The sequence below is a fragment of the Nitrosopumilus sp. b2 genome, assembly GCF_014078535.1.
GTDB lineage: Archaea > Thermoproteota > Nitrososphaeria > Nitrososphaerales > Nitrosopumilaceae > Nitrosopumilus > Nitrosopumilus piranensis.
Window position 1 is genome coordinate 135,762 of sequence record NZ_MU078703.1, and the last position, 45,991, is coordinate 181,752.

Annotated in this window: 58 protein-coding genes and 2 tRNA genes; 22 read left to right on the plus strand and 38 right to left on the minus strand. The window is 33.5% G+C overall.

Features of this window, described 5'->3' with window-relative positions:
• Positions 1–123 precede the first annotated feature (123 nt).
• Positions 124–729 (plus strand): hypothetical protein, encoded by a 606-nt coding sequence (locus C6989_RS06365; protein ID WP_148703730.1) that lies wholly within the window; start codon positions 124–126, stop codon positions 727–729.
• Here the strand turns inward: C6989_RS06365 and C6989_RS06370 are convergent.
• Positions 723–1,037 carry a single stranded DNA-binding domain-containing protein gene (locus C6989_RS06370; protein ID WP_048069404.1) on the minus strand — a complete coding sequence of 105 codons (315 nt, stop codon included), beginning with the start codon at positions 1,035–1,037 and terminating at the stop codon, positions 723–725. The genes C6989_RS06365 and C6989_RS06370 overlap by 7 nt on opposite strands.
• A gap of 121 nt (positions 1,038–1,158) precedes the next feature.
• Between C6989_RS06370 and C6989_RS06375 the strand changes: the two genes are divergently transcribed.
• A tRNA-Leu gene (locus C6989_RS06375) sits at positions 1,159–1,259 on the plus strand.
• 33 nt (positions 1,260–1,292) lie between these two features.
• On the opposite strand, the gene C6989_RS10120 is transcribed toward C6989_RS06375, so the two are convergent.
• On the minus strand, positions 1,293–1,415 hold the full coding sequence (locus C6989_RS10120) for a hypothetical protein (protein WP_255464659.1): 123 nt from the start codon (positions 1,413–1,415) through the stop codon (positions 1,293–1,295).
• A 184-nt stretch (positions 1,416–1,599) separates the two neighbouring features.
• On the opposite strand from C6989_RS10120, the gene C6989_RS06380 reads away from it, so the two are divergent.
• Together C6989_RS06380 and C6989_RS06385 are read left to right on the plus strand one after the other, a co-directional pair.
• A complete protein-coding gene (locus tag C6989_RS06380) occupies positions 1,600–2,220 on the plus strand; it encodes a hypothetical protein (protein WP_148703729.1) in 621 nt (206 codons plus the stop codon).
• Positions 2,221–2,841 (plus strand): HD domain-containing protein, encoded by a 621-nt coding sequence (locus tag C6989_RS06385; RefSeq protein WP_182126697.1) that lies wholly within the window; start codon positions 2,221–2,223, stop codon positions 2,839–2,841.
• 28 nt (positions 2,842–2,869) lie between these two features.
• Here the strand turns inward: C6989_RS06385 and C6989_RS06390 are convergent, their stop codons facing one another.
• Genes C6989_RS06390 through C6989_RS06410 form a run of 5 tightly spaced genes read right to left on the minus strand, consistent with a single transcriptional unit; the run spans position 2,870 to position 6,595 of the window.
• The gene (locus C6989_RS06390; RefSeq protein ID WP_148703727.1) at positions 2,870–3,307 is read right to left on the minus strand and encodes a universal stress protein; all 438 of its coding nucleotides are present in this window, start codon (positions 3,305–3,307) and stop codon (positions 2,870–2,872) included.
• Between the two features lie 52 nt (positions 3,308–3,359).
• Positions 3,360–3,671, minus strand: a complete 312-nt coding sequence (locus C6989_RS06395) for a hypothetical protein (RefSeq protein ID WP_148703726.1) — start codon at positions 3,669–3,671, stop codon at positions 3,360–3,362.
• Positions 3,668–4,648 carry a porphobilinogen synthase gene (gene hemB / locus C6989_RS06400; RefSeq protein ID WP_182126698.1) on the minus strand — a complete coding sequence of 327 codons (981 nt, stop codon included), beginning with the start codon at positions 4,646–4,648 and terminating at the stop codon, positions 3,668–3,670. The genes C6989_RS06395 and hemB overlap by 4 nt, the downstream gene beginning before the upstream one ends.
• A gap of 31 nt (positions 4,649–4,679) precedes the next feature.
• On the minus strand, positions 4,680–5,945 hold the full coding sequence (hemA, locus tag C6989_RS06405; RefSeq protein ID WP_182126699.1) for a glutamyl-tRNA reductase: 1,266 nt from the start codon (positions 5,943–5,945) through the stop codon (positions 4,680–4,682).
• Positions 5,942–6,595 (minus strand): precorrin-2 dehydrogenase/sirohydrochlorin ferrochelatase family protein, encoded by a 654-nt coding sequence (locus C6989_RS06410; protein ID WP_182126700.1) that lies wholly within the window; start codon positions 6,593–6,595, stop codon positions 5,942–5,944. The genes hemA and C6989_RS06410 overlap by 4 nt, the downstream gene beginning before the upstream one ends.
• Positions 6,596–6,698: 103 nt before the next feature.
• Here C6989_RS06410 and C6989_RS06415 point away from each other — a divergent pair, with 103 nt between their 5' ends.
• On the plus strand, positions 6,699–7,715 hold the full coding sequence (locus C6989_RS06415) for a siroheme decarboxylase subunit alpha (RefSeq protein ID WP_182126728.1): 1,017 nt from the start codon (positions 6,699–6,701) through the stop codon (positions 7,713–7,715).
• Here the strand turns inward: C6989_RS06415 and C6989_RS06420 are convergent.
• The 9 genes from C6989_RS06420 to C6989_RS06460 form a co-directional block, all read right to left on the minus strand.
• Entirely contained in the window at positions 7,712–8,050 is a 339-nt protein-coding gene (locus C6989_RS06420; protein ID WP_182126701.1) for a hypothetical protein, read from the minus strand. The two genes, C6989_RS06415 and C6989_RS06420, sit on opposite strands and share 4 nt — an antisense overlap.
• A gap of 7 nt (positions 8,051–8,057) precedes the next feature.
• Positions 8,058–9,056 carry an aldo/keto reductase gene (locus C6989_RS06425; RefSeq protein ID WP_182126702.1) on the minus strand — a complete coding sequence of 333 codons (999 nt, stop codon included), beginning with the start codon at positions 9,054–9,056 and terminating at the stop codon, positions 8,058–8,060.
• Positions 9,057–9,151: 95 nt separating this feature from the next.
• Positions 9,152–9,829 (minus strand): chlorite dismutase family protein, encoded by a 678-nt coding sequence (locus tag C6989_RS06430; RefSeq protein WP_148703720.1) that lies wholly within the window; start codon positions 9,827–9,829, stop codon positions 9,152–9,154.
• Between the two features lie 71 nt (positions 9,830–9,900).
• Complete coding sequence (sufC, locus tag C6989_RS06435; RefSeq protein ID WP_148703719.1) at positions 9,901–10,671, minus strand: Fe-S cluster assembly ATPase SufC; 771 nt, start codon at positions 10,669–10,671, stop codon at positions 9,901–9,903.
• Positions 10,672–10,765: 94 nt separating this feature from the next.
• Positions 10,766–11,722, minus strand: a complete 957-nt coding sequence (locus C6989_RS06440) for a transcription initiation factor IIB (protein WP_148703718.1) — start codon at positions 11,720–11,722, stop codon at positions 10,766–10,768.
• Complete coding sequence (locus C6989_RS06445) at positions 11,719–11,988, minus strand: H/ACA ribonucleoprotein complex subunit GAR1 (RefSeq protein ID WP_148703717.1); 270 nt, start codon at positions 11,986–11,988, stop codon at positions 11,719–11,721. Before C6989_RS06445 ends, C6989_RS06440 begins: the two co-directional genes overlap by 4 nt.
• A gap of 74 nt (positions 11,989–12,062) precedes the next feature.
• Positions 12,063–12,362 carry a signal recognition particle subunit SRP19/SEC65 family protein gene (locus C6989_RS06450; RefSeq protein ID WP_148703716.1) on the minus strand — a complete coding sequence of 100 codons (300 nt, stop codon included), beginning with the start codon at positions 12,360–12,362 and terminating at the stop codon, positions 12,063–12,065.
• Position 12,363: 1 nt separating this feature from the next.
• Complete coding sequence (locus C6989_RS06455) at positions 12,364–12,747, minus strand: 30S ribosomal protein S8e (protein ID WP_148703715.1); 384 nt, start codon at positions 12,745–12,747, stop codon at positions 12,364–12,366.
• A gap of 65 nt (positions 12,748–12,812) precedes the next feature.
• Positions 12,813–13,391 carry an SMC-Scp complex subunit ScpB gene (locus tag C6989_RS06460; protein ID WP_148703714.1) on the minus strand — a complete coding sequence of 193 codons (579 nt, stop codon included), beginning with the start codon at positions 13,389–13,391 and terminating at the stop codon, positions 12,813–12,815.
• A 270-nt stretch (positions 13,392–13,661) separates the two neighbouring features.
• Between C6989_RS06460 and C6989_RS06465 the strand changes: the two genes are divergently transcribed.
• Complete coding sequence (locus tag C6989_RS06465) at positions 13,662–13,802, plus strand: hypothetical protein (protein WP_182126703.1); 141 nt, start codon at positions 13,662–13,664, stop codon at positions 13,800–13,802.
• A 506-nt stretch (positions 13,803–14,308) separates the two neighbouring features.
• Here C6989_RS06465 and C6989_RS06470 read toward each other — a convergent pair.
• Positions 14,309–14,977: a chromosome segregation protein ScpA gene (locus C6989_RS06470; RefSeq protein ID WP_148703713.1), complete on the minus strand. Its 669-nt coding sequence runs from the start codon at positions 14,975–14,977 to the stop codon at positions 14,309–14,311.
• A 94-nt stretch (positions 14,978–15,071) separates the two neighbouring features.
• Between C6989_RS06470 and C6989_RS06475 the strand changes: the two genes are divergently transcribed.
• Complete coding sequence (locus C6989_RS06475) at positions 15,072–16,148, plus strand: alcohol dehydrogenase (protein WP_148703712.1); 1,077 nt, start codon at positions 15,072–15,074, stop codon at positions 16,146–16,148.
• A 192-nt stretch (positions 16,149–16,340) separates the two neighbouring features.
• Here C6989_RS06475 and C6989_RS06480 read toward each other — a convergent pair whose 3' ends face one another.
• On the minus strand, positions 16,341–16,904 hold the full coding sequence (locus C6989_RS06480; protein ID WP_182126704.1) for a YkgJ family cysteine cluster protein: 564 nt from the start codon (positions 16,902–16,904) through the stop codon (positions 16,341–16,343).
• A 96-nt stretch (positions 16,905–17,000) separates the two neighbouring features.
• Here C6989_RS06480 and C6989_RS06485 point away from each other — a divergent pair, with 96 nt between their 5' ends.
• Together C6989_RS06485 and C6989_RS06490 are read left to right on the plus strand one after the other, a co-directional pair.
• Positions 17,001–17,312, plus strand: a complete 312-nt coding sequence (locus C6989_RS06485) for a translation initiation factor eIF-1A (RefSeq protein ID WP_012214909.1) — start codon at positions 17,001–17,003, stop codon at positions 17,310–17,312.
• Between the two features lie 45 nt (positions 17,313–17,357).
• Positions 17,358–17,549 (plus strand): cold-shock protein, encoded by a 192-nt coding sequence (locus C6989_RS06490; RefSeq protein WP_014962828.1) that lies wholly within the window; start codon positions 17,358–17,360, stop codon positions 17,547–17,549.
• Between the two features lie 95 nt (positions 17,550–17,644).
• Here the strand turns inward: C6989_RS06490 and C6989_RS06495 are convergent.
• Positions 17,645–17,771: transfer RNA gene (locus tag C6989_RS06495), tRNA-Tyr, on the minus strand.
• Between the two features lie 100 nt (positions 17,772–17,871).
• Between C6989_RS06495 and C6989_RS06500 the strand changes: the two genes are divergently transcribed.
• Positions 17,872–18,480, plus strand: coding sequence for a hypothetical protein (locus tag C6989_RS06500; protein ID WP_148703710.1), 609 nt, complete (start codon positions 17,872–17,874; stop codon positions 18,478–18,480).
• Between the two features lie 730 nt (positions 18,481–19,210).
• Here the strand turns inward: C6989_RS06500 and C6989_RS06505 are convergent.
• A complete protein-coding gene (locus C6989_RS06505; RefSeq protein ID WP_182126705.1) occupies positions 19,211–19,363 on the minus strand; it encodes a hypothetical protein in 153 nt (50 codons plus the stop codon).
• A 277-nt stretch (positions 19,364–19,640) separates the two neighbouring features.
• On the opposite strand from C6989_RS06505, the gene C6989_RS06510 reads away from it, so the two are divergent.
• From C6989_RS06510 to C6989_RS06530, 5 genes are all read left to right on the plus strand, one after another.
• Positions 19,641–20,051: a translation initiation factor IF-5A gene (locus C6989_RS06510; protein WP_148703709.1), complete on the plus strand. Its 411-nt coding sequence runs from the start codon at positions 19,641–19,643 to the stop codon at positions 20,049–20,051.
• A gap of 111 nt (positions 20,052–20,162) precedes the next feature.
• Positions 20,163–20,852, plus strand: a complete 690-nt coding sequence (locus C6989_RS06515; RefSeq protein WP_182126706.1) for a diphthine--ammonia ligase — start codon at positions 20,163–20,165, stop codon at positions 20,850–20,852.
• Positions 20,845–22,170, plus strand: coding sequence for a signal recognition particle receptor subunit alpha (locus C6989_RS06520; RefSeq protein WP_148703707.1), 1,326 nt, complete (start codon positions 20,845–20,847; stop codon positions 22,168–22,170). The genes C6989_RS06515 and C6989_RS06520 overlap by 8 nt, the downstream gene beginning before the upstream one ends.
• 25 nt (positions 22,171–22,195) lie before the next feature.
• On the plus strand, positions 22,196–23,341 hold the full coding sequence (locus C6989_RS06525; RefSeq protein WP_182126707.1) for a tRNA pseudouridine(54/55) synthase Pus10: 1,146 nt from the start codon (positions 22,196–22,198) through the stop codon (positions 23,339–23,341).
• A 170-nt stretch (positions 23,342–23,511) separates the two neighbouring features.
• Positions 23,512–24,225, plus strand: a complete 714-nt coding sequence (locus tag C6989_RS06530; protein ID WP_182126708.1) for a hypothetical protein — start codon at positions 23,512–23,514, stop codon at positions 24,223–24,225.
• Positions 24,226–24,234: 9 nt separating this feature from the next.
• Here C6989_RS06530 and C6989_RS06535 read toward each other — a convergent pair whose 3' ends face one another.
• Together C6989_RS06535 and C6989_RS06540 are read right to left on the minus strand one after the other, a co-directional pair.
• On the minus strand, positions 24,235–24,408 hold the full coding sequence (locus C6989_RS06535) for a 30S ribosomal protein S27ae (RefSeq protein ID WP_148703705.1): 174 nt from the start codon (positions 24,406–24,408) through the stop codon (positions 24,235–24,237).
• A complete protein-coding gene (locus C6989_RS06540; protein WP_182126709.1) occupies positions 24,408–24,839 on the minus strand; it encodes an eS24 family ribosomal protein in 432 nt (143 codons plus the stop codon). Before C6989_RS06540 ends, C6989_RS06535 begins: the two co-directional genes overlap by 1 nt.
• Before the next feature lie 82 nt (positions 24,840–24,921).
• Here C6989_RS06540 and C6989_RS06545 point away from each other — a divergent pair, with 82 nt between their 5' ends.
• On the plus strand, positions 24,922–25,482 hold the full coding sequence (locus tag C6989_RS06545) for a DUF309 domain-containing protein (protein ID WP_182126710.1): 561 nt from the start codon (positions 24,922–24,924) through the stop codon (positions 25,480–25,482).
• Here the strand turns inward: C6989_RS06545 and C6989_RS06550 are convergent.
• Positions 25,466–26,752, minus strand: coding sequence for a BPG-independent phosphoglycerate mutase family protein (locus C6989_RS06550; RefSeq protein WP_182126711.1), 1,287 nt, complete (start codon positions 26,750–26,752; stop codon positions 25,466–25,468). The genes C6989_RS06545 and C6989_RS06550 overlap by 17 nt on opposite strands.
• 238 nt (positions 26,753–26,990) lie before the next feature.
• On the opposite strand from C6989_RS06550, the gene C6989_RS06555 reads away from it, so the two are divergent.
• The gene (locus tag C6989_RS06555) at positions 26,991–28,007 is read left to right on the plus strand and encodes a galactose-1-phosphate uridylyltransferase (protein WP_148703702.1); all 1,017 of its coding nucleotides are present in this window, start codon (positions 26,991–26,993) and stop codon (positions 28,005–28,007) included.
• Between the two features lie 43 nt (positions 28,008–28,050).
• Positions 28,051–28,497, plus strand: a complete 447-nt coding sequence (locus C6989_RS06560; protein ID WP_148703701.1) for a hypothetical protein — start codon at positions 28,051–28,053, stop codon at positions 28,495–28,497.
• Here C6989_RS06560 and C6989_RS06565 read toward each other — a convergent pair.
• Genes C6989_RS06565 through thiD form a run of 3 tightly spaced genes read right to left on the minus strand, consistent with a single transcriptional unit; the run spans position 28,494 to position 30,995 of the window.
• Positions 28,494–28,931: a GNAT family N-acetyltransferase gene (locus tag C6989_RS06565; protein WP_182126712.1), complete on the minus strand. Its 438-nt coding sequence runs from the start codon at positions 28,929–28,931 to the stop codon at positions 28,494–28,496. The genes C6989_RS06560 and C6989_RS06565 overlap by 4 nt on opposite strands.
• A gap of 2 nt (positions 28,932–28,933) precedes the next feature.
• Positions 28,934–29,638, minus strand: a complete 705-nt coding sequence (locus C6989_RS06570; protein ID WP_182126713.1) for a nucleotidyltransferase family protein — start codon at positions 29,636–29,638, stop codon at positions 28,934–28,936.
• 55 nt (positions 29,639–29,693) lie between these two features.
• Positions 29,694–30,995: a bifunctional hydroxymethylpyrimidine kinase/phosphomethylpyrimidine kinase gene (gene thiD / locus C6989_RS06575; RefSeq protein WP_182126714.1), complete on the minus strand. Its 1,302-nt coding sequence runs from the start codon at positions 30,993–30,995 to the stop codon at positions 29,694–29,696.
• 97 nt (positions 30,996–31,092) lie between these two features.
• Here thiD and C6989_RS06580 point away from each other — a divergent pair, with 97 nt between their 5' ends.
• The 3 genes from C6989_RS06580 to thiC all read left to right on the plus strand — a co-directional run bounded on the left by C6989_RS06580 (position 31,093) and on the right by thiC (position 33,068).
• Positions 31,093–31,284, plus strand: a complete 192-nt coding sequence (locus tag C6989_RS06580; RefSeq protein ID WP_148703697.1) for a hypothetical protein — start codon at positions 31,093–31,095, stop codon at positions 31,282–31,284.
• A 3-nt stretch (positions 31,285–31,287) separates the two neighbouring features.
• Positions 31,288–31,413, plus strand: coding sequence for a hypothetical protein (locus C6989_RS10240; RefSeq protein ID WP_255464661.1), 126 nt, complete (start codon positions 31,288–31,290; stop codon positions 31,411–31,413).
• 326 nt (positions 31,414–31,739) lie between these two features.
• Entirely contained in the window at positions 31,740–33,068 is a 1,329-nt protein-coding gene (gene thiC / locus C6989_RS06590) for a phosphomethylpyrimidine synthase ThiC (protein WP_182126715.1), read from the plus strand.
• On the opposite strand, the gene C6989_RS06595 is transcribed toward thiC, so the two are convergent.
• The 10 genes from C6989_RS06595 to C6989_RS06640 form a co-directional block, all read right to left on the minus strand.
• Positions 33,051–33,455, minus strand: coding sequence for an NUDIX domain-containing protein (locus C6989_RS06595; RefSeq protein WP_148703695.1), 405 nt, complete (start codon positions 33,453–33,455; stop codon positions 33,051–33,053). The genes thiC and C6989_RS06595 overlap by 18 nt on opposite strands.
• 5 nt (positions 33,456–33,460) lie before the next feature.
• Positions 33,461–34,312, minus strand: coding sequence for a prephenate dehydrogenase/arogenate dehydrogenase family protein (locus C6989_RS06600; RefSeq protein WP_148703694.1), 852 nt, complete (start codon positions 34,310–34,312; stop codon positions 33,461–33,463).
• Positions 34,309–35,679 carry an aminotransferase class I/II-fold pyridoxal phosphate-dependent enzyme gene (locus C6989_RS06605; RefSeq protein WP_182126716.1) on the minus strand — a complete coding sequence of 457 codons (1,371 nt, stop codon included), beginning with the start codon at positions 35,677–35,679 and terminating at the stop codon, positions 34,309–34,311. Before C6989_RS06605 ends, C6989_RS06600 begins: the two co-directional genes overlap by 4 nt.
• A 4-nt stretch (positions 35,680–35,683) precedes the next feature.
• A complete protein-coding gene (gene aroC, locus C6989_RS06610; RefSeq protein ID WP_182126717.1) occupies positions 35,684–36,781 on the minus strand; it encodes a chorismate synthase in 1,098 nt (365 codons plus the stop codon).
• A gap of 326 nt (positions 36,782–37,107) precedes the next feature.
• Positions 37,108–38,376 (minus strand): 3-phosphoshikimate 1-carboxyvinyltransferase, encoded by a 1,269-nt coding sequence (gene aroA, locus C6989_RS06615; RefSeq protein ID WP_182126718.1) that lies wholly within the window; start codon positions 38,374–38,376, stop codon positions 37,108–37,110.
• Entirely contained in the window at positions 38,366–39,220 is an 855-nt protein-coding gene (locus tag C6989_RS06620; protein ID WP_148703691.1) for a shikimate kinase, read from the minus strand. The genes aroA and C6989_RS06620 overlap by 11 nt, the downstream gene beginning before the upstream one ends.
• Entirely contained in the window at positions 39,220–40,041 is an 822-nt protein-coding gene (aroE, locus tag C6989_RS06625; RefSeq protein WP_182126719.1) for a shikimate dehydrogenase, read from the minus strand. The genes C6989_RS06620 and aroE overlap by 1 nt, the downstream gene beginning before the upstream one ends.
• A gap of 50 nt (positions 40,042–40,091) precedes the next feature.
• Positions 40,092–40,763: a type I 3-dehydroquinate dehydratase gene (gene aroD / locus C6989_RS06630; protein ID WP_148703689.1), complete on the minus strand. Its 672-nt coding sequence runs from the start codon at positions 40,761–40,763 to the stop codon at positions 40,092–40,094.
• 1 nt (position 40,764) lies between these two features.
• The gene (locus C6989_RS06635) at positions 40,765–41,826 is read right to left on the minus strand and encodes a 3-dehydroquinate synthase II domain-containing protein (RefSeq protein WP_148703688.1); all 1,062 of its coding nucleotides are present in this window, start codon (positions 41,824–41,826) and stop codon (positions 40,765–40,767) included.
• On the minus strand, positions 41,819–42,601 hold the full coding sequence (locus C6989_RS06640) for a 2-amino-3,7-dideoxy-D-threo-hept-6-ulosonate synthase (RefSeq protein ID WP_148703687.1): 783 nt from the start codon (positions 42,599–42,601) through the stop codon (positions 41,819–41,821). Before C6989_RS06640 ends, C6989_RS06635 begins: the two co-directional genes overlap by 8 nt.
• A gap of 135 nt (positions 42,602–42,736) precedes the next feature.
• Between C6989_RS06640 and C6989_RS06645 the strand changes: the two genes are divergently transcribed.
• Positions 42,737–43,855: a radical SAM protein gene (locus tag C6989_RS06645; protein WP_148703686.1), complete on the plus strand. Its 1,119-nt coding sequence runs from the start codon at positions 42,737–42,739 to the stop codon at positions 43,853–43,855.
• On the opposite strand, the gene C6989_RS06650 is transcribed toward C6989_RS06645, so the two are convergent.
• Both C6989_RS06650 and C6989_RS06655 read right to left on the minus strand, forming a co-directional pair.
• A complete protein-coding gene (locus C6989_RS06650) occupies positions 43,850–45,292 on the minus strand; it encodes a menaquinone biosynthesis decarboxylase (protein WP_148703685.1) in 1,443 nt (480 codons plus the stop codon). The two genes, C6989_RS06645 and C6989_RS06650, sit on opposite strands and share 6 nt — an antisense overlap.
• 74 nt (positions 45,293–45,366) lie before the next feature.
• Complete coding sequence (locus tag C6989_RS06655) at positions 45,367–45,741, minus strand: hypothetical protein (protein ID WP_014962859.1); 375 nt, start codon at positions 45,739–45,741, stop codon at positions 45,367–45,369.
• Positions 45,742–45,991: the final 250 nt, after the last annotated feature.

Genomic DNA, 45,991 nt, shown 5'->3' on the forward strand with positions numbered 1-45,991 from the left:
AACCAGCAAGAAAGACTGCATCTAAAAAGAAACCAGCAAGAAAGACTGCATCTAAAAAGAAAAGAAAACGTTAGAATAAATTTTCTATACCCTTAAAGTAGGTTTTACATCAATATTTTTACAATGAAAAAACGTGGGCCCATCATTACTATTTCTGGAATTGTATTGATTGTAGTTTCACTTTCGATTGCAGTATCTACTGTTCCATCTAATGTCACTGGACCTGATGATTTTTCTGTATCCTCATTGTTTGAAGGCATGTTTGATGAAATTTCAAATGAGATTCAAATCATGCCTGATGACTCGGCACACTTTTCTTACACGACATATTCTTCAGATGTACCTCTTTTGTGGGGAATTCAAATTCTTGATTATCAAGATGGTGATAAACTGTCAATAATTATTTCAAATATTTTTGGTGATAGTTATGGAACCTTTGTTCAAGACGAACCAATTCTTTTTGAAGTCTTACAAATATCTCAATCTGACACATTGAATCTTGAAATCCAAAACCTTGGTGAAAGAAGTGTTACTGTGGTTGCTATGTTTTCTGAAGATCCTGAAAATTCTGAATCTTTGACTAATCCAAACTCCCCTGTAATGAATATGGTTTTACCATTAATGATCTCTGGATTTTTACTTGTTTTAGGAATTATAGTATTGATAGTTGGAATTATTGTAATACTGGTGGATCTGAAAAATAATCTAGATAATAAAAGGAATTATTGAGGGTTTACTTCCATTTGACCAAACTTTCCTTTTGTTAAAGAGACTTCACCTTTGAATTCGTTGGTGTATCCATTTGTTATCACAACAACATCTCCAACATTTACTGCTTTGATATCATCTCCCCACAATGTCAATTTCATTTGGTCATCTTCAGTTTCACCATCAGCTATAACTGCATCACAGACGTCAACTGTACCCCCACTTTTTAGATTTACAGTTCTTGGGTCTCCTTTGCTTTTCACTTCTGCTTTAGCATTTATTCCACTTCGCATTTTTTTTACTTGTGAAATTGGTATGTATTCTGCCATGTATTTTTGAGTCCATTGTGCACGATTATAAGCTTTGTTAAAACTTCTTTAAAACAACAGATCATTTTTCAAATTTTTCCCAATAGTAATCGAAAAATACTGCTCTTTGTCCATTCTCATTGCAGAGATATCGAAGCCCGGTCAACCGAGAGGGACTCAAGATCTTCCAAATAGGAAATCCCTTCTTTTAGGAGTTCGTGGGTTCAAATCCCACTCTCTGCACTAAATTTTATACAAAATTACAAATTTTTGAAATTAAGCAACAAGTGTCTTAACTTTGGTTACAGAATGCTCTGAAATTACCTTGTGCATGTCTGCCAAATTTTCGTCCTTGAAGGATAGATTGCATCTAAAACACTTCCAAACCATCTCAGACATGCATGATATAGGCGCAATTTGCTTATAAAGATATTGCATGATTGATCCAATTTTTTACAATACATGATCATTGTTTTGAAAAAATTGTAATTTTTTTAATTTTTTGGATCAGAATCAAATTATTTTGTGACTAAAACCCGATCCAAGGGTTTAGAAACAAAAAAGCTGACATAATCTTTGAAAGATGGCAGATATTTTTGAAATTTTTGGCGAATTATCCTATTTTGGAATTTTTTTAGTACTGATTCTAGTAAACGCATCTCCAATTTTGATGCCACCGAGCTGGATTGTTCTAACATCATTTTATCTTCTTGATCCAAACTTGAACGTAGTCTTTCTTGCTACAGTTGGTGCTACTGGTGCCACACTTGGTAGATTTTTTCTCAAAAAAATCAGTGGATTATTTAGGAAATTTGTTGGAGAAGAACAAAAATCCAATCTTGACATAATTGGAGATTATCTAAATCATAAAAAATATGGCTACTTGCTTGCATCATTTCTTTTTGGTGCCACTCCTCTTCCAAGTAATATGCTGTTTATCACCTATGGTCTAATGCGTGCAAAAAGCATTGGAATCTATGTCGGATTTTGGTTTGGTAGAACAATCTCTTACATCATTATGATATATTTTGGAAATGCTGTTTTACAACCTTTTTTGGAAATATTCGAAGATCGTCTTACTGGAATACTACTAATTGACGGTGTTGGAATTGGGGTGATTGTTCTCTTTGCATCTATTAACTGGACTGTTTTAATTACTCAGAAAAAATTAAAATTTGTCAAACCCAAAATCTGGAGGTTCTAAATGAAAGTTCTTGAATTACTAAAAAAGGATGTAAAAAAAATTATGGATAATGATTCTGCTCATGATTTCCAACATGTTATGAGGGTATACAAAAATGCACAAAAAATCTGTAAATATGAAAAAGCAAATGAAAAACTGGTTTTGAGTGCAACATTGTTACATGACATTGTTTCTTATCCAAAATCTGACAAGCGCTCAAAAATGTCTTCTATTCAAAGTGCTAAAAAGTCACAACAAATTCTAAAGAAATATAATTTTTCTAAAGATGAAATCACAATAATTTCAGACGCCATACGTGATCATAGCTTTTCTCAAAAGAAAATTCCCAAAACAATTGAAGGCAAAATACTTCAGGATTCAGATAGATTGGATGCCTTGGGCGCAATAGGAATTGCTAGAGTCTTTGCTACGGGTGGTTCTTTGAATAGACCATTTTACCATATTGATGATCCCTTTTGTAAAAAAAGAATTCCTGATGACAAAACATGGACTGTGGACCATTTCTTTCAAAAATTACTAAAACTTGAATCATTAATGAATACGAAATCTGGAAAAATAGAAGCAAAACGAAGAACCAAAATCCTAAGAGACTACCTTAAACAACTAAAACAAGAAGTTTAGCGTTCACGTACTTGTATAGATGAAATAATTACTCTGTTCCTTTGGTAATTAAAACAGAACATTTGGTATGTGCTAGAACCCCACTTGCAACACTTCCTAATACAATCTTTTTAAGACCTGTTTTACCCTGAGATCCCATTATAATCAAATCAATATTGTTGTTTGCAGCAAAAGCCACTATTCCATCTGATGATGAAGGATTGTGAATTATTTTCATTGATAAGGAAATGTTTTTTGCACTTGCCTGATCTTCTAATTTCTTTAGTATGGCCAAAGCTTCATTTTCCTCTTCCTCCTGAATTTCTTGCAACCTCTTTAGAGAAATTCCTGCAGAATCTGATACTTTAGATTGCAACACCGTTAAAACTATAATCTGTGAACTAAATTTTTCTGCTATCTCTAACGCTTTTTCAAATGCCTTTTGAGAGAATCCTGAACCATCAAATGGAACTAAAATATTTTTCATACACTTTGATGTTTGCCTTAACATTTATTTCATTTCTTTGTCAATGGCTGTTTTAGCCATAATCTACATATCTGTCGTATCTTTTTTCAATCTCTTTGTTTAATCCCGATTTTATTTTCTCATACTCATCATTCTTTCTAAAATCAATATACTTGCGGATGGCAGCAAATTCTTCGTCTGGTGGATATGATTCAAAGATTGGCTCTGCCATCTTTAGGTATTCTAAAGTTTTTTCACGAAATTCCTCTCTTGAGGGTTTTTTGATACCTCTCATTCTAAATTCAACTGCTGCCCAGCTTGCGCCTATTACGTGTGGGAGTAAATCAAATGCCCTTTGAATCTCGTAGCGTTCGTCGTTTCTCATGATTCTTGTAGAAATCTTGAAGCAGATTTTGCAAAATAAGTTACTATCATGTCTGCTCCTGCCCTCTTAATTGAATACAGTATCTCTTCAGTCATGTCTTTCTCATTTACATATCCTAATTGTGATGCTGCTTTTACCAATGCATATTCTCCTGAAACGCTATATGCTGATACTGGAACATTGAATCTTCTTCTAGTCTCCGCAATCAAATCCAAATATGATAGTGCAGGTTTTATCATGACAATGTCTACCCCTTCGTTGATATCAGTTTCCACTTCCATCATTGCTTCTCTAGCATTTGTATATGGAACTTGGTATGTTTTTCTGTCACCAAATTTTGGTGCACATTCTGCTGCATCTCTAAATGGAGAATAAAAGTTTGAACGATGTTTAGCTGAATGTGACATTATAGATACATCTGAGAATCCCTCATCATCAAGTGCATTTCTAATTACTGCAACTTGACCATCCATCATTGCCGAAGGTGAAACTGTATCTACACCTGCCTTTGCTTGACTAACGGCAACTTTTGAAAGCGTATCTAAACTAGTATCATTATCAATCTTGTTTCCTTGAACGATTCCACAATGTCCGGTGGATGTAAATTGGCATAGACATACATCTGCCATAATCACCATCTTATCTCCAAAGTTTTCTCTAATTTGAGAAATTGCTTTTTGGACAATTCCGTTATCATCAAATGCAGAAGTACCTGCTTCGTCTTTTTGAGTAGGAATTCCAAATAACATGATTGCAGGAATGCCTAAATCACTAATTGTTCCAACCTCATCATTAACATCATCTAATGGCAGTCTTTCAATCTCTGTCATTGATTCGACTTTGGTTCTAGTCTTTAGATCTTCTTGAATAAATACTGGACAAATGAAATCCTTTGGAGAAAGTGTAGTTTGTTGGACTAACTCTCTCATTTTGTCTGATGTTCTTAATCTGCGTAGACGTCTAGTTGGAAATGACATACTAGAAATTCTCTTTGGGTAAAATATAATCCTAGTCTGCCTCTTCTTGTTTTTTGTAGTCAAAGAGTTTACTTGCCAAATCCACAACATCAGGCTTGCCTTGTTCAGATGCCTTTCTGATATTATTCATTGGAGTTGAAACAATACTTTCTACTACTGCTTTTGTTAATTCATCAATAATCTTGATCTTTTTCTCATCTTTTTCATCAAGCATTTGGAGTGCCTTTTGGAGCTCTTTTTCTCTAAGTGAATCTATGTTCTTGAAAACATCTTTTACAAGCGGTTCGGCATCTAGTCTTTTCATCGAGGCTTCTAATACCGATACTTCTTCGTTAATTATATTTTCAACGGTTTTTACCTTGTTTAATCTTGCATTCATGTTTTTTTCTACCATTTCTGCAATTTGATCCAAGTTCATCAGTTTCACTCCTCCAATAGTTGCAACTTTTTCATCTACTGTTCGTGGATTTGATAAATCCAAAATCATTATTCCTTTGTCTTTATCTTTCATTGCTTCTGTAATTCTTTCATATGTTACAAGAAAATATGGCGCAGTTGTTGCTACAAATATTACATCATAATTATCAAACCCTGAAAGAACATGTTCGAACTTAATTGGATTTCCACCCATTGTTTCACAAAATGTTTTTGATCTACTAAGAGTTCTGCTGGTTACATCAAATGAATATCCTCGCCTCTGTAATGACTTTGCAACTAATGTAGATACTTCGCCAGTTCCTATAAGCAAAGTTTTCTTTGTTTTTAATTCATCAATGTTTTCTTCTGCAAGTTTAACTGCCATTGAGCCAACTGAAATCCCGCCCTTGCCAATTCCGCTAGAATTTCTAATTCTAGTACCTATTCTAATTGCTTTGTCAAATAATGTGTTGAGATGTTGACCTGATGCTTTTGTTTCTCTAGCTGATGTAATGGAATTTTTAATTTGGCCCAGGATTTGTTCTTCTCCTAATACCATGGAATCTAGTCCTGATGTTAACTTTAATAGATGGTGTAGTGCTTTTTGATTTTCTTCAATCTCCATATTTTCATCAAAAACTTGTAATTCTAGTCCTGCAAGTGATGCCCACGTCTTTTTTATTTTATCAAATTCCTGATTTTTTGATTTTCCAAACAATTCAATTCTATTACATGTTTGAATAATGACGCACTCATCTAATCCTGAATGCTTTTTGAATTGCTCATATGCAGTTTCAATGTCTTTTATTGTAAATTGTTCTAAAATATGGATTGGTGAATTACGAAAAGTCACACGTGCATTAATGATATTTTGATTCATTTCCAATTCCTCAATATTGTAATGGCTCGCTTCTCAGCTTTTTTCATCTGGCCGTCTTTTATTAATTGATCAATCTCCTTGTCATTCATGATACTTTGAAGGCATGCTCTTCTTTGTACTGGTGTTGTAATGCTCCTTTTTGCCATCTCTCTTGCGATCTTTTGAATTTTAATTTGATCAATGTCTTCTTTTGTAATGACTTTTCTAAATACCTCTTCTGATTTTCTTTTGAGTTTTTTTGACATTGCAGGGCTTTGACCTCCTGTAAAAATTGCTATCTGGATTATTTTCTCAAAATCAACTATGGATGGATTTGAGAAGTCACTTTCTTCAGGGTTATCTGAACTGTAAGTTACTATTTTCTTCTTTTTTCCAGCATTAATGATTTTTTGATTAAGTTTTTTGTCATTGGTTGTAGTTATTATGATGTCTGGTTTGTATTCTGAAATGAATTTTGTATTTTCAATTTTTTGTTTTTTTAATTGAATTTTTTTTGATTTTACAAATTTGCTAATTTGTGAATTTACTTTATCACTGATTACTGTAATATTGCATTTTTCTTTTATCAGGGAATTGATTCTTTTTTGTGCCTCACTTCCTCCCCCAATAACAATTACTGTTTTTCCCTGAATGTTTAGATTTACTATCATCGATCAAAAAGCCTTCGATTTCTATTTATGTATTAAAAATTTCAGCGTGTTTACCTAGCTACATTTTTAATTGAATGAAGGGGTCATTGTTTTGTTGACATCTATGGATGAATTGGACAAAGAACTTCTTAATGAAATTCAGTGGACATTCCCATTAGTTACAAGACCCTTTGATGAAATTGCAAAAAAATTTGATACTACTCCTGAGATTGTTAAAGAGCGTCTAAAGCAACTAAAAGAGATTGGTGTACTAAGACAGCTTAGTGCAATTTTTGATACGCGAAAACTTGGTTATACTAGCTCACTAGTTGCAATGGAAATTGAACATGACAAATTGGAATATGTTGCAAGTCAAATAAACAGACATCCCGGTGTTAGTCATAATTATGAGCGTGATCACCAATTCAATCTTTGGTTTACTTTGGCAGTTCCTCCTGGTTCTGATCTAAAAACTGAGCTTGAGAAATTCAATGTATTAAAAGGAATTAAAAAAGTTAGAATGCTTCCTACGTTACAATTATTCAAGATTGGTGTGAAACTTGACATGGTTGATGAAAAGAAACATGATGTTGCACCAACTGAGGAGAAAAAAGAAATTAAAAATGTAAAATTTGAACCTACTGAACAAGACAAAGATTTCATTCGTGAATTACAAAAAGATATGGACATAATTGATAAGCCATTTGTAAAGGCAGCTAACAATCTCGGAATTTCAGAAAATGAATTGTTTGAAAAGATGAAGTATTATGAAGAAATTGGAGTGATGCGACGTTTTGCTGCAATTCTAAGACATAGACAAGTCGGCTTTACTGCAAATGGAATGATTGTATGGAAAGTTCCTGAAGAAAAAATATCTGACGTTGGAGCCCAACTTGGTGCATTTCCTCAAGTAAGTCATTGTTATGAAAGGCCTACTTATCCTGATTGGCCTTACAATGTTTTTTCAATGATTCATTGTAAAACCCATGATGAGGCAAATGAAATGGCAAAAACAATTCAAAAACAAATCAATGTTGATGATTATAGAATTCTTTTTAGTTCTCGTGAATTCAAAAAAACACGTGTAGAATATTTTGTAGAGAACTCGTTTTCATTAGAAGAAACAGTCACTGCATCTTAAATCTCATTTTCATCATGTCCAACGACATGTATTGTGCAGAAATATTGATCATTCATGTTGCAATAAAATGCTGAATCCTCGCCACATTTTTTGCATGGAGGTTTCTCGTCTTCTTCTGATAGTTTTGTATGGTAAACCTTACTTCTACTTGTAATTGTGGAATCTTTGTAAATTCTCGTGAGATTAGTATAGTATTCTAATTCTCCTTGGTTTAGTGGCACATCATTTTTTATTTTTTTAATAATTGATTCCCATTTCTTATACTCTCCAATTTTGGCAAGCTTCATTCGTTCAATGACTTCTAGGGTTTTTTGAGAATCTATTGAAGAATTCATCTGCAAATTAATTTGCTTGAGGTGTTGCTTTTAATTCATATTCAGGCCATGTATTATACAATTCTTCAATTTCTTTCATATCTGATGCCGAAATGTATTGACCTTTTGTCATTTCAACATAATTTACAATTTCATCTTCACTAATCACTGTGGGAAATACTGATGCAAATCCTTTCTTTGTCATAATAAATTTCATTGCTAATTCTGTAATTGTCAAATCGTTTTTTTCTGCAATTGGTCTTAACTGTTCAACTTTTTGCAATGATGCTTTAATCCATTCTCCTTTTCTGACTGATCTATGATCTTTTTCATCAATTTTAGTTTCTGCATTTACTTTTCCAGTTAAAATTCCTGATGCTTCTGGAACTCTGACTAAAATACCAACATCTTTTTCTACAGCTTTTCTCATCAATTCATTTCCTGGTGTTTGTTCTAAAATATTGTAAACTGTTTGAACTGCACTAACATTTGGTCTTTCCATTGCCTCAAGACCCTCTTGTGTCCAACCAATTGCTGGACCTAATGCAACTTGATATGTTTTGATACTTCCATCTGCAATAAAACTATCAAGTACATTAAAAATTGAATTATCTCTAATATGTTTTAATTTTGGATTATGTAATCCGTACATATCTACATGATCTGTTTGTAATCTTTCTAAACTGTTTCTTAATGCTTTTCTTGTAAAGTCTTCATCAAATTTTTGTGGTAACTCACTATGACCAATTTGTTCTACTTCTGAAAAATCATAGCCGTATTTTGTTGATATTACAATTTCCTCTCTCATATCCTTGAAAACTTCACCGATTAATTTCTCACTTTTACCCTTTCCATACATGTCACCAGTTTCAAAAAAGTTAATTCCCAAATCATATGCTTTTTTTAGCATTCTTTTTCCTTCATCTTCTTCTATTTTTTTACCCCACCAATCTAATGCAATAGACCATGCACCAAATCCTAACTCTGATACTTTGATATCTGATTTTCCTAGTTTATTGTAATTCATTTCAACTTACTCCTAAACTATTTCCAGATCTTTAATTTCATCATTTATGTTTATCCAAAATTTGCACACGTGATATTGACCTTTTTAAAAAGTTGTTAACCTAAACTGGAAATCAATGGTACAATATCCTTTTTGACACACACAATCATGGGAATGTCATTTTTTACGTATGATGACACCTGAGTCTCTCTCAAATCCATTATCAAATCTTGAAAGTCTCTGACATTGTCTACCTCAAATGCTAACATGAAATCCTCATCATGTATTCCAAACGAGTATGTTGTGTTTAGGATAATTTGTGGATACTTCTTACTCACTTCAATATGTTCATCCATTATCTCTTGTCTTTTCTCTTGAGGTAGGAGATACCATTCTCTAGTTTTTGTAAATGGATAAACTATAACATGTTTCTTTGGTTCCATTCCTGTGATGAATCCGTGCTCCTTTCCTTGTCCTTTTACATATATTGATGGTCTTGAACATGATAGGTATGTTCTTGATGGAATGATATATTTTCCAAAAACAGTTTTGTATATTTTTTCTATGGCCTTTTGAATTTCTTCTAATGAATTTGCGACAAACCATAATAGAAAATCTGCATCGTCTCTTAGTCCTAAATTCGAATATGATCTATATTTTATACCTGAATTTTTTAAAATATTTTCTACCTCTTTTGCAGATTCTTCTTTTGCCAAGTCTGCCATCCATCTCCACTTTGGATCAACTTTGAAAAATGAGAAATTGAAATAATATTGTTCATTGTTCTCTGACATGTTTTGTAGAATTTGAAAACCCTATTTAAATAAAAACTAGATTTTCTATTGTGAAATTTCTATTAGTTTGATTATGCTGTTTGCTCTAAAACCCAATCATATCCTTCTGATTCGAGTTTGTCTGCAAGTGATGCATCACCAGTTTTGAGAACTTGACCTCTTGCAAATACATGGACAAAGTCTAGTTTGTCTAAGAATTTTAAAATTCTTGCATAGTGGGTAATGACAATTACTGTTGCATCTTTACCTGAAACTTGACTGATTGCTTTTGCAACTGCTTGAACTGCATCAATATCTAAACCCGAATCTGGTTCGTCTAAAATGGAAATTTTTGGTTTTAGTACTGCCATTTGCAAAACTTCTGCTCTCTTCTTCTCTCCTCCAGAAAATCCTTCATTAAGATATCTTGAAAGAAATTCTTCTTTTAGTCCAACTTTTTCTAAATTCTCTTTGAGATATTTCTGGAATTCTCTTACTGTGATGAACACTTCTCTGTCATCACCTTCAAGTGCTTTACTTAGAGAATTGTAAGCTGTTCTAAGAAAGTGAGAAAATCCAACACCTGCAACCTCTGTTGGGTATTGAAATCCTAAGAATAATCCCTTCTTTGCTCTTTCATCTGCTGTTAATTCTAAAATGCTTTCACCATCTAACAAAATATCTCCTTGTGTAACTTCGTATTTTGGGTGTGCAAGTAATGTGTAAGCTAATGTACTCTTTCCTGAACCGTTTGGTCCCATAATGGCATGAACTTCTCCAGGACCTGTTTTCAAATTAACACCTTTGAGAATCTCTTTTCCTTCTCTTGTTACATGAAGGTTTTTGATCTCAAGAATTGCCATGTTGCGCAATGCTTTGTTTCTATATATAATACCGACGAAATTTAGCTGATCCTAACGTACGTTTTTGATAATAAAATGAAAAGAGGGGGGGATGTTAGTATTTGGCCAGAGATGGTCTCAAAGTAATTTTGAGTTTGTAATTTGTTAGAATCTCTTTACATCTATTTCTGATAGTAACTTCAGTTACTCCTGCAATACTTGAAACGTCTCTTTGGAGTACGCTTTGTCCAAGCAGGACTGATGACACATACAGATATGCTGCAGCAATTCCATTTGGGGCTTTCCCATCTGCAATACTGCTGTCTTTAGTTTTCTCTGCAATTTCCAAGGCTAATCTTTCGACTCTTACCTCAGTTTGTGTCATGTTTGCTATCTTTGAGATGTATTTGTCCATGGTCACTACTGGGGCAGTTAATTGTCCCATTTCCATTACCATGGTTCTATAGTATCTTGCTGCAAGTTTTGTTTTTGATTTTACGTCTTTTGGCGGACATATTCCTCGAATAATTTCTTCTAACGATCTTACTACATCACATTGTTTGCATGCCATGTAAATTGTAGCAGCTGTAATGCTTACTACTGACTTTCCCTTCACATCAACATGTCCATCCAAGTTTCTGTATATCATAGAAGCAGTCTCCAACACATTTTTTGATAGACCTAGACCATCACATGTTTCGCCCATTTTTGTTAAAACATTTGCAAGTCGTCTTTCTTTTGGTGAGGATACTCTTACTCTTTGTTGCCACTTTCTGAGATTATGCATTTGGTTTGCGACTTCGTGGTTGATTGTTTTTCCACTAAAGTCCTTTGTACTAATTGCTATCTCAGTTGTAATTCCCAAATCATGTTGGGAATAAGTTGTTTGTCCGGTCGCTCTTGCTAATTTCATTTTGTCTTCAAGATTCGAACTTATTGTTTCTGGACCATAATCTGCTACTTGATCTGCAACTACTACACCACAGCCAGAGCAGATTATTTCTCCGTTCTGCATGTCATTAACTACTGTTGCTTGACATTCAGGACAGTTTTGTTTTTCTAGTATGTTCATTTTTTTCTTCTCCTAAATTTTTTCTTTGAATTGTCAGGAGAATGTTCAGTTGCGAAAACACTTTTGCCAATGTATTTTTTGATGTTGTTTGTCAACGGCGTTGCCGATGCAAATGGTCTTCTTACTGGACCAATCAATTCCATTACTTTTGCAACTCTAGTTCCCTTCTCGTCGCAGAGTATCTGTCCTTCAACTAATTTGTTTGATAGTTGAATGATTACCCTGCCACTACCGGCTAGGTGCATTATTTCGCCTACCTCCTGCAATTAAAAACACTAATCATGATATTCTTATCATAGACTTCTGTCAACTTTACTTTAGCTAAGAGCTAGATTTGATTTTATTTTGATTGTTTGGACCTTTTTGCAACAAGTTTTTCGGAAATTTTGTTAAGAATTTTTGTCTTAGAGGATCCTTTTGGCAAAACAACATATCCTGATCTAACAAATGGTCTTTTTGGGAATCGTACTTTGTCATCGGATTCTGTTATTTCAAATCCTGCAGATTTTGTTGCATCCATTAATTCTTTTAATGAAGGATCAAAAACACATTTGTCTAATCCTAGTCTTCTACCTTTTGATTTTTTTAAATTCTTGTTGAAATAATCCAACCAGATTACGACATGTTCGTAATCTTTCATTTTATTCCTTTACTAAAATTGCGTTTACTATTCCGTTCTGTCCTGGTTTGGAAACTACTCTACACTTTCCTTCCTGTGTTTCTAATATTGCACCTTTTGTAATGATGCCACGTCTTTTGTAATCATTGTTTGTTGCATTATCTAATACTTTGAGAATTTTTGTTTTCTTTACTTTAGCATCTCCTGTTGCAAGATTAACAAAATCAATTGTTTTAACAGCTGTTTTTCTATTTTTTCCACGGACTGCTCTTGTTATTGTTACTTGAGCTCCTGTTTCAGCTTCATTTGGATATCTATCAGTTTCATACTTTCGTCTAATTCTAAGTGGATGTCTTCTTCCTCCAGTTGTTTTACTGGTTGCTAGATTCTCTACTGATTTTCTCACGAAAACTTGTCTGAATCACTCTAATTTATACAAAACGCAAAAAATTAGCCTTAAAGTAAAAAATCCTAGTTTACTTCTGTTACCATTTGAGGTGGGGGATTTGTATGTCTTGTACTTGCAGTCTTTCTTACTTTTGAGAATAATCTTTGTTTTAGATCTTCTACATCTCCTTGAATTCCAAAATATTTTTGAAACTTTTCTGTTGTGGTGTAAATTTTGATTCGCCCAACATTTTGATGACTAATGTAATCTAATTGTCTAAGCTCTTTTAGATGTGCATAAACACCCGAACCTCTAACTTCGACAAGTTGCTTTGATGATATTGGCTGTTGATATGCAATGTATGATAATGTCTTGAGGGTAGCATTTGGAAGAACTGGTTTTGAAGCATATCTTTTGACTGTAGCACTGTACTCTGGTTTTAACTGCATAACATAGGATCCGTCAGGTAGTATGACTACTTCTAACGCCTTAAAGGCAGACTTTGTCTTTTTCATTATGTTTTGAAGAATATCTAGTGTTTTTGTCCTTGACTCTGTGCCTGAGGCTTTGATAATGTCTTCTATTCGTAGTGGTCTGCCTGCTGAATAGAGTGCCGCCTCAACTCTTGCTGTTGCTTCGTCAATATTATCGATTTTGGCCAATTACTCGTCTATTCCTACAAAATATAGTTAAAGAAACCCTTTCTTCATTTTTGATCAGTTTGTTAATTCTTCGAACAGTTCATTGACACATCCAAAGGAAGAGAATATCTGGAATCATTAGGAGATTCATGGAAATTGCAGAATCGTGTGGATTGAATCTTTAGAATTATTTTTGAGAAATATTACAAAGAACTATTATTGTAAAATTATTTTTTTGGAGTTTCCATTTTTGGCAGGATGTGTTTAATAATTTAGCAGCAGACTCTAGACATGGCAAAAAGGGTAACAGTAATGATAGACGATGACCTTGACAAAAAAATAAGGATGCTTCAGGCAAAGAAGATACGAGACACTGAAAAGTCCGTAAGCTTTTCAGCAGTGATTAATGACTGCCTGAGAAAAGCACTTTAAACTAGATCCAATCCTGCGGTTAGATGCATGTGATTTTCATGATTCAATTGTTTTTTTGTTTCTTCTAAGGAAAACAACTGTCTGCTATCATCACGACATTTTTGAAATAATAATTGGCCATCTAAATTGCAAATAGCTGACAATCTCACATTTTTGTTCGATGTCATCAAATCTTCTAAAAAACTCTTATAATCTTCCATTATTTCATTAGTTTTTACTATTAAAAAATATGATCCTATCTTATCAACATATTCTTATTTGAGAAAACTATCTCTTACACTGACTAAAATATTCCAAATTTACTTGATTCTATATCTTCTTTTATGGTGAGTTTGAATCTGGGTGATTTACTTTCTAGATGTGATTTCATGAGTTTTGTGTATTTTTTTGTCTGAGTGTAGATTTTTCTGATCGTAAATATTGAAGATTGACCTGAGTTTAGAATTTAGTGATTTTCTAGGCACAAAAACTGATCATTTGTTAAAGTAAATGCTTGTCAAAATGAGCTATACTTCTTTTATCATCGTAATCTTGATATCGTCTTCAAACTGCTCCAAGTCTACTTTTTGGTCTCTTGCCAAAAACAATATTGCAAAAAAGCATCTGATTGAATCAACAGAGTCAAGCTCTGAAATTATATTCTGAAGTAATCCGTATCCTGCATCTGCAATTTTTTTCATTACCAAGTCTTCATATTTTCCAATTATACTTTCAAGTGAAATAAAATATTCCTGAAAGTCAGGTGCCTCAATTGGTTCTATCTCTACTTGTCTGTTTCTTCTTGATTGGGGATTTGCAATTGTACCGATTAGATTCTGAAGTAATCCTAGCAAATCATCTAATGAAACTGGATATGTGGATTCATGTCTGTATGGCATATCTATTAAATCAATATCTACATCTGTTCTTTGATGCATTGGTTTTTTCTGCATCGCTGCTCTTTGTAATGCAAAAATACTTTCAACCTTCATTCTGTAAATTAGTGATGAAGAAAGTGCGGCCATTCCTGCTACTTTGAGGTCTTTCTTACCTGATTTTTCAAGAATTTTTATCAACAAGTTTAAAATTTGAATTAAATCAATTTCCCAAACGTCTTTTTTGGCAACTGATTGAGGGCTAAATAGGATATTTACTGGTTCTTGAGATATGCTGTTAGGTGTTGGCGACTCGCTCACACGTGTATTCTCTTCATATTCAATAATATCTAAGGGCTCTATTTTTTTCTCATATCCAGTCAACTCTTATATTGTTAGTATCAAAAGTCACTTTATGAAATCTGCTAGAATTATTGGCCCTAATCAACCACTTGCAGTATCTGAATCTGAAACTCCAAAACCACAAGGACCTCAGGTTTTAGTTAAAGTCAAATCTGTAGGTGTTTGTCATAGTGATTTGCACTTGTGGGAAGGAGGTTATGATCTTGGAGATGGCCAATTCATGAAAGTCACTGATAGGGGAGTAAAATATCCTGTAACTCCTGGCCATGAAATTGTTGGAACCATTGAAGAAATTGGTGATTCTGTTTCTGGTATATCAAAAGGCGATGAAGTTCTAGTTTTTCCATGGATAGGTTGTGGTGAATGCCCTGCATGTAAAGTGGGAAATGAAAATCTCTGTGACACACCAAAATCAATGGGTGTTTTTCAAGATGGTGGTTATTCTGATTATTCTTTGATCCCAAATTTCAAATATTTAGCAAAACTTGATGGTGTTAATCCAGATTCTGCAACATCTCTTGCATGTTCTGGACTTACAGCATACAATGCAGTCAAAAAAGCTAATGCAAATTCTCCTGAATTTTTAGTCATTGTTGGTGCAGGTGGTTTGGGTCTCATGGCAATACAAATTGCAAAAGCAATCACAAATGCAAAAATTATTTGTATTGATAATGATGACAAAAAATTTGATACTGCAAAAGAAATGGGTGCTGATTATGTTGTAAACACCAATGTCTCTGCATCTGTATCTACTGGAACTGGAGGCCCAATTGAAAAAATAATTTCACTTTGTAATGGCAAGGGCGCTGATAGTGTAATTGACTTTGTCAATGCCCCACCTACAGTAAAAACTGCTTTAGCTGTTTTACGTAAAAGAGGAAATCTTGTATTGGTAGGGTTGTTTGGTGGCTCTTTGGAACTTTCTCTTGTTACAATCCCTCTCAAATCAATAACAATTCAAGGTGCTTATACTGGAAACTATAATGATATGGTTGAACTTCTTGATCTTGCAAGAAAGGGAACAATCAACCCAGTCATCTCAAAAAGATATACTCTTGATGAAGCAAATACTGCTTTAGAAGATCTTAAAGCCAGAAAAATTATTGGCCGTGCAGTAATTAATCCATGATCTAATTGTAACATTTGAAACATCATGTCCTGATTTTTCTAATTCTGCAGCAATTTCTTTTGATGGTGTTTTAGCATTGTTGTTAAGAATCTCAATAATTTTCTGGTCTACTTGACAAAGTAGACCAGACATCTTCACTCATACCGTCTAAGAATTTTTGGCTATTTTCATGTTTGTATCAAAAAGAATTGCCTATTCTTCTAAGATCCAACCTGATTCAAACATGGAACTATCTTGAATCTCACCTACCTCTGTTGCAAATCTCCAAATAAATGGAGAATCTGTACTCATCTGTTCTTTAATTTTTATCAATGATTCCATTTCAGAATTTAGATTTTCATCAGCTGTTTTGTGTTCTTTACAAAATTTACATTTCTCATCAAGTGTGATTGGGTCTGATTCAATTAGCGGATATGTTTTGCATGCTAGTGGCCTGTCTTTGTAAATTTTACATGGAAATCCATTATGTGGTGATTTGTTTCCGCTCTCTGTATCCAAGAAAGGGCAGGTGTTACCATTTTTATCAATGCCCATCATTTGATATGCTAAAATTTTTGTTGGAGGTGAACTACTGTCATTTGATATTCCTATCCTTGGTAAAATTTTAATATCTAGATTTTTTTCTTTTGCTAATTTTTCTATCCTTTCTTTTTCTTCAGGTAATATCAAAACTCCAATTTTTCCAAATTTTTTGCTGGGATAATATTCTCTTTCTATGCAGCATTGAGAACATTCTTCAACACATCTGAATTCCATATTTTTATTCTAATTTTAAAGCATAAAATTCATTACGCAGTTATGATTTTTTAAAAAAACCCTATCAGTTATATGCTCTTTATGCAAATTACTTTCATGGGTAAGCGCCAAGTAAAAAGTGAGAGTGCATTAAAAGAAATTCGTCTACCTGAAGAGGGTGAACTCTTTGGCAGAGTCCTCAAGATGCTTGGTGGAGAAAATGTCTTGATCAAATGTACTGATAATGTCACAAGACGAGGTAGAATTAGAGGAAAATTAAAGAGAAGAGTTTGGATTAGAGACAATGACATTGTAATTATTGCACCTTGGGACTTTAACGAAGCAGAAAAAGGTGATATTGTTTGGAGATTCACACTACCTCAAGTAGAATGGCTAAAGGAAAATGGGCACATTCCAAAAGATTTCTAATTTAATACCTTAGTTAATATAGTGAATAAATTCCTTGTAAACCAAATGGAACAAGGTACCGTAAAATGGTTTAACCGTACTAAGGGCTTTGGTTTTATTGAAAGAGAAGGTGGAGACGATCTATTTGTTCACAAAACAGATGTTGACGGATTCATCAACGAAGGCGATAAAGTCGAGTTTGAAATCGGTGAAGGCAAAAAAGGCCCAGCAGCACAAAAAGTCAAAAAAACAGAGTAGACAATGAATTTTTAATTTAAGATTTCATCTTATGTTTTCTTAACCTAGTCTATCTTTTTATTATTTTTACAATTATTTTTTAATCAAAAAATTTGTGGTCCCAAGCGAAGGAATTGAACCTTCGACAACCCGGTTTCTGTATGCCTGATATGCTGTTATTTGGTCAGCCATCTAAAGCCAACAACTACAGCCGGAAGCTCTACCAGGCTGAGCTAGCTTGGGACAAGAAAAACGAAGTTTACTGCTATTAAAAAACTATCGTAGCGATTTGATCTAGTAATCAATATAAGCATAAATAGCCTCCAAAATTGTTGATTGTTTAATGTCTGAACTAAAACTCTCATATTCTGGTTACGTTTGCGCACCTTATCTACACACCCATGAATCTATTGAACTTAAAGAATCCTGGATGACTTCAAAAAATATTGAAAGACTGTACTTTGTTACCTGTACTTTTTCATCAGAAAGCAAGCCTTACTTTTCAGATTCCACAAACCATTACCTTTTAGCTAAATTCAAGGATAGTGAAAAGATTACAAATGATCTGATTGCACATAATCAAGAAAAAACATCTTTTGTCTTTAATGTAAAAGACGATCTATTTGAGCATGAAGTTAATGGAGATGTTAATTTTGTATCTGTCTATTACATGGAATATGGTGAGGATGAAGATGTTTCTGAAATTGCTCAATTACTAGTCAAAAAAGACCAAATTGAGAAAGCTGGAATAGGTAATGTGGAAACTTTCTGTTCAAATCCCTCCAAATTTACATTTCCATACTCTGAAAATATTATTGTCATTGAAGTTGCAAGTGAGAAAAGTCATCAAAGTGTAAAAAAATACTGTGAGCAAACAAGACGAGATGCTAACAGAAGAGGACTGACAATGACCAATCTGATGAGTCTTTCACTTTTAGAGCAACTAAAGTAGAATATTTAACGTTTACACATATGACCAATAGAAAAGACTTGATCAAGCCATATTGATTTTAAGCCTGATTATGTGATTTGTAGAAGATAATTCATAATCAATAAATTACAAAATAATTATAGTTATTTTGATTTTGCAAACCCTAAGAGAGGTTCGCGAGCTTTTAGGTAAGGCACAGTCATCTCCAAATATGCCCAAATTGTAATCTATTGGTTATATTGTATGATATATTTTATCGATATTTACGCAGCATAGAGTCAAAAAGACTGCGAAAATATTTGATAGTCATGAATACCTGTAACATTTGCCGTAGGTTCCGAGTATATGGGGTGTCACATGGAATTTCTATTGATCAAGGTTTTGGAGACAGTAATACTGGTTGTTGTTCTTTGATTATGTAAATAATCTAATTTGTTCTATCTCATACATGATTCAACATGCTGGATTAGTATTCTTGCAATCTGTCTTGTTAGACGTTGGTCAAAAGAATGGAATACCAAATTTGTGTAAATTTTGGCATTTCATAGTATGTGAGATCATAAATTTGGGTTATTTTTTCTAATTTACATGGATTCAACATTAAAATATATGAACTTCATAAAAAGTATGAATTTATTATGTCTGAAAGAATACAATGTCCTTACTGCAAAAAATTTCTAGTTAAAGGTTTTCTTTCTAGACACATTCAAGCATTTCATAAATCAAATACAGATAATGTCTTCAGTAGTTTTTAGGATATGTTGTCCAATCCTTTTTCTAACACTTCATTCACAATTCTTGAAAAGCTAACTGATGATGAAGTTTCTTTCAGTTTTTTTGCCTGCAAATTCCTTAATTTTTTTGCAATATCACTATTTAACATGATTGTAATTCTTTCTGCCATAAATTTACTATTTCTAGATATAATTAAGATAATCCCACCAAAAATGGAAATTGATTCACTGATATTTTTGTAAGAACTGTGGAAAATTATCTCATCTTATCCGCATCTAGTTTACAATCAACTTTGTGGTGATTGTAGAAATGTTTCAATTTGATGATATTGAATAATTGATTAGATCATTTCTTGATCCATTTTTAGTAAAATTTTCATATTTTTTATTTGTTCTACTTGACTTGTGGGTGTAAACGTTAAATATTCGACCAAAAACTGTTTTTGCATGAGTAAACCATCTGATTTAGGTTCGTTAAAAATTGGTTCTTACATTCTATTACCTCACTCAGATCAACCAAGTGGTGAGCCATGTAGAATTGTTGAATATGATACATCTAAACCAGGAAAACATGGTGCAGCAAAAGCAAGAATTGTAGCTGAAGGAATTTTTGATGGTCAAAAAAGACCTCATGTGGGCCCTGTCAGTATGCAAATTCATGTGCCTATGATTAACAAAAAAGTAGGTCAGATCATCTCTATTAATGGTGACACAGTACAAGTTATGGACTCTGAAACTTTTGAAACAATTGACGTCAGTCTAATTGATGATGAAGTTAAAGGCAAATTAGAAAATGGACAAAATGTAGAGTACTGGGTTGTGATGGATAAAACTAAAATCATGCGCATTAAGACATAGTGCGGATGCTAATGATTATCGGAAAAGCCGTCTGATTTTGTGATGACGATTATGAGTATTGAAGCGTCCTTTGAATAAACTTAAACAATTATTGAATTAATTTTTTGTTAAATGAAACTTGCGTCTCTTTTTTCAGGTGGAAAAGATAGTACTTATGCCATATATCTGGCACAAAAACAAGGCCACGATGTAGAATGTCTTCTAAGTGTATTTACAAAATCTGAGGAAAGCCATTTACTTCATCATCCAAACATACAATGGACAAAATTACAATCTGAATCAATGAAAATCCCTCACATCACAATCAGTTCTGATTCTGATAAAACTGATGATGAATTATCTGCATTAGAAATTTTATTGAAGACTGCAAAGGATGAATATGGAGTAAAAGGAATAGTGCATGGTGGAATTAAAAGCAATTTCCAAAAAGAAAAATTTGAAAAGGTTTGTTCAAAATATAATTTGGTTATAGTTGCACCATTGTGGAATGCAGAACCCGAACAATACATGAATGATTTACTTGAAGCAAATTTTTCATTTATTATGATAACTGTTTCATCTGCTGGCTTGGATGATTCATGGTTGGGAAAATCAATTGGGATTAATGAAATACAAACTCTAAAAAAACTATCTAAAAAGTTTGGATTCAATTTAAATTTTGAAGGTGGCGAAGCTGAAACATTTGTAATTGGCTGTCCTTTATTTTCAAACTCGATCAAAATTAATCAATCAGAAAAAAAATGGGATGGCTATAGAGGAAGGTTTGAAATAGTGGATGCAGAATTGAATTACAATGCTTGATGGACTTAAGAGTAGTTTAGGCGATGCAATCAAAAAAATTGTCAAATCCTCAGGAATAGATGAAGAACTTATTAAGGAACTCTCAAAGGATGTTCAAAGGGCACTACTCCAATCTGATGTTAATGTGAGATTGGTTCTTGAAATAACAAAACACTTGGAGGAACGCGCTCTAAACGAAACCCCTCCACCCGGTCTTTCTAGAAAGGATCATATTGTAAAAATACTCTATGATGAACTCTCAAACCTACTTGGAAATGAATCAGAATTTGATTTCAAGCCTGGAAAACAAAATAAAATCATTCTTTTGGGAATTCAGGGAAGTGGTAAAACTACTGTTGCATCAAAACTTGCTAAATTCCTCACTAGACAAGGATACAAAGTTGGTGTTATTGGAGCAGATACCTACCGACCTGGCGCTTTGGTACAGCTCAAAACAATGTGTGAAAAATCCAATGTTGAGGTATTTGGTGAAGAAAATAACAAAGATTCCCCTAGTATTGTAAAAAATGGACTGAAACATTTTGAGGATCAACCCCTAGATGTTATCTTAATTGATACTGCAGGTCGTCATAAGGAAGAACAAGATCTGCTTGAAGAAATGGATAGAATTAACAAAGTTACTGATCCCGATTTAGCATTACTTGTAATTGATGGAACAATTGGGCAACAGTGTTTCAATCAAGCTGAAGCATTTCACAAAACAATCCCTGTGGGTGGTGTAATAATTACAAAATTAGATAGTTCTGCAAAGGGCGGTGGTGCATTAGCTGCATCTGCAGCTACTGGTGCACAGATAATGTACATTGGTACTGGTGAACGAATTGATGATTTAGAAAAGTTCTCTCCAACAAGATTTGTTGGCCGTCTGTTGGGGATGGGTGACATTCAAGCCGTTCTAGATCTGGCAAAACGTTTGGAAAATGAGGGTGATGATGTTAGAATGAAAAGAATTTCTAGTGGAAAGATGAACATGGATGATTTTTTTTATCAATTAGAGGAAGTAACTAAAGTTGGTTCACTTCAAGGGCTGCTAGAAAGTATGCCTGGTCTTTCTGGAATGGTAAAAGATGATCAAGTAAACCAAATGGAGGACAGAGTCTCAAAATGGAGATACATTATACAAAGTATGACCAAAGAAGAGAAAGCAGATCCTGACTTGTTAAACTCCTCTAGAATTAAGAGAATTGCTCGTGGTTCAGGCTGGCCAGAAGGTGAAGTTAAAGAACTGATTAAAAATTACAAAAATTCTAAGAATATGATGAAGGCCTCCAAAGGAAGGCAAATGCAAGGAACTCTTAGAAGAATGGGATTAGGTTAGCAGTACAAACAAATCTTTCTATAAAATGACTACCTATCAAAAAATTGTTCCTATCGCAAATAAAATATTAAAAAAATATGATCTATGTGAACATTGTCTTGGACGATTATTCTCAAAACAACTTCACCTTTCATCAAATAAACTTCTTGGGAAAAAACTAAAGAGAAATTCTAAATCAAATCAAAGATGCTACATTTGCAAAAATCTGTTTTATAATCTAAATTATTTCTTGAAAATGATGCATGATTCTGCATCCTTGTATTCTTTTTCGTCATTTAGCGTTGGGGCTATAATTAAACCCTCAATCGTAGATAGAGATGATATAATTCGTTCAAAATTTAAATTAAAAGGAATAGATGGGATAAAAACTGACATCACACAAGAACTAGTAAAACTGTTTTCTAAAAAAACAAAAAAGAGTTTTGATTATTTAGATCCTGAAATTGTTTTCACTGTAAATCTCAAGGAAGAGACTTGTGCTATTCGCTCAAAATCATTGACTCTTTCTGGTAGATATGTGAAATCTTTACGAGGCTTCCCACAAAAACAAAAATCTTGTTCAAATTGTTCTGGAAAGGGCTGCCGAATTTGTGATTTTCATGGAATTTCAGAATTTGATAGCGTTGAAGGTGAAATTTCTGAATTTCTTTTTAAAAAATTAGGAGGTACAACTGCTAAATTTACTTGGATTGGAGGTGAGGATAAATCTAGTTTAATTCTGGGCACAGGACGACCCTTTTTTGTCAAAATTCGAAACCCCCACAAACGTCATCTGAAGATATCTTCTGCTAATCTAAAGCATGTCAAAGTTAGTAATTTTAAGATCGTTCGAGAATCTCCAAAAACGCCCCTAAAGTTCAATTCTTTAGTTGAGGCAAAGATTTCTGCATCATCAAAAATTGATTCAAAACTATTACAAAAATTAAAAACTCTTACAGAAAACCCCGTAATTGTTTATGAAAAATCTGGAAAACGAACTGAAAAAAAAATTTTTTCAATAAAATACAAAAAACAAAACGATCATTTGTTTACGTTATTTTTCAAGTTTGAAGGAGGGCTACCAGTAAAACGTTTTGTTGCAGGAGATGATGTCTCTCCCGGAATATCTCAAATTCTTGACATTTCATGCAAATGTCTTGAATTTGATTTTTATGACGTTGAGGTAAAATGATAACAATTAACTAGCTCTGAATATTTCAAAATATCATGCCCCTAAGAAAAAAAGGTAAACACCAAAGACATGCTGATCAAAGAGCAGAGAGACGAAGAAAAAAGCACGCAAAAGCTGGAAAACCAAGTTCATAGCCAAATCAACCTTTTTACATTCAAAATTGTCGAGGGATGATATTGGATCCACTAGTTCGCTTCAAAGATGCACATTCTAAAGGAATTATTCCTGACAATGTGTATGATTTAACACTTAACCGTTTTCCAATTACTGTTGCAGGAATTAATCGAATTGAAAAAGCATCTGGAATACGTTATCCTATTGCATATGTAGAGCCCTCATTGGTACTATCTACGCCAAATCCTAATTCTTATGAATATGGAATTTTATTTGCAAGAACCATCCCTGTAGTTTTTGAGAATAAATTTCAGGTAGTGATTCAAATATCTGCACCTTTGGTTGCTTATGGTCTCAAAGGCACGATTCATGCAATTCTGGCACATGAGTTTTTGCATTTCCTAGAATTGATACGAAAAATCTCAAAGATGGAATTACTCTCCGATGAAATTTCTGGAAATTTGTTTGAAAATGTTTACAGTGATGAAACCCGATTGTTTGAACCAAGAGTTGTATTCAAAGATCGTACATTGTTAAATCATATTACAAAAAAATTCCCTGCTGGATTTCGTGATTATAAACTTGAAGATAAAATTACAAAATTTTGGATTAATAAAAATCTCCCGAAGATCAATGTTTCTTTGGATGAAAATACAATAAAATTACCTGCTGATGCACTTTCAAAAATTAAACTTGATCCTGCATTTGTTTCAAGGATTGAACAATTAGAAGAAAAGAGTTCTAAAATTCGTAAAAAGAAATTATATTAAAATTAAATTTTATTGATTAAATTCTGTTAGGCCACACTTTCCACAAGTATGTCTATCTTTGTGCTCTGACATGAAAACTCCTTTACCGCATCTTGAACAAATTTTTTTAATTCGTGAAATTTTGTCTCCATCTACTTTGTAGTATGCATAAACATTTGGGCTAGAACCCTTTTTGCCTGTCATTATTCAGATTTCTCCTCTTTTTTTGGTTCTTCAGCGGGTACATCTACTGCTTTTTCTTCTGCTGGAGAATCTTCAGATGATTTCTCTTCAGCAACTGCATCTTCAGATGGGGCTTCTTGTGTTGCAGCTTCTGCTTCAGCAAGTTTTGTTTTTGATTTTTCTAATCTTGAGAAAATTGTTGGGTTGACATGTCTCTTTGCCAATCCTTCATCTTCATAAACAAAGAAAGTTCCTGTCACTATTGGCTTTCCTACATGAGTTTGTAGTCTCATTGGAATTACCACTTTTCCATCAAGTTTGAATTCTTTAGTAACCATATCTACTGCCTCAAGTTTTTTGAGTTTTCCTGCCAATCCAGCAAAATTGCACGTAAGCTCTCTTCTGGATAGAAAGGTATTGTCTATGTCTGTAATGGTCTCAATGATGGACATGTATCCAAAATCCTTTAGATATTTCATATAAACCTTGATTGAAATAGATAAGAAATTTAAGAAAATCTTGTTGAAATCTAGTATGGAACGCTATATGCTACATTTGAAAAACACTCGTTATACCCCTGAGAATTCCCGTGAGGTTGTTTACAAAGCAAGAGATCTTGTATCTGACATGAATGCCTCAATCAGGGTCGCCAGAATTGCTAAGAAATTTGTAGAACTGGATGTATCTGTGAAACCTGACGATCTTGATCAACTAATTGAAAAGTTATCGCCTATAGGACCAATTGACAACATTCGTCATGTACTTGAAGAAGAAATTGATAAAGAAAAAGGAATTGCTGATGGAATATTTTATTTTAACAATGAACGATTTTGGGAAAGTCATGAAGCATTTGAAGGTGTTTGGAAAAAATGCTTTGGAAGAGAAAAAGAAATTGTTCAAGGAATTATCTTAATGGCTGTTGCTTTTGCTCATGCCCAAAAGAATGAATTGAGTATTGGAATTGGCATGCTTCGAAGAGTTCTAGAAAAACTAGGAACATCTCCATCTACATATCATTCAATTGATGTTGATAGAATTAGAACTAAAGCAGTTGAAATGCAGCAAGAAAATAAACTAACTACGTTTGAGATTTAATTAACTCTAAAGATTTTGTAACTACCTCTGCACCTTGTAGCAGCCCTATACTTCCTTTCTTTGCTTGTGCTTCCGTCATTCTAGTTGTTCCATCTTTTTTAATAAATTGGCCTGAAACCAAAACTGGAACTGGATCATCACTATGTCCTTTGTTAATACATGGAGTTGAATGATCTGCTGAAATCACTATTGCAACCTTATTTGTATCGATATTATCCACAAGTGTTTTGAAGAATCTTTGATCAATCTCTTCTATGTTTTTCATCTTTCCTATTGCATCTCCATCATGTCCAAACTCATCTGGCCCTTTAAGGTGAACGTAGATTGAATTTTGAGTCTCCATAGCTTTTGCAGCAACTTTTGCCTTCTCTTCATAATCTGTTAGTCCTCCTGCTTCAAAGGCTTTCATCTTTAGCACTTCTGAAATTCCTAACTCTACTGGCATGTCTACTATACATGAAAAATTCATACCATACTTTTCATTAATTGGAATTACATCTGGGTACTTGTTTCCTGCATCTCTGAGTAGAATACAACTGAGTCTCTTTTTCCCTTGTTCTTGACGTTTTTTATTTATCTGACTTTTTTTACAAATGCTAATTGTTTGGTCTGAAAATTCATTTACTGTATTTGCAGTAGATTTTGAATCTTCGGTGTCTTCTAATGGTAAACATTTTTCAATTTTCAAAAAATCACCAACCGCTTTTGCTACTCCCATACCTCCAATGTTGCTGTATGCCGGATCCGTGTTTGTAATCTTTGATGATAGTTTCTTAGATGTATTTCTAATCCTTACAGTTACTCTGTGACCAATTGTTGGTGCTACTACAACAGACGTATCCGGATTTGAAAACTTTATCTTTTCTTCAATCTCTTTTGCTATTCCATCTGCATCTTCTTTTTCAATATGTCTTCCTGCCCTTCTATCAATAATAACTTCCTGATCATCTAATGTTGAATAATTTCCTCTTAAGGCCAAGTCTCCATCTTTAAAATCAATCCCGATCCCAATTGCTTCAATTACTCCTCTACCTGCATAATCTTCGTGTTTGAATTTGTATCCAAGCATATTGAATACCGCAATATCTGATTCTGGAGCGATTCCTTTTCCAACTGAAATCACTTCACCGATTGCGCCATTGCTTGCAATTTTGTCTAAAATTGGTGTATTTGCAGCCTCCAATGGTGTTTTTCCATCTAAATCTGGATGTGGCAGGTCCCCTACACCATCTAAAAGAACGTAAATCATATGAATATCAGAATTCTCCATGATTTTCCCCTGATTAATTCAGACCTGATGCTCTCCTTTAAAGCTTGCAACAAATTTTGCGATCAAAACAATACTGAAATTTTGTATTTTCTTCTTTTTAATTTCTATTCAGAACTGTTTTTGATGAATTTCGTATTTTCTTATTTTTTTATAAAATTTATTTGAAAAATATTTTTTATTTCACATCTTCTTGGATCTTAGTAAACGTTTTAACAGACATTTACTGCAAATTACAATTATGGGGGATATGCGCAAAGATTATGTTTCTGAGCGTTTCATGATTGTTTCGAAAAAAGATGACAAAGTAAAAGATTCAAAAAAATCACCCTTTGCACCTGGAAATGAGTCTATGACCAACCCTTCAGTTCTGTCTCTTGTTGCAAAAGATGGGATGTTGCAAAGATTACAAGACAGTGATGATGAGTTTGTTGAAGGTTGGTCAATCAGAGTCTTTGAAAGTAAGGATCCTATTGTCTCTGTTGAAACTGAAAACTCCTACAGTGATAGGCCATTTTATAGTGAACCAGCATATGGATATCATTACATTGTTGTTGCCTCTCCAAATCAAAAAGATACTTTTGCAACAATTGATACTGAGCAATGGTCCAACATTCTAGTTGTTGTTCAAGATAGATTAAGATGGCTTTATACCCAAAAAGGTGTCACATACGTTTCAATTTATGCTGATCAAGGTGAATTATCTGGAAGCACCACCCCTCATCCACATCTTAACATACTGACCTTTTCTACAATTCCTCCAATTATTGAGGAAGAGGCAGAAGCCTCACACAAAATTCTAAATGAAAAAGGAGTGTGTCCTATGTGCCAAACCGTAAATGAGGAAATAAGTGGCCCTAGGCAGGTTCTTCAAACTGAAGGATTTATTGCATTTTGCCCTTGGTCTCCTTCATATCCATACGAATTTTGGATTGCTCCTAAAAAACACACTACTAGTTTCTCTAAAATCACCCAAAAAGAAATCAATGATTTGTCTCTGATCCTCCGGGCCACACTTGGTGGATTGTCTCAAACTATCAAAAATGTGTCCTATAATCTTGTATTCCATCTTTCTCCTGAGAAAAAAAACAGTAGACAGATTCATTGGCATATTGAAATTTATCCAATCACCAAATCCTGGTCTGGATTAGAACGGGGATATGGAATTTTCTTAAATGATATCTCTCCTGAGGAGGCTGCAGAAAAACTTGGTGCAGCATGCAGAAAAGAATTGGCAAACCTAGTTGGAATTGTATAACTTTTTGAATAGTTTATTATCTGACTAATATCTTTCATAAACCATGCAACTCGAATACTGGTTAGGGCTTGGTAGTATTGCTTTTTTTGTATTATTTGTTCTCGTAGTAAGTTCACTATATTTTTTCATGTTTGATGATCCAAATACTTCTGATCTTCCTATAAATCCAGATAACTTTGCAAATCCAAAACTCCTTCAGTTTATTTCAATTACCATTGCCCCTGGAGGAATTTTAGCTGCAGTTGCGTTCATTCTATCAAAATACTATGGCTCTAAAAAAATAGGTATGATGCTTTTAGTAGACGGAATTATTTTACTTGTTGGAATGGCATTTTGTCAAACTCTCGTAGAAAAAATTAATGATTCATACATGACAGATACTGTTTTACTTGTGCCTCCTCTGTTCATGGTATTGTCTGCACCTGTAATGTATTTTGGAATACGACTAATGAAAGTTAGAAAGGCTCGTCCAAAAAAAGAATACTTCTAAGTATGATCATATCTTAATTCATTTGCTACTTGTTTGAATCCCAGTTTTTCATAAAATGGTTTTACATCATCCGTACAATCTAAAATTGTCTTGTAACAGCCTTGATTTTTTGCAATTTCAAGAAGATATCTCATGATTTTCTCTCCTATTTTTTGTCCTTGAAAATTTTTATCCACTACCACATCCTCAATATGGCCTACTAGTCCGCCCTTGTAGATGAATTTTTGCTCAATCAAAAGTGTAGTTGAACCAACTATCTTTCCATCTATTTCTGCTATTGCTATGGTATAATCTGGATTTGAATCAATTTTTTTAAAAATCTCTTCTGCTTTATTTTTGTCAATGTCACTTGCTTTTCTTAATGAATCAAGCGTAGTGAGAAATCCCTTATTCAAATCATCTTTTTTTAATTTTCTAATTATTGGTGTACTCATTTCTATCCTTTCTTTCTGAATTTTTTAGCATATTCTTTATTTGCTTGTTCATATGATTCTTTATTTCCAATATCAGTAAAACCTTTTTTTGTAATGAAACTATTGACAATCTTTTTTCTATTCATCGCTTTTTTAATGACGTCATCCATACCATATGGCTTGTTTTTTGGAATGTACTTCAAAATTCCTGGTTCCATTACATAACATCCCATGTTGATGTTTGCCTTAATCTCTGGTTTTTCTATCCAACTTGTCACTTTACCTGTTTTTGAAGTATTAATCACTCCATATTCCAAGTTAGTTTTGTATTCATATAGACTCATTGTTGCAAATGCTTTCTTTGCTTTGTGTTGTTTGATCATATTTCTAAGACTAAAATCAAAAATTGAATCCCCGTACACACAAACAAAAGTATCGTCAATGAATTCTTCTGCAGTTTTAAGTTGACCTGCAGTAGCTAATGGCTTATTTGAAACAGCATATTCTATCTTAACTCCAAATTTTTTACCGTCTTCAAAATAACCTTCGATTGTTTTTCGAAGATAACTTACACACAACACAATTGATTTTACACCATTTTTTTTATTCCAATCTATGAGGTGCTCCAAAATTGGTTTTTTACCTAATAGTAACATTGGTTTTGGAGTTTTGAGTGTTAGTGGGCGTAATCTCATACCTAACCCTCCTGCTAAAATTACTGCCTTCACAAATATTATTTCATGTGTGACTATTTATGTTCAAGGATGAATTGATGTTGAAATTTCATCTTGTTATTTTTGAGATTTTTTTCAAAATATTTTTTGGAGTATTTCCAAAAACAATTATCATTGGTTCTTTTCCAAAATCCCCTTTATGATAAATTATGTCTGGACAACTTTTTGAATTTTTAATTGCAGAATTTATCCCCCACTTGATTGTTGAACCTTTATTTTTAACATCTTGGGGTTCCTTATTTCTATCATAATTACTAACAACTAATTTAGATTTTTTAATTTTTGATATGGCTTCATTTTGGTATTTTAAATTAATTGCAGAGCAAATCTGGGGGTATTTTTTATTCATTGCCAAGAGTGCAGTTGCTACATGTTTTGAACCTCCGTATTCTAAATTCCCTGCAACAATAACATTTTTTCCTGCCCTTACAATTCTACCTGAAATTCCTAAAACATCTTTTGTAGATTTTGGTTTTTGTTTTGAGAATACAAAATTTGTTTGACACTCTGGAATGTTCTTGTAAATTCCGTTAATTTTTGTAAACTTTGTTATTGCAGATGATAGTTCTTCTTCGATACTTTTTTTATTTTCTATGTTTGTAATTGGTATTCCTCTCCCGAACTTTTTTGCATTTTTTATTGAATTATGTGTAAATTTTTTTGCAAAATATAGTGATTCTTTGATATTTTTTTTGTTTACAAGTGAATATACTATAGCTGCAGAATAGGTACATCCACTACCATGATTAATTTTTGAAATTTTTTCATCTGAAATCATATACATTGAATTCTTTTCTAGAACAAAGTCTGATACTTTGTTGTTGTTTTCTTCAATTCCTGTAATTACAACATTTTTTGCACCCATTTTTTGAAGGGTTTTAGCAACTGTTTCAGGAGTATTTTTTGATGAAATTTTTATTTTTGAAAGAATCTCTGCTTCAAATTTGTTTGGTGTAAGAACTGTGGCAAGTGGGATGATGTATTTTTGAAAGTCTTTTACTGATTTGAATTCTAATAGTTTTCCTCCTGTAGTTGATTTTATTACTGGATCAACTACAATAGGAATTTTTAATTTTTTTAATTGTTGATAAATCACTTTCATTAATTTTGCATTATACACCATTCCAATTTTGATCCCATCAATTTTAAAATCTGAAAACAATGATTCCAACTGTTTTTTTAATATTTTTGGTGATACTGGTTCAACTATTCCAAAACTAGAAGTATTTTGACTTGTAATTGCTGTTATTGCTGTCAATGTATGAACATTCAATTTTGAAAACATTGTAATGTCACTTTGAATTCCTGCACCTGATGACGGATCAGATCCACCAATAGAAAGTATGTTCACACTATTTTCTTATTGTGAGTACTAATCTATTTTTCCTTTTAATCAAACTTCTAAATTTTTGATATTTATTTTATAGTCTGAAGTTTATTTTATGTTAATGACTGAAATTCCAATTATTAATGATTCTCCTCCAGAAGAATTACGTTGCACAACTTGTTTGTTGCCAATGCAATATCAAATAAAAAAAGATGGAAAATTTCTTTGGCAATGTTTCAAATGTGGAAAGCAATATCTTGTATCACAAAATAATGACGATTCTCTTGAGGAAAGTTGGAGTCCGCCTAGGTAAATTATGCCTGAAAAAGATTATGTGAATTTAGAAAACAAAAAACTGCGTGAATATATTGAATTGATTAAAGCTGAGCTAGAATTATCTCAAAGGGTTGCTGAAATAAAACAAAATTTTGTAAATTCTTAAAATCTTGAGCGTATAATTATGCCTATTTTGGATAGAATTTCTAAAATACAATTTGAAAAGCAGTCTCTTGAAAAAGAACTGAATCTGAACTAATTTTATGATGATGATTGAGTGACACAATCAAAAGAACAAAACTCATCTTTCATACTGTAAAATTCCCTTCCACAATGTCTGCATTCTCTAATAGTTCTCATGGGATCCATTATCACATAATTGCATTTAAGAACGATCTATTTTCTTAATATAGTGTTCAGAAAATATCCAGCGATCAACAAATTTCTGTAACTTTATGATTGTTTAAATCAGGCAAAAGCCTAGATTACTATATGGCAACTCAAATGACTGCTGCACGACGTGGCGTTGCAACTGATGAAATGAAACAAGTTGCAAAAGATGAAGATGTTTCACTTGAATGGCTAATTTCAAAAATTGCAAAGGGCTCTATAATTATTCCAAGTAACAATTGCAGACCACAAAAAATTCACAATGTTGGAATTGGTAAGGGCCTTAAAACTAAAGTTAATGTAAACATTGGAACATCAACATTAAATGTAAATCTTGAAGAAGAGATTGAAAAAGCAAAGGTTGCCGTAAAGTATCATGCTGACACTATGATGGATCTTAGTGATGGTGGTGATGTTAAGCAAATAAGAAAGACTTTGCTAGAAACTGCTCCGATAACTTTTGGAACTGTTCCAATCTATGAGGCATACAATTATGGTGTTGAGGTTCACAAAAATCCTCTGAATCTTACTGAAGATGATTATCTAAATGCATTTGAAAATAATGCAAAAGACGGTGTTGATTATACTACTATACACTGTGGAATTACAAAAGATATTGCTAAAAGGATTCTCAAGGTTCAGAGACATGGTGGTGTAGTTAGTAAGGGGGGTACGATTACTGCGGCATGGATGTTAAAACATGACAAAGAAAATCCCTACTTGACTCATTATGATTACCTTGTTGAAATGGCAAAGAAATATGATGTAACTTTTAGCCTTGGTGATGCCCTGAGACCCGGCTCAATTTTGGATTCGCATGATGAATTACAAGTTCAAGAAATGATCAATATCTCACAATTAACTAAACGTGCACATGAACAAGATGTGCAAGTAATGGTTGAAGGACCAGGGCATGTTCCATTAAATGAAGTTGCAGCAAATGTTAGACTTGCAAAATCTCTAATCGGTGATGTTCCATATTATGTTCTAGGTCCGTTAGTGACTGATGTTGCATCTGGACATGATCATATAGCAAGTGCAATTGGTGCAGCCGTATCTGCAAGTGAGGGTGTTGATCTTTTGTGTTATCTTACCCCTTCAGAACATCTTGCATTACCTAATGCCGATGAAGTAAAGGCTGGATTAATTGCATATAGAATAGCTGCGCATGCAGGTGATCTTGTAAAAATTCGTGATAAAGCTATCAAATGGGATATGGAAATGACTGAGGCCCGTCGTACTTTGGATTGGGAAAAACAACTTGCATTATCAATTGATCCTGAAGAAGCAGCAAAAATTCATAGTAGAACTGGCCAGCATCCTGGCAATAATGTTCCTTGTACTATGTGTGGTGGTGCATGTGTCTATATGATGCTGCCACAACAAAAAAAGTATGAAAAAGAAAATGAAAATTTACAACAAATTGAATAATACTTTTTGAAGGCTAGGAACTGTTTCAAACTTTTCTAATTCATCTACTTTAATCCATCTAAAATCAGAATTTTCCCAATTGAGTTTGATAGTTGGATTTTTTGCTTCAAATAAAAATGGAAAAATCTCCCATTCGTGATTTTGGTATTGGGGTGAATTTACTCTTATTTCTTCTGCAGCTTTGATCAAAGTTATTTTATCTTCTGTAATTCCAACTTCCTCAAAAATTTCAATTTTTGCTCTTTTCAATGGCTCTTCATTTTTCTCTATGATTCCACTAATGCCTGCCCACAAACCTTTCATAGTTTTGACTTCTTCACTTCTCTTTAGAATCAGTAATTTTTCATTACTTTTGATAAAAGATGTAACTATCTTTGTTGAACGCATATCCGTTATTTTTCAACGGCTTTGACCATCTTTGTAAGTTTCTTGTATGACTCATTGATGTCTGTATGCTTGGCTAGTCTTTCCTGACAATCTTTGATGTAGTTTACTACTTCTTCTGTCTTTGATTCTTGAACTGCAGTAAGCAGTCTGCCAATATCTTTCCAAAGTTCTTCTGCAACTCTACGAATTTCTGGATTAGCAATGATGGTCTCAATTAATTCTGGTGACTCTGTCATAATACTTTCTGCCAAAGTTTTTTGAACTCTGAAAGTTGTACCTGACATTTTTTCTGTAAGTAACATTTTTTCGTCCTTTGAAACAATGTTTGCAAAAACTAAATTCATCAAATGTGTTAATCCCAAAATAACTGCAATTTTTTTGTCATGTTCTACTGCATCAATTGTAACAAAATTCGCTCCTTCAAATAATGATTTTGTTACAGTAAGCTCTTTTTTTGCATCTTTAATTGGAACTGAAATTATATTTTGGCCTTTAATTGTTTTTACACCTGGGCCAAACATTGGATGAATACAAATTGGATTAATTTTTGCCGGCATTTTTGATAATGATGATACAACTTTAGATTTTTCAGATGAAATTTCAATTAGATATGTTCCTCTTTTCATTTCTTTTGCAATCAACCTGATGATTTCAGGAGTTCTTCTTGTTGGGGTGCATAGCACTACATAATCTGCCTTCAGAATTCCACCTACTAATGAATCTGATTGTATGATGTTTTTACCTGGAATCTTATTTTCTGAATCAAATCCTGTAACTTCAAATCCTTTATCTGCAAAATATTTTGCAAACCATTGACCCATTTGGCCTCCTGCTCCAATAACTGTAACTTTCTTCATTGATATTCACTCATGGTCTCCTTTAGTATATTCATTCCCTCAATTAGTGTCTTCTCGTCTTGACATGCAGAAATTCTTATGAAATTTTTGTAATCTCCAAATCCTTCTCCAGGAGCTATTGCTAAACCCTTTTCAAGAGTTTTATTTGCAAATTGCACTCCATCAAAACCATCTTTGTTAATTCTAGCAAAAACATACATCGCTCCATCTGGAACAATGATATCTAAATTCAATTCATCTGCTTTTTGGATCAATAGATCTAATCTATTTTGAACTGTTTTATTATTGTTGGATGTATCTGATTCTAATGCCTTCATAGCAATGTATTGGATGGGTTCTGATACATTTGTTAGACACAAAGCTTGAAGCTTTGACATTTTTTCAATGATTTTGTGGTCTGCAATTGCATATCCAATTCTAAATCCAGTCATTGCGTGAGATTTTGAAAACGATTGTGTTACAATACCTTTTTCATAATTATAACTCAAAATACTTTTCCAGCTTTCCTTTACATATTCTGAATAAATTTCATCACTTAGAACATAGAGATTATTCTTTTTAGCAATCTCAATAATCTCATCTTGTAGTTTTTCTGGAAGAATTTTTCCTGTTGGATTATTAGGATAATTCAAGACAATCATTTTTGTATTTGGATTTATTGTTTTTTGGATTTGTTCTATTGAAGGCTCCCATTTACTTTCTAATGTTGTATTAATTGTTCTAACCTTAATTCCTGAATTTAGTGCACAATCTTTGTATGCAGGCCATGCAGGCTCAATTACAATTATTTCGTCACCTGGATTTAGAAGTGTAGTAATCGCTGTAAATATTGAAAATCTTGCACCTGGGCTTACTATGATATTTTCTTGTGTGATGCTTGTTTTGAATTTTTTATTGACATATTTGGCTAGTGTCTCTCTGAAGATTGGCATTCCCCTTACTTGCCCATATTTCAAAAATCCTTTATCATACACTTCTTCTAATGCATCTTTGACAATTGTTGGGGGTAAAAAGTCTGGTTCTCCTACCTCCATATGGATAATTTTTTTACCCTGCTGTTCCAGTTCTTTTGCTTTAAGAAATATTGAAAGATGTGTCTGTTTGTTTGTTGATTGTACTTTGATTGATTCGTTTAGTAGAAAATTCAAAAACTTTGTAGCAATTTTTTCATCTAATCCAATTTCCTGACATACTGAAATTACTTTTGTACGAAGATTTTCTTCGCGTGTTTCATCTGTTACTACTTTACCTATGTTTTTCTTTACTTCTCCTATCTTTTTTGCAATATCTGTTCTAGTTTTTAGTAACTTTATCATTTCAAGAGTTACTTCCTCCATCTTGTCTCGTAGGTCGTTGATATCTGACATTTTCTTACAAAACAGGCTTAATTTGCCCTGAAATTAGAGCATGATCTGCAATTGTTAGTGCTACAAGGGAGTCAACTACAGGTGGTGCCCTTGGAACAACACATGGGTCATGTCTTCCTTTTACTTGAAGCGTAGTTTCTTTTTTGGTTTTAATGTCTATGGTACTTTGTTTTTGTGAAATAGATGATGCAGGTTTGAATGCGATTCTCATAGTAATAGGCATGCCGTTTGAAATTCCTCCTAGAATTCCTCCAGAATTATTTGTTTTTGTAATGATTTTGCCTCTCTTTACTGTATACAAGTCGTTATTTTCTGAACCATAAAGCTCTGATCCTCTAAACCCTGAACCAAACTCTACACCTTTTACAGATGGAATGGAAAATATTGCTTTACTCAAATCTGATTCTAATGAACTGAAAATTGGTTCCCCTAAACCTACTGGAACATTTGTTGTTACTGATTCAATAATTCCTCCTAACGAGTCTCCTTTCTTTCGTGCATCCAAAATACTTGTTCTCATCATTTTTGCTGTTTTAGTTTCAGGACATCTAACTTCATTTTTATAAATTGAATTAATCATTTTTTCATTGAATTGTCTTTCCATCTTTATTTTTCCAATTTGTGATGTAAACGAATTTGTTTCAATTCCCAATGTTACTTTTAGAAGTTTTCTTGCAATGGCTCCTCCCATCACATGTGTTGCAGTTAATCTTCCAGAAAATCGTCCTCCTCCTCTATAATCATTTTTTTGATTATATTTTACCATGGCCGTATAATCTGAATGTCCGGGCCTAAGTTTTGTTTTCAAATTTTCATAATCTTTTGATTTTTGATCACTGTTCCAAATTACCATTGTTATTGGAGCACCGGTTGTATGTCCCCTAAACACTCCTGAGATAATTTCTACAACATCGCCTTCTTTTCTTTGTGTTGAAATTAGATTCTGACCTGGTTTTCTTTGATCTAACATTTTTTGAATGTCTTTTTCATCAATTTCTAATCCTGCAGGACAACCATCTAAAACTGCGCCAATGGATTTCCCATGACTTTCACCAAAACTTGTCAACACAAGACGCTGACCAATAGAACTTCCCGGCAACATACTATCAAAGCTAAATGATGCTTATAATTCCTCATTCTGAATTTTCAAAAATTTTTAAGTAGTTTTGGATTATTTTTAAGATGAAATTTAGGTGTGATTATAAATTATAAAATTTAACTCTGTTTTATGAAATAATTATAATATATTCTTAAATATTATCATTACATATATAATATATGGAAAAACGTGCAAATTTTACTGCATAATTTGCGCGGCCTTGCGAAAAATGACATGTTATCTACGCAAAAGCGTTGAGGGTGTGGAGAATGCTTTTCACCCTATCCAAGGTCGCGCCTTTTACCCCTTTTAGTTGATTTTTTTAAAAATTATGGAATCTGAATTTTTGCTCCCAATCTATTCATCTCTTCAATGAAATTAGGATATGACACTTTAACTGACTCTGGATCTGTAACACTACAATTTCCTACATATATTCCTGCAATACAAAATGCCATGAATAATCTGTGATCATTTTCAGAATTTAATTCTGCACCATTAAGGTTTTCAGATGATTCTAAAATTAATCCGTCTTCTTTTTCTTCAACTTTGATTCCAAGTTTTTTCAACTCCCTAGATGTAATTGCAATCCTGTCTGTTTCTTTTAATCTTGCATGTTTGACATTGACAATCTCAATTGGGGTTTCTGAATTTAATGCCAATATTGCTAATGGTGGTAAAAGATCTGGTGAATTACTTAAGTCAAATCTTCCACCTTTTAATTTCTCAGGTGATATAATTTTAATTTCATCTTCATCAATATTGATAGTAACTCCTAACTGTTCTAAAATGTCAATGAAAACTTCATCGCCCTGTGGTAAATCCCCAATATCTCCTTTGATTATTGTTTTATCTCCATTGAGTACTGCTGCTGATAAAAGTAATGCAAGACTAGAGAAATCAATTGGAACTGTAAATGTTGTTGCTTTATAGATTTGTGGTGATATGTTATATCTCTTATATGGTATCAATGTTTGCACACTAACTCCAAATTTTCTCATTGTTGCAATAGTTGCATCAAGATATGGTTTTGAAACTAGATTGTCTTTTATTGAAAGATTGATTCCATTTTCAGTTAATGGTGCACTAATTAATAATGCAGAAATAAACTGGCTAGAAAAGTTTCCTGGAATTGTAACATCTCCTCCTGAAATCTTTCCTTTAATTTTGATTGGTGGCTTTCCATCTGTTGATTGACATTGAGCCCCCATACTTGATAATGCATCTAAAAGAGGCTGCATGGGTCTTTTTTGGAGACTCTCATCCCCTGTCAAAGTAATCTCTTCAGAAAACAAACTTGCAATTCCTGAGGCTATTCTGATTGTTGTTCCAGAGTTTTCTGTGTTGATTTCAGGCACAATTTTATCAAATTTTATGGGTTTTTTGATAATTATTGAAGAGTTTTCTGTTTCTATTTCAGCACCAAATTTTTTGCAGGTCTCAATTGTTGCTGCAGTATCAGCTGATGATAATATATTGACTACCCTACTATCATTTCCAGCAAGTGATGCAAGAAAAATTGCTCTGTGTGTATAGCTTTTGTTTGGAGGACAAACTATCTGTCCTGAAATTTTTGACTTTTCTACTTTACACTTCATGAACTTCAGCCTTTTTGTTACTGATTTTTGAAACTATAATACTACCTTCTAGTGCTGAAAATGCTTTTTTGATATTAGATTCATTTTCTTTTTTTGTAATTGCTGCAATTGCGGGTCCATTCCCTGAAACTGATGCTCCTAAAGAGCCTCTTTCAATTAAACTTGGTATGATTTCTGGATTTGAACTTAGAATTGATGATGTAGCTAATCCGTTAATTATCATTGCTTCCCAATAGTTTGCTTTTCTTGCTAAATTCCAAGCATGATCAAAAACTGATGATAACACTTTGAGTTTTTTTAGGTTTCCCCGTTTTCTATTTTTTGGAATAAAAATTACTGCAATTAAATTTGATGGACCTTTTTCATAACTCACTCTTTTTTTCTTTGCATTATCTGTAACATTAAATCCGCCATAGTAGCATGAACACGCATCATCATATGCTCCTGTAATGCTAACCTTTGATTCAATTGATGCATCAACTCCTGCAAGTAGGATCTGCTGATCAGTAAATTTTGATTTAAAAATTTTTGCGCATCCTAATGCAACTGCAGACGATATTGCACTAGAACTCTTTAATCCGTACCCTGTTGGAATTTCTGATTCTAATGTTATTGTTATTTTGTTTTGCTCCATGTCTTTTTTTGTAACAATTTTTTCAACTGTCTTGTTGATTAAACGTGAACTGAGTGTTTTATTTTTTGATTGAATGATTATGCCTTTACCTGGCGATGTCTCAACTGTTGCCTCTACTTTTAGATCAATTCCTAACGTGGCTCCTTTTTGATTTGCTATTGCATTTACTAGTGAAACTGCCCCATGCACGGTTGCCTTTGCCTTTGCCATCAAAACCCTCCTAACAATGCTTTTTTCATGGCATTATAAGGTGCTTCCATGCTGTGCCAAATCTCAAATGCTCTTATTGCTTGGCCTAATAACATCTCATATCCAAAAATAACAATAGCGTTTTTTTCTTTTGCTTTTTTTAGAAAATCGGTATTCAATGGCATGTACACAATATCATATACCACTGTCTTGTCATTAATTCCATCAAGTGATATCAGGCTTGATTCATTTTGCAGTCCTATTGATGTTGCGTTAACAATAATGTTGTAATTTTTTGCAGTGTCTTTAACTTGCTCAATAGTTATGGAATTTGCATTCAGGCTAATCTTTTGTGCAAATTCCACCAAGTCATTTGCTTTTTCAATTGTTCTGTTTGCTATTGTAATGCTTTTTGCTTTTTCTTTTGCAAATCCTGCCACAATTGCTCTTGCAGCTCCCCCTGCACCCAACAACAGCACATTTGAATCTGCAATGTTTATCTTCTTTTTCTTTATTGGTTCTAGAAAACCTTCCATGTCTGTATTGTATCCTTTTAGTATTCCATCATTGTTTACTACTGTGTTTACTGCTCCAATCAAACTACATGATTCATCAATTTTATCTAAATATTTCATCATCTCAATTTTATGAGGAATGGTTACATTGAATCCATCAATTTTAATTTTTTTCAAACTTTCTATTCCCTCTTCTAATTCTCCTTTTGGAATTCTATATGCAATGTACGAGCAATCTAGATTCAGTTCTCTAAATGCTGCACTGTGAATATTTGGAGATAATGAATGATTAATTGGATCTCCAATTACTGCAAATGTCTTTCCCATGTTATCTTCGAGTAATATGATTGATTTAAACTCTCAATTGATGAAATGGATTATTTTTTCAAGTTTGTGATTTTGTTTACTTCGTCTACACTAAACTGCCCTGGCGCTACTGCTTTTCCTAGGGAGACATATGTGTATGGACTGCCCAAATATAGGCATAAAATTCTTGAAATTCTGCCAAAATCTCCCATGGCAAATGCGATTAGATTGTTTTTCCCTTTCTTGCTGTATAATTCGAGCATTCTAGTAGAGTCATCAGTTGATTTTGCAGTACTGACAATTTTCACAAAATTTGAAAACTTACTCATTTGGTTCATCTTCTTTTTTAATTCTGCTGAGTTTGGAGTTTTTTTAAAGTCGTGCCAGGATACAAGTAACTTTGTTTTAGTTGATTTTAGATATTTGATTAGTGATGAATTTTTTTTAAGAGTATTAAATTCTACATCCAGTAAAAACGGATTGTATTCTGCAATTAATTTTATTGTTGCAATTCGCTCTTTTTCGTTTCCTGAAAACTGACCTCCTTCTGTTTTTGGTCTTAATGTGCAAACTGATTTTTTTAGATCCTTTTTGATTAATTCCAATGTTTGTGGGATTTGTTCAATTTTTAGAAAGTCCAGTCGTATTTCGACAAAATCTGATTTCTTCAAAGCTGTTTTTAGTGTCTGTTTTACTTTTTGTGGTGTCTTCTCTGCAACTGATACACATGTTTTGTATTTCATTTTATTTTTCTAAAATGTATTCGTCTGAGACTTCCATACCAAAATGTCTGCCTGTTGCAGGTTTTGAATGAACCATTACAATATCTCCTTTCTTAAGGTGTGTAACTGATACTAGTTGCCCGTTAGGTTTTACAAAACGGATTGTCTCTGCATCCTGTGCAATTATTCCCCCTACTTCATCACCTGCTTTTGCTTTAATCATTAACATAGGTCTTCTTTCAATCTTTGATCTTCCTACTGTGGCTCTTCTTGCTTTACCTTTAGAGTTTAAAATTAGTACTTCTGAGCCTGTTTCTACTTCTGATAGATAGTTGGTAGTTCCATCTGGTGATAATGTGTAACAATGCACAGCTCCGGCATTGACTCTAAATGGTCTTGGTGATGTAAATGATGAACCAACTGATTCATTATGAACTAAAAACAAAAAGTTTGATCTACTTCCAATTAACATCCCTTCTCCTTTGTGAAGCATTGATGCTGTATCTACGCAAACTCTTTCTCCATCACCAACTTCTTTAATGTCAATAATTTTTGCAGGTTTCATGTCAAAACTTCTTGTTCCTAAATACACCATTGCTTCTCTAACTTGGTTAATTGATGATGTGCTGAAAATTACTCCGTCTACTCCTACTTCTAGAATTGAGAACATCTTTCTAACTTCTTCAGGTGTTCTAGCAATTGCAAAAATTTTGGTATGAATTTTGTGAAGCTTTGCAATAATGTTCTCCAATGGAATAATTTTCCAATCTTTAACTTCTACTACTACAAAGTCTAGACCTTTTTTTGCAATAGATAAAATGTTCTCGATATCTGTATTTGATAACACTTTGAACTTTCTTCCAACTTTTTTGCCCTTTGGTTTTACAGCATTTTCTTTTTCAAGAATTACATAATTTGCATTGTTTGATGGATAAACAGTTTGTAGTTTTGTTTTTTTCTTGCCAATTTTTTTTGGATCTAGATATACCATCTTGATTCCATCTTCTTCTAATTGTGGGAGAAGTTTAGATAATTGTGCCTGTGAGCCTTTAGGGGAAATAATTAATTCTCTGTTCTTATTCAATTTTCTTCATTGCTTCCTTTGCTGTACCCTTTCTAAAAATTATTTCAGCTAGTGCTTCTACCATTTTTTCAGGTGCTTTATGTGCAAAGATGTTTCTCCCATATGTGACACCTTTTGCTCCAGCAGTCATGGCATCTTCTGTCATTTGAAGAATATCTAAATCTGTTTTTGCTTTTGGTCCTCCTGCAATTACAATTGGAACTGGTGTGCTCTTTACAACTTTTGAAAATGAATCAATGTCTCCTGTGTATAATGTCTTAACAATATCTGCTCCACACTCTGCTCCAATTCTTGCAACATGTGCAACAATTTCTGGATCATGTGGGTCTTTGATATTTTCACCTCTTGGGTACATCATTGCTAAAAGTGGCATATTCCATCTGTGACATTGATCTGCAGTTAATCCTAATTGTTCTAACATTTCTGGTTCTTCTTTTCCACCAATGTTGATGTGCAAAGAAACTCCATCTGCTCCAAGTGCAACGGCTTCTTTCACGGTACCTGTGAGCATCTTTCGATTAGGTGATAATGATAATGCTGTACTGCTTGAAAAATGAACTAAAACTCCAACTTTGGGTGGTTTTGGTAGTGATTTGATGATCCCTTTGTTAATTATTACACTTGTAAGGCCATGTCCTTCACATTTGTAAATTGTTGATGCTGGGTCTTCGAGACCCTCAATAGGACCATTTGAAATTCCATGATCCATTGGAATGCATAACATTCTTCCTTTCCTAAGAATACGATTAAGTCTAATTTGGTTGCCAGATACCATGAGTTGATCTGCTTTTTGTGCCCTACTTAAAAATAACGTGAACCATTAATCTCAAATTCATTAAGATTTGAGCACAAAGCCTCAATTACTTTTTCTATCAAGGATTAAATAGAAATTACAAAGGATGAAAGACAATTGAGTCAGACAACTGAGCAACTACAAAAAAGTGACATTAAAGATATTTTAGAAAATTCTCTAAATGGTCAACGACCTGGATCTGAAGATTGTGTCAGATTATTGGAATCTGATGATGTTCATTTGATGGGACTTGTATCTGGTCATTTGACAAGAAAACAATTTGGGAAAAAAGCATCTTTTGTAAATAATATAATTTTGAATTATACCAATGTCTGTATTACTGATTGCAAGTTTTGTGCATTTTACCGATCACCTGGAGCTGATGATTCTTATACATTAACATTGGATCAAATTGAATCCAGAGTGAAAACTGCATGGGACATGTTCAAGATTCGTCAAGTTTTGATTCAAGGAGGTCATAACCCAAATCTGAAAATTGAATACTATGAAGATGCGTTTAGAATGATTAGAGAAAAGTTCCCCAAAGTTGGTGTTCATGGACTATCTACATCTGAAATTGATATGATTGCAAGAGTTGAAAAATCATCAACTAAGGAAATTTTATCTAGACTCAAAGACGCTGGTCTGCAATCAATGCCTGGAGCAGGAGCTGAAATTTTGACTGATTCTGTTAAAGAAATTATTAGCCCAAAGAAAATTTCAAGTGATGATTGGATTAGAATTATGGATGAATCTCATTCTCTTGGAATCCCGTCTTCTGCAACAATGATGTATGGACATGTAGAAAATAACAAAGATATTGTTGATCACTTTTTCAAACTCGTAAAACTACAAGAAAAAACAAAAGGATTCATGGCATTTATTCCATGGAATTTTGAGCCAAACAATACTTTGATGCATGAGGAAGGTTTGGTAGAATATGGTACTGGTGGAATTCAACTCTTGAAGATGATTGCTATTTCTAGATTGATCTTTGATGGGCTTATCCCTCATATTCAATCCTCATGGCTGACAAACGGTGTAGGTATGGCTCAACTTGCTTTGCAGTATGGTGCAGATGATTTTGGTGGAACTTTGATTGGAGAAGAAGTAGTTTCTTGTACCGGTGCACGCTCAACTGAACTCACTGACAAAATAATCATAGATGCAATTCATCAAATTGGTTACTCTGTTGAAGAACGTGATAATTTCTATAATCCTGTCTCAACACTATAGTCCATAATCAGACCATTTAGAATCTACTAGATTCCTTGTTTTATTATCAACTTTTACTTGCTGCTGAATTTCTCTATCATATCCCTCTTCTTTTGTTTTTTGTGTTGCATCAATTCCCATCTTTGAACCCAAGTTTACAAGTGGTGATGCAGGATCAAGGGTGTCTGTTGGGGCATTATTGATTATGGTAGTGTCTCTTGCTGCATCTGCCCTGGTTGTGATTGCCCAAATAACATCATTGATATCATGAACGTTGATGTCTTCATCTACTACTACGAACATCTTTGTTAGTGATAATTGCCCCATTCCCCATAGTCCCATCATCACTTTTTTTGCTTGGCCTGGATACCTTTTCTTAATTGAAATTATAGCAAATCCTTGGAACCATCCTGCTGCTGGCATACTAAAGTCAACTACTTCTGGATGAAACATCTGAACTAATGGCAAAAATGAGCGCTCAATTACTTTTCCAATATATGCGTCTTCAAGTATTGGTTTTCCAACTACCGTTGTAACATATACAGGATCTTTTCTTCTCATAATTCCTGTTAGTGTGAATGTTGGGTATGGTTCTACTGGTGTATAGTATCCTGTATGATCTCCAAACGGGCCCTCATCTCTAATGTCTGCTGGATCTACATATCCCTCTAAAACAATCTCTGCATTTGCAGGAACATCCAAATCAATTGTTTTACATTTTACAGTCTTAATCCCTTCTTTTCTTGTAATTCCTGCAAACAAGTATTTGTCAAGTCCTTCTGGAACTGGAGCAATTGATGAAAAAATTGTTGCAGGGTCTCCACCAATGATTATTGCAGTTGGAATTTTTTCTCCTCTATCTTTTGAAATGTCTCCATGGTGGGCACCTCTTTTGTGTTTTTGCCAATGCATTAATGCATGCGTTTTGTCTACAATTTGCATTCTGTATACTCCTAGATTTCTAACTCCTGTTTCTGGATGTTTTGTTGCAACTAAACCTAATGTGATAAATCGTCCTGCATCATTTGGCCAAGATTTTAGAATTGGCAAATCCTCAAATGACGCATCAGTTGATGTAATCTCAGTTACTGGTCCATCCGATTCTGATTTTGGAAATGATGCTGTCATCTTTGAGAGTTCTGGAAGTTTTTTTATTTTATTTAGTAAACCTGATGGCACATCCATCTTTGTCATATCTGCAATACGTTTACCAATTTCAGTAAAGTCTGTCATTTCAAGTCCTATCTCTAATCTTTTCATAGAACCAAACGCATTTCCTAAAACTGGCATATCATAATCTTTTACATTCTCAAAAAGAACCGCAGGTCCGTTTGAATACATCTCTCTTCTCATAATTTCTGCAATCTCTAAATTCGAGTCAACTTCTGTTTTTACTCTCTTTAATTCGCCATTTCTTTCAAGTTCTGAAATAAACTCGTGGATATCTTCTATTGGCACATTAATTCTGAATCTGGTTCAAGTATAAGCTTAACTAGATTTTCTTTGAATTTACACTTGAAAAATACTATATTTTACATTGGTGGAAGTTCTGTCTTTTTGTCATGTCCGCCAGAACCAAATTTGCAGTAGAAGCATAATTCTGATTCCATGTACTTTAATTGCTCCACTTGAATTGCACCAAGTTTTAGTGCAATCTTTGTTAGAATTTTGTACTTTAGTGGCATTGCAGGGATCACTTCATCCATGTATACTCTGTAATGATCGGGGCAAAATTTGAGAGTAACTTTTGCTGGTTCCTTACCTTTTTCATTTACCTGCTTTGTAAAATTGATCTGCTCTCTGATGTACTCGTGTTTTGGGCATGGACAATCTTTTCCACCTGGGTGTTTGTATGCAGGTGTATTTTTCCAGTCAAATTCTGGAAATTCTTTTTCAAAGTCGTCCATATGATCAGTAAGCAATTTGTGCTTATAAAACTTGATCAAATCTGTGTATGGAAATAACCCAAATGCTCATAAACCCCGGATTATCCATGCAGACTAATGGCAACTGCTAAAAAGCAAACTAAAAAAGATCTTGAAGCCAAGATTGCCGAATTAGAAGCAAAACTAAACTCACTTTCATCTCAGCTTTCTAAACCTGCTGAAACCAAACCCGCAGAAAAACCAGCTGAAGCAAAGCCAGCTGAAACCAAAC

Excerpts from the sequence above, each read along its gene's own strand:
- C6989_RS06465 (WP_182126703.1), top strand. The coding sequence starts at position 13,662 with ATGGCAAAAAGGGTAACAGTAATGATAGACGATGACCTTGACAAAAAA.
- C6989_RS06410 (WP_182126700.1), bottom strand. The coding sequence starts at position 6,595 with ATGATAGTAAATCTAAACATTCAGGGAAAAACAGTAATTGTTATTGGG.
- C6989_RS10120 (WP_255464659.1), bottom strand. The coding sequence starts at position 1,415 with ATGTCTGAGATGGTTTGGAAGTGTTTTAGATGCAATCTATCCTTCAAG.
- hemA (WP_182126699.1), bottom strand. The coding sequence starts at position 5,945 with ATGAATCAAAATATCATTAATGCACGTGTGACTTTTCGTAATTCACCA.
- C6989_RS06430 (WP_148703720.1), bottom strand. The coding sequence starts at position 9,829 with ATGTCAGAGAACAATGAACAATATTATTTCAATTTCTCATTTTTCAAA.
- hemB (WP_182126698.1), bottom strand. The coding sequence starts at position 4,648 with ATGTCATTTCCAACTAGACGTCTACGCAGATTAAGAACATCAGACAAA.
- C6989_RS06480 (WP_182126704.1), bottom strand. The coding sequence starts at position 16,904 with ATGGAATTCAGATGTGTTGAAGAATGTTCTCAATGCTGCATAGAAAGA.
- C6989_RS06390 (WP_148703727.1), bottom strand. The coding sequence starts at position 3,307 with ATGAAAAATATTTTAGTTCCATTTGATGGTTCAGGATTCTCTCAAAAG.
- C6989_RS06475 (WP_148703712.1), top strand. The coding sequence starts at position 15,072 with ATGAAATCTGCTAGAATTATTGGCCCTAATCAACCACTTGCAGTATCT.
- C6989_RS06565 (WP_182126712.1), bottom strand. The coding sequence starts at position 28,931 with ATGAGTACACCAATAATTAGAAAATTAAAAAAAGATGATTTGAATAAG.
- C6989_RS06600 (WP_148703694.1), bottom strand. The coding sequence starts at position 34,312 with ATGAAGAAAGTTACAGTTATTGGAGCAGGAGGCCAAATGGGTCAATGG.
- C6989_RS06655 (WP_014962859.1), bottom strand. The coding sequence starts at position 45,741 with ATGGACGACTTTGAAAAAGAATTTCCAGAATTTGACTGGAAAAATACA.
- C6989_RS06425 (WP_182126702.1), bottom strand. The coding sequence starts at position 9,056 with ATGAATTACAATAAACTAGGAAAATCAGATATCAAAGTATCAGAGTTA.
- C6989_RS06370 (WP_048069404.1), bottom strand. The coding sequence starts at position 1,037 with ATGGCAGAATACATACCAATTTCACAAGTAAAAAAAATGCGAAGTGGA.
- C6989_RS06595 (WP_148703695.1), bottom strand. The coding sequence starts at position 33,455 with ATGCGTTCAACAAAGATAGTTACATCTTTTATCAAAAGTAATGAAAAA.
- C6989_RS06545 (WP_182126710.1), top strand. The coding sequence starts at position 24,922 with ATGGAACGCTATATGCTACATTTGAAAAACACTCGTTATACCCCTGAG.
- C6989_RS06500 (WP_148703710.1), top strand. The coding sequence starts at position 17,872 with ATGTCTGAACTAAAACTCTCATATTCTGGTTACGTTTGCGCACCTTAT.
- aroD (WP_148703689.1), bottom strand. The coding sequence starts at position 40,763 with ATGAAATACAAAACATGTGTATCAGTTGCAGAGAAGACACCACAAAAA.
- C6989_RS06520 (WP_148703707.1), top strand. The coding sequence starts at position 20,845 with ATGCTTGATGGACTTAAGAGTAGTTTAGGCGATGCAATCAAAAAAATT.
- C6989_RS06395 (WP_148703726.1), bottom strand. The coding sequence starts at position 3,671 with ATGAGAAACGACGAACGCTACGAGATTCAAAGGGCATTTGATTTACTC.
- C6989_RS06510 (WP_148703709.1), top strand. The coding sequence starts at position 19,641 with ATGAGTAAACCATCTGATTTAGGTTCGTTAAAAATTGGTTCTTACATT.
- C6989_RS06415 (WP_182126728.1), top strand. The coding sequence starts at position 6,699 with ATGGATGAATTGGACAAAGAACTTCTTAATGAAATTCAGTGGACATTC.
- C6989_RS06530 (WP_182126708.1), top strand. The coding sequence starts at position 23,512 with ATGATATTGGATCCACTAGTTCGCTTCAAAGATGCACATTCTAAAGGA.
- C6989_RS06535 (WP_148703705.1), bottom strand. The coding sequence starts at position 24,408 with ATGACAGGCAAAAAGGGTTCTAGCCCAAATGTTTATGCATACTACAAA.
- C6989_RS06555 (WP_148703702.1), top strand. The coding sequence starts at position 26,991 with ATGGGGGATATGCGCAAAGATTATGTTTCTGAGCGTTTCATGATTGTT.
- C6989_RS06450 (WP_148703716.1), bottom strand. The coding sequence starts at position 12,362 with ATGAAAGATTACGAACATGTCGTAATCTGGTTGGATTATTTCAACAAG.
- C6989_RS06385 (WP_182126697.1), top strand. The coding sequence starts at position 2,221 with ATGAAAGTTCTTGAATTACTAAAAAAGGATGTAAAAAAAATTATGGAT.
- C6989_RS06515 (WP_182126706.1), top strand. The coding sequence starts at position 20,163 with ATGAAACTTGCGTCTCTTTTTTCAGGTGGAAAAGATAGTACTTATGCC.
- C6989_RS06620 (WP_148703691.1), bottom strand. The coding sequence starts at position 39,220 with ATGGCAAAGGCAAAGGCAACCGTGCATGGGGCAGTTTCACTAGTAAAT.
- C6989_RS10240 (WP_255464661.1), top strand. The coding sequence starts at position 31,288 with ATGCCTGAAAAAGATTATGTGAATTTAGAAAACAAAAAACTGCGTGAA.
- C6989_RS06525 (WP_182126707.1), top strand. The coding sequence starts at position 22,196 with ATGACTACCTATCAAAAAATTGTTCCTATCGCAAATAAAATATTAAAA.
- C6989_RS06580 (WP_148703697.1), top strand. The coding sequence starts at position 31,093 with ATGACTGAAATTCCAATTATTAATGATTCTCCTCCAGAAGAATTACGT.
- C6989_RS06505 (WP_182126705.1), bottom strand. The coding sequence starts at position 19,363 with ATGGCAGAAAGAATTACAATCATGTTAAATAGTGATATTGCAAAAAAA.
- C6989_RS06420 (WP_182126701.1), bottom strand. The coding sequence starts at position 8,050 with ATGAATTCTTCAATAGATTCTCAAAAAACCCTAGAAGTCATTGAACGA.
- C6989_RS06485 (WP_012214909.1), top strand. The coding sequence starts at position 17,001 with ATGGGTAAGCGCCAAGTAAAAAGTGAGAGTGCATTAAAAGAAATTCGT.
- aroE (WP_182126719.1), bottom strand. The coding sequence starts at position 40,041 with ATGGGAAAGACATTTGCAGTAATTGGAGATCCAATTAATCATTCATTA.
- C6989_RS06550 (WP_182126711.1), bottom strand. The coding sequence starts at position 26,752 with ATGGAGAATTCTGATATTCATATGATTTACGTTCTTTTAGATGGTGTA.
- aroC (WP_182126717.1), bottom strand. The coding sequence starts at position 36,781 with ATGTTGCCGGGAAGTTCTATTGGTCAGCGTCTTGTGTTGACAAGTTTT.
- C6989_RS06640 (WP_148703687.1), bottom strand. The coding sequence starts at position 42,601 with ATGGTATCTGGCAACCAAATTAGACTTAATCGTATTCTTAGGAAAGGA.
- thiC (WP_182126715.1), top strand. The coding sequence starts at position 31,740 with ATGGCAACTCAAATGACTGCTGCACGACGTGGCGTTGCAACTGATGAA.
- aroA (WP_182126718.1), bottom strand. The coding sequence starts at position 38,376 with ATGAAGTGTAAAGTAGAAAAGTCAAAAATTTCAGGACAGATAGTTTGT.
- C6989_RS06440 (WP_148703718.1), bottom strand. The coding sequence starts at position 11,722 with ATGAACATACTAGAAAAACAAAACTGTCCTGAATGTCAAGCAACAGTA.
- C6989_RS06540 (WP_182126709.1), bottom strand. The coding sequence starts at position 24,839 with ATGTCCATCATTGAGACCATTACAGACATAGACAATACCTTTCTATCC.
- sufC (WP_148703719.1), bottom strand. The coding sequence starts at position 10,671 with ATGGCAATTCTTGAGATCAAAAACCTTCATGTAACAAGAGAAGGAAAA.
- C6989_RS06560 (WP_148703701.1), top strand. The coding sequence starts at position 28,051 with ATGCAACTCGAATACTGGTTAGGGCTTGGTAGTATTGCTTTTTTTGTA.
- C6989_RS06490 (WP_014962828.1), top strand. The coding sequence starts at position 17,358 with ATGGAACAAGGTACCGTAAAATGGTTTAACCGTACTAAGGGCTTTGGT.
- C6989_RS06380 (WP_148703729.1), top strand. The coding sequence starts at position 1,600 with ATGGCAGATATTTTTGAAATTTTTGGCGAATTATCCTATTTTGGAATT.
- C6989_RS06365 (WP_148703730.1), top strand. The coding sequence starts at position 124 with ATGAAAAAACGTGGGCCCATCATTACTATTTCTGGAATTGTATTGATT.
- C6989_RS06605 (WP_182126716.1), bottom strand. The coding sequence starts at position 35,679 with ATGTCAGATATCAACGACCTACGAGACAAGATGGAGGAAGTAACTCTT.